The sequence below is a fragment of the Bacillus sp. 179-C3.3 HS genome (genome assembly GCF_047229225.1).
In the GTDB taxonomy this organism is placed as follows: Bacteria; Bacillota; Bacilli; order Bacillales; family Bacillaceae; genus Bacillus.
The window spans coordinates 115,343-173,013 of record NZ_JBFEFT010000003.1 but is presented as its reverse complement, the minus strand read 5'-3'; the positions used below and the strand labels follow the sequence as shown (position 1 = coordinate 173,013).

The 57,671-nt window shown below is 41.2% G+C and carries 54 protein-coding genes (2 of these 54 running past the window's edge); 15 read left to right on the top strand and 39 right to left on the bottom strand.

Translation table 11 applies throughout. The features are described from left to right. The 16 genes from dnaI to AB1K80_RS03865 form a co-directional block, all read right to left on the bottom strand. On the bottom strand, positions 1-325 hold the beginning of the coding sequence (gene dnaI / locus AB1K80_RS03940) for a primosomal protein DnaI (RefSeq protein WP_412855317.1). The gene continues 605 nt to the left of window position 1, outside the view; 325 of the gene's 930 nt are visible here — the first part of the coding sequence; it begins with the start codon at positions 323-325; the stop codon falls past the left edge of the window. A 17-nt stretch (positions 326-342) separates the two neighbouring features. Further along, the gene (locus AB1K80_RS03935; protein WP_412855316.1) at positions 343-1,764 is read right to left on the bottom strand and encodes a replication initiation and membrane attachment family protein; all 1,422 of its coding nucleotides are present in this window, start codon (positions 1,762-1,764) and stop codon (positions 343-345) included. 99 nt (positions 1,765-1,863) lie between these two features. After that, a complete protein-coding gene (nrdR, locus tag AB1K80_RS03930) occupies positions 1,864-2,322 on the bottom strand; it encodes a transcriptional regulator NrdR (protein WP_412855315.1) in 459 nt (152 codons plus the stop codon). Between the two features lie 4 nt (positions 2,323-2,326). Further along, on the bottom strand, positions 2,327-2,713 hold the full coding sequence (locus AB1K80_RS03925; protein ID WP_412855314.1) for a cytosolic protein: 387 nt from the start codon (positions 2,711-2,713) through the stop codon (positions 2,327-2,329). Positions 2,714-2,897: 184 nt separating this feature from the next. Then, positions 2,898-3,278 carry an adenosylmethionine decarboxylase gene (gene speD, locus AB1K80_RS03920; RefSeq protein WP_412855313.1) on the bottom strand — a complete coding sequence of 127 codons (381 nt, stop codon included), beginning with the start codon at positions 3,276-3,278 and terminating at the stop codon, positions 2,898-2,900. A 231-nt stretch (positions 3,279-3,509) separates the two neighbouring features. Continuing rightward, entirely contained in the window at positions 3,510-4,532 is a 1,023-nt protein-coding gene (locus tag AB1K80_RS03915) for a glyceraldehyde-3-phosphate dehydrogenase (RefSeq protein WP_412855312.1), read from the bottom strand. A 172-nt stretch (positions 4,533-4,704) separates the two neighbouring features. Continuing rightward, positions 4,705-5,310, bottom strand: coding sequence for a dephospho-CoA kinase (gene coaE / locus AB1K80_RS03910; RefSeq protein WP_412855311.1), 606 nt, complete (start codon positions 5,308-5,310; stop codon positions 4,705-4,707). A 13-nt stretch (positions 5,311-5,323) separates the two neighbouring features. Next, a complete protein-coding gene (gene ytaF, locus AB1K80_RS03905) occupies positions 5,324-5,956 on the bottom strand; it encodes a sporulation membrane protein YtaF (protein ID WP_412855310.1) in 633 nt (210 codons plus the stop codon). A gap of 172 nt (positions 5,957-6,128) precedes the next feature. Then, positions 6,129-6,962 (bottom strand): DNA-formamidopyrimidine glycosylase, encoded by an 834-nt coding sequence (gene mutM, locus AB1K80_RS03900; protein ID WP_412855309.1) that lies wholly within the window; start codon positions 6,960-6,962, stop codon positions 6,129-6,131. Between the two features lie 27 nt (positions 6,963-6,989). Beyond that, positions 6,990-9,626: a DNA polymerase I gene (polA, locus tag AB1K80_RS03895; protein ID WP_412855308.1), complete on the bottom strand. Its 2,637-nt coding sequence runs from the start codon at positions 9,624-9,626 to the stop codon at positions 6,990-6,992. A 253-nt stretch (positions 9,627-9,879) separates the two neighbouring features. Continuing rightward, positions 9,880-11,622: a two-component system histidine kinase PnpS gene (pnpS, locus tag AB1K80_RS03890; protein WP_412855307.1), complete on the bottom strand. Its 1,743-nt coding sequence runs from the start codon at positions 11,620-11,622 to the stop codon at positions 9,880-9,882. After that, the gene (locus AB1K80_RS03885) at positions 11,615-12,343 is read right to left on the bottom strand and encodes a response regulator (protein WP_412855306.1); all 729 of its coding nucleotides are present in this window, start codon (positions 12,341-12,343) and stop codon (positions 11,615-11,617) included. Before AB1K80_RS03885 ends, pnpS begins: the two co-directional genes overlap by 8 nt. Before the next feature lie 185 nt (positions 12,344-12,528). Further along, positions 12,529-13,467, bottom strand: a complete 939-nt coding sequence (gene mdh / locus AB1K80_RS03880; protein ID WP_412855305.1) for a malate dehydrogenase — start codon at positions 13,465-13,467, stop codon at positions 12,529-12,531. A 28-nt stretch (positions 13,468-13,495) separates the two neighbouring features. Beyond that, positions 13,496-14,767, bottom strand: coding sequence for an NADP-dependent isocitrate dehydrogenase (gene icd, locus AB1K80_RS03875; RefSeq protein ID WP_412855304.1), 1,272 nt, complete (start codon positions 14,765-14,767; stop codon positions 13,496-13,498). A gap of 147 nt (positions 14,768-14,914) precedes the next feature. Next, complete coding sequence (gene citZ, locus AB1K80_RS03870) at positions 14,915-16,033, bottom strand: citrate synthase (RefSeq protein ID WP_412855303.1); 1,119 nt, start codon at positions 16,031-16,033, stop codon at positions 14,915-14,917. Positions 16,034-16,404: 371 nt separating this feature from the next. Beyond that, complete coding sequence (locus AB1K80_RS03865) at positions 16,405-16,869, bottom strand: DUF441 domain-containing protein (protein ID WP_412855302.1); 465 nt, start codon at positions 16,867-16,869, stop codon at positions 16,405-16,407. A 104-nt stretch (positions 16,870-16,973) separates the two neighbouring features. Between AB1K80_RS03865 and ytvI the strand changes: the two genes are divergently transcribed. Continuing rightward, positions 16,974-18,095, top strand: a complete 1,122-nt coding sequence (gene ytvI / locus AB1K80_RS03860) for a sporulation integral membrane protein YtvI (RefSeq protein ID WP_412855301.1) — start codon at positions 16,974-16,976, stop codon at positions 18,093-18,095. Positions 18,096-18,116: 21 nt separating this feature from the next. On the opposite strand, the gene AB1K80_RS03855 is transcribed toward ytvI, so the two are convergent. From AB1K80_RS03855 to dnaE, 7 genes are all read right to left on the bottom strand, one after another. After that, entirely contained in the window at positions 18,117-18,503 is a 387-nt protein-coding gene (locus AB1K80_RS03855; RefSeq protein ID WP_412855300.1) for an FxsA family protein, read from the bottom strand. 94 nt (positions 18,504-18,597) lie between these two features. Continuing rightward, positions 18,598-20,358: a pyruvate kinase gene (gene pyk, locus AB1K80_RS03850; protein WP_412855299.1), complete on the bottom strand. Its 1,761-nt coding sequence runs from the start codon at positions 20,356-20,358 to the stop codon at positions 18,598-18,600. Positions 20,359-20,385: 27 nt separating this feature from the next. Next, positions 20,386-21,345 carry a 6-phosphofructokinase gene (pfkA, locus tag AB1K80_RS03845; protein WP_412855298.1) on the bottom strand — a complete coding sequence of 320 codons (960 nt, stop codon included), beginning with the start codon at positions 21,343-21,345 and terminating at the stop codon, positions 20,386-20,388. Between the two features lie 349 nt (positions 21,346-21,694). Then, positions 21,695-22,672, bottom strand: a complete 978-nt coding sequence (gene accA / locus AB1K80_RS03840) for an acetyl-CoA carboxylase carboxyl transferase subunit alpha (protein WP_412855297.1) — start codon at positions 22,670-22,672, stop codon at positions 21,695-21,697. Further along, positions 22,657-23,532: an acetyl-CoA carboxylase, carboxyltransferase subunit beta gene (accD, locus tag AB1K80_RS03835; protein WP_412855296.1), complete on the bottom strand. Its 876-nt coding sequence runs from the start codon at positions 23,530-23,532 to the stop codon at positions 22,657-22,659. The genes accA and accD overlap by 16 nt, the downstream gene beginning before the upstream one ends. A gap of 303 nt (positions 23,533-23,835) precedes the next feature. Continuing rightward, complete coding sequence (locus AB1K80_RS03830) at positions 23,836-25,068, bottom strand: NAD(P)-dependent malic enzyme (protein ID WP_412855295.1); 1,233 nt, start codon at positions 25,066-25,068, stop codon at positions 23,836-23,838. Between the two features lie 142 nt (positions 25,069-25,210). Next, the gene (gene dnaE / locus AB1K80_RS03825) at positions 25,211-28,546 is read right to left on the bottom strand and encodes a DNA polymerase III subunit alpha (RefSeq protein WP_412855294.1); all 3,336 of its coding nucleotides are present in this window, start codon (positions 28,544-28,546) and stop codon (positions 25,211-25,213) included. A 137-nt stretch (positions 28,547-28,683) separates the two neighbouring features. Between dnaE and AB1K80_RS03820 the strand changes: the two genes are divergently transcribed. The 3 genes from AB1K80_RS03820 (at position 28,684) to AB1K80_RS03810 (ending at position 29,819) form a co-directional block, all read left to right on the top strand. Then, entirely contained in the window at positions 28,684-29,025 is a 342-nt protein-coding gene (locus AB1K80_RS03820; RefSeq protein ID WP_412855293.1) for a YtrH family sporulation protein, read from the top strand. Further along, positions 29,022-29,525, top strand: a complete 504-nt coding sequence (gene ytrI, locus AB1K80_RS03815) for a sporulation membrane protein YtrI (RefSeq protein ID WP_412855292.1) — start codon at positions 29,022-29,024, stop codon at positions 29,523-29,525. The genes AB1K80_RS03820 and ytrI overlap by 4 nt, the downstream gene beginning before the upstream one ends. A gap of 108 nt (positions 29,526-29,633) precedes the next feature. Next, positions 29,634-29,819: a hypothetical protein gene (locus AB1K80_RS03810; protein WP_412855291.1), complete on the top strand. Its 186-nt coding sequence runs from the start codon at positions 29,634-29,636 to the stop codon at positions 29,817-29,819. Positions 29,820-29,875: 56 nt separating this feature from the next. On the opposite strand, the gene AB1K80_RS03805 is transcribed toward AB1K80_RS03810, so the two are convergent. Further along, positions 29,876-30,811, bottom strand: coding sequence for a DHH family phosphoesterase (locus tag AB1K80_RS03805; protein WP_412855290.1), 936 nt, complete (start codon positions 30,809-30,811; stop codon positions 29,876-29,878). 146 nt (positions 30,812-30,957) lie between these two features. On the opposite strand from AB1K80_RS03805, the gene AB1K80_RS03800 reads away from it, so the two are divergent. Further along, on the top strand, positions 30,958-31,260 hold the full coding sequence (locus AB1K80_RS03800; protein WP_412855289.1) for a YtpI family protein: 303 nt from the start codon (positions 30,958-30,960) through the stop codon (positions 31,258-31,260). 58 nt (positions 31,261-31,318) lie between these two features. Here the strand turns inward: AB1K80_RS03800 and AB1K80_RS03795 are convergent, their stop codons facing one another. The 14 genes from AB1K80_RS03795 to sppA all read right to left on the bottom strand — a co-directional run bounded on the left by AB1K80_RS03795 (position 31,319) and on the right by sppA (position 44,692). After that, positions 31,319-32,641 carry a DRTGG domain-containing protein gene (locus AB1K80_RS03795; RefSeq protein WP_412855288.1) on the bottom strand — a complete coding sequence of 441 codons (1,323 nt, stop codon included), beginning with the start codon at positions 32,639-32,641 and terminating at the stop codon, positions 31,319-31,321. Between the two features lie 144 nt (positions 32,642-32,785). Next, positions 32,786-33,472 (bottom strand): metal-dependent hydrolase, encoded by a 687-nt coding sequence (locus tag AB1K80_RS03790; RefSeq protein ID WP_412855287.1) that lies wholly within the window; start codon positions 33,470-33,472, stop codon positions 32,786-32,788. 61 nt (positions 33,473-33,533) lie between these two features. Continuing rightward, positions 33,534-34,289, bottom strand: a complete 756-nt coding sequence (locus tag AB1K80_RS03785; RefSeq protein ID WP_412855286.1) for an SDR family oxidoreductase — start codon at positions 34,287-34,289, stop codon at positions 33,534-33,536. Positions 34,290-34,388: 99 nt separating this feature from the next. Beyond that, positions 34,389-35,297 carry a phosphotransferase gene (locus AB1K80_RS03780; protein WP_412855285.1) on the bottom strand — a complete coding sequence of 303 codons (909 nt, stop codon included), beginning with the start codon at positions 35,295-35,297 and terminating at the stop codon, positions 34,389-34,391. 95 nt (positions 35,298-35,392) lie between these two features. After that, a complete protein-coding gene (argH, locus tag AB1K80_RS03775) occupies positions 35,393-36,790 on the bottom strand; it encodes an argininosuccinate lyase (protein ID WP_412855284.1) in 1,398 nt (465 codons plus the stop codon). Next, the gene (locus AB1K80_RS03770) at positions 36,787-37,998 is read right to left on the bottom strand and encodes an argininosuccinate synthase (protein WP_412855283.1); all 1,212 of its coding nucleotides are present in this window, start codon (positions 37,996-37,998) and stop codon (positions 36,787-36,789) included. Before AB1K80_RS03770 ends, argH begins: the two co-directional genes overlap by 4 nt. Positions 37,999-38,170: 172 nt before the next feature. After that, the gene (locus AB1K80_RS03765; RefSeq protein WP_412855282.1) at positions 38,171-38,686 is read right to left on the bottom strand and encodes a MogA/MoaB family molybdenum cofactor biosynthesis protein; all 516 of its coding nucleotides are present in this window, start codon (positions 38,684-38,686) and stop codon (positions 38,171-38,173) included. Between the two features lie 99 nt (positions 38,687-38,785). Further along, the gene (locus AB1K80_RS03760) at positions 38,786-39,970 is read right to left on the bottom strand and encodes an acetate kinase (RefSeq protein ID WP_412855281.1); all 1,185 of its coding nucleotides are present in this window, start codon (positions 39,968-39,970) and stop codon (positions 38,786-38,788) included. A 231-nt stretch (positions 39,971-40,201) separates the two neighbouring features. Continuing rightward, positions 40,202-41,176, bottom strand: a complete 975-nt coding sequence (locus tag AB1K80_RS03755) for a class I SAM-dependent methyltransferase (RefSeq protein WP_412855280.1) — start codon at positions 41,174-41,176, stop codon at positions 40,202-40,204. Positions 41,177-41,264: 88 nt separating this feature from the next. Then, positions 41,265-41,765: a thiol peroxidase gene (gene tpx, locus AB1K80_RS03750; RefSeq protein ID WP_412855279.1), complete on the bottom strand. Its 501-nt coding sequence runs from the start codon at positions 41,763-41,765 to the stop codon at positions 41,265-41,267. A gap of 112 nt (positions 41,766-41,877) precedes the next feature. After that, on the bottom strand, positions 41,878-42,330 hold the full coding sequence (gene ytfJ / locus AB1K80_RS03745; protein WP_412855278.1) for a GerW family sporulation protein: 453 nt from the start codon (positions 42,328-42,330) through the stop codon (positions 41,878-41,880). Between the two features lie 14 nt (positions 42,331-42,344). Beyond that, a complete protein-coding gene (locus AB1K80_RS03740; protein WP_412855277.1) occupies positions 42,345-43,088 on the bottom strand; it encodes a DUF2953 domain-containing protein in 744 nt (247 codons plus the stop codon). Positions 43,089-43,151: 63 nt separating this feature from the next. Next, the gene (locus AB1K80_RS03735) at positions 43,152-43,676 is read right to left on the bottom strand and encodes an RDD family protein (RefSeq protein ID WP_412855276.1); all 525 of its coding nucleotides are present in this window, start codon (positions 43,674-43,676) and stop codon (positions 43,152-43,154) included. A 14-nt stretch (positions 43,677-43,690) separates the two neighbouring features. Then, positions 43,691-44,692: a signal peptide peptidase SppA gene (gene sppA / locus AB1K80_RS03730; RefSeq protein ID WP_412855275.1), complete on the bottom strand. Its 1,002-nt coding sequence runs from the start codon at positions 44,690-44,692 to the stop codon at positions 43,691-43,693. A 447-nt stretch (positions 44,693-45,139) separates the two neighbouring features. Between sppA and AB1K80_RS03725 the strand changes: the two genes are divergently transcribed. The 10 genes from AB1K80_RS03725 to AB1K80_RS03680 all read left to right on the top strand — a co-directional run bounded on the left by AB1K80_RS03725 (position 45,140) and on the right by AB1K80_RS03680 (position 56,474). Next, positions 45,140-45,943: an NAD kinase gene (locus tag AB1K80_RS03725; RefSeq protein WP_412855274.1), complete on the top strand. Its 804-nt coding sequence runs from the start codon at positions 45,140-45,142 to the stop codon at positions 45,941-45,943. A 286-nt stretch (positions 45,944-46,229) separates the two neighbouring features. Further along, a complete protein-coding gene (locus AB1K80_RS03720; RefSeq protein WP_412855273.1) occupies positions 46,230-47,672 on the top strand; it encodes a DEAD/DEAH box helicase in 1,443 nt (480 codons plus the stop codon). 188 nt (positions 47,673-47,860) lie between these two features. Further along, positions 47,861-48,910 carry a fatty acid desaturase gene (locus AB1K80_RS03715; RefSeq protein WP_412855272.1) on the top strand — a complete coding sequence of 350 codons (1,050 nt, stop codon included), beginning with the start codon at positions 47,861-47,863 and terminating at the stop codon, positions 48,908-48,910. Between the two features lie 115 nt (positions 48,911-49,025). Next, on the top strand, positions 49,026-50,153 hold the full coding sequence (locus AB1K80_RS03710) for a sensor histidine kinase (RefSeq protein WP_412855271.1): 1,128 nt from the start codon (positions 49,026-49,028) through the stop codon (positions 50,151-50,153). 1 nt (position 50,154) lies between these two features. Then, entirely contained in the window at positions 50,155-50,754 is a 600-nt protein-coding gene (locus AB1K80_RS03705) for a response regulator (protein WP_412855270.1), read from the top strand. A 179-nt stretch (positions 50,755-50,933) separates the two neighbouring features. Then, the gene (locus AB1K80_RS03700; protein ID WP_412855269.1) at positions 50,934-51,854 is read left to right on the top strand and encodes an iron-hydroxamate ABC transporter substrate-binding protein; all 921 of its coding nucleotides are present in this window, start codon (positions 50,934-50,936) and stop codon (positions 51,852-51,854) included. Between the two features lie 133 nt (positions 51,855-51,987). Then, positions 51,988-52,695, top strand: a complete 708-nt coding sequence (locus AB1K80_RS03695; RefSeq protein WP_412855268.1) for a response regulator transcription factor — start codon at positions 51,988-51,990, stop codon at positions 52,693-52,695. Further along, a complete protein-coding gene (locus tag AB1K80_RS03690) occupies positions 52,677-53,681 on the top strand; it encodes a sensor histidine kinase (protein ID WP_412855267.1) in 1,005 nt (334 codons plus the stop codon). Before AB1K80_RS03695 ends, AB1K80_RS03690 begins: the two co-directional genes overlap by 19 nt. A 104-nt stretch (positions 53,682-53,785) precedes the next feature. Then, a complete protein-coding gene (locus AB1K80_RS03685) occupies positions 53,786-54,547 on the top strand; it encodes an ABC transporter ATP-binding protein (protein WP_412855266.1) in 762 nt (253 codons plus the stop codon). Then, complete coding sequence (locus AB1K80_RS03680; RefSeq protein ID WP_412855265.1) at positions 54,537-56,474, top strand: FtsX-like permease family protein; 1,938 nt, start codon at positions 54,537-54,539, stop codon at positions 56,472-56,474. Before AB1K80_RS03685 ends, AB1K80_RS03680 begins: the two co-directional genes overlap by 11 nt. Positions 56,475-56,520: 46 nt before the next feature. On the opposite strand, the gene AB1K80_RS03675 is transcribed toward AB1K80_RS03680, so the two are convergent. Further along, a protein-coding gene (locus tag AB1K80_RS03675) for an amidohydrolase family protein (RefSeq protein ID WP_412855264.1) crosses the window boundary here: on the bottom strand, positions 56,521-57,671 show its 3' portion. It continues 199 nt past the right edge of the window; the window shows 1,151 of its 1,350 coding nt (coding positions 200-1,350); its start codon lies off the right edge, out of view; its stop codon occupies positions 56,521-56,523.

The window sequence follows — 57,671 nt, the reverse complement described above, 5'->3', positions numbered from 1 at the left end:
GATCTTGTTTTAATTTCACAGCACAAGGTGAATATTCAATATCAATGCTTCGCCCTTTTACCACAAGCTTCGGGTGATACCCATCTAAAATGGGAGTGATCTCCTCTCCATTTAAGCAATAAGAGCAACCCTTTGATTGCTGGACATACTCAAACAGTCGATTCAAGCTTCGATTGATCATGTCTTCATCAATCTCATCTTGATGGTCCTTCAAGAAGGCTTGTACGTATCCATCGGATAACACACTTTCTTTAATTTGATTATATCTCTCTCGAAAATCCACTCGTCCTTTTAGCTGTTCAAATGAATGGCCGATCGGTTTCATCTCTTTCTCACCTCGCATTAATGTGCATTGTATTTCTTCATATTTTTAAATTGATCTAACAATTTTTCTTTCTCTCGTTCGAGATCTTCTGTTGATAGATCATTTGCTTGATCAATTGATGGTTGCTTTTTCGTTTCAGTTTCTTTCATCCATTCAGGCAATTTTTCTTCGCGAATGACATGTTTCGTTCCATAGGATGTGCGCTGTTTCTTCTGCTGTGCCCATTCTGTCATTTGCCTGTTCTCTTCTTTGGCAATCTTCATTGCGGCTGCCACGGTCTTAATTTTCTTTCTGACCCAGTGTGCAGCAATTTTTTGCATATATGTTTTTGACAGCTTCATATCTGTTTTGAGCAGTGTATAGTAAATGAGGACATTCATGACGCCAGGCTCTAGCTTTTGTTCAAGCATAATTTCTTCAATAATTCTTAAGTCGGCGTAGGTCGGCTCAACGCCATCTGCCATATCCTTTAGAAATTCTCTAGGCGAAATGTGGTTGAGTTTTTCAATCAATTTGGCATCAGGTGTGTTTGCTTCACCCTGCAAATCATCATGACGTAAATGTCTTGGCTGTTTTTGATCAATCAGCTTCGGCTGGTCACCGCTGTATTCGATTTGATACCAATCCCGCGCTGCTTTTCTTAAATCCTCTGTTGAGATCATCTGATCCGGTCCACAGGCACCTGCAACAAGGTTTTGCATTTGTAATGGTGTAATGCCATATACGACCGCTAATTTCTTGATTGTCTCTTTCACCTGTTTGGTGAGCGCTTTTCTTGGGATCATCATGTCAGACATCCCAGCCAATAACAGATCAAAGTCAAAGGACTGATCTGAAAGAGGTGCAGACTGACTAGATCCCACTGTCACATATTCATAGCCATCTTCCAGCGATGATTCTTGATTAATTTCTTCCGTCATTTTCCGTTCACCTGGTTGCAGTACGTGAAATACGTCTTCAAATGAGCGCGAAATGTTCTTTGCTTCGGCAGGAACACTTGGATAAGAAAAATAATCACGAAGCTGACTATATTTGGCTTTCTCCACGCGGTGGTACAAAAGGACATTTAGCATGCCATCTTGGAAAAACTCATCTGGTCTAAGTGGCGGCACGAGCTCATATGTAAACAGTCTGCCCTCTTCCGTTTCCTGTTCATATGTGCGAAGTAAGCCAATGGCTTCGAGCTTTAAACGTTCTTCAAAAATATCATTTAAATTCGTTTGAAGCATCACCATGAGTTGCCGATGAGGTGCGGGCTTCCCCCACATACGGTTCTGTTCCAGTTCCCCCCAAAGCGTCATATATAAGCTAAAAGCGGACATGCCTATGAGCGGTTGATATAAAAGAGTGATAAGCTGTCTATCGATGTCTCCGAGCAATGAAGCGCTTTTGACGACATACGGATCGACGGCTAGCACTTCCTTCCAATGCTCTGTCATATGCTGATCCTCCCTTACGTGCGATACTTTCCATTGTACACTCTTTTGATGTTTTACGCTTTACGTAGGAAAAAGAGCATGAAGAATCTCAAGCTCTTTTTAACGTTCTTTTTTTAATAAGTCTTTTAATTCATCAATAAACACATTGATATCTTTAAATTGACGATACACTGAGGCGAATCGAACGTAGGACACTTCATCAATTTTCGCCAGCTCGTCCATCACCATTTCACCGACAAGCTCGCTTTTCACTTCTGACATGCCTTGATTACGCAGCTCTTTTTCGATGTTAAAACAGACATCTTCTAGCTGTTTTAAGGAGACAGGACGCTTTTCGCAGGCTTTGATAAGTCCTCTTAGCATTTTTTCCCTACTAAATTCCTCTCGTATGCCTTCTTTTTTCACGACAATGAGTGGCAATTGTTCTAATTTCTCAAATGTCGTAAAGCGATATTGGCAACTTTCACACTCTCTTCTACGACGGATGGATTTTCCTTCATCTACTGGTCTTGAATCAAGCACCCTTGTTCCAAGGTGCTGACATGTGGGACACTTCATTTCATCAGCTCCGATCTATTCTTGGAAGTTGTTTATCCAGTTCTTCATATAATACCAGAACGTTTTTTTGACTATAACCAAAGTCAGTTGGTAGAGCCGTTTCTGTTGTTACATTAAAATCAACAGCTGTTTCAAAAGGTCGAATTGAAATGATCGTCGCCACGAGAAAGGCTTTTTTAGGCTTTCGTATGTTGGCACTTATTTCACCTCGTTCTGCTGAAACAGATGTCACTTGATATCGTTCATTTTGAGAAAGCACCGCTTCCACGGCTTGAAAAACGTGTGAATTTGTCGATTTGTAGTAACGGCTTTTCAACTCCGACACTGGATGATGGTCAGACGTTTCCGTATGATTTGACATGTATCGTTTCAACTTTTGTCCTAAAGTCATACACGTATCCCCTTTGTTGTGACTCCTCTTCTTCATTTTATAAAAAAAACCTTTGTTTTCCTAGAACAAAAGTATAGAGAAGGTGGGAAATATTTGATTTTGTGTTTGGAACAAATATAAAAAGGAGCATAACACAAAGGCATTCAATGCTTTTGGCCAGCTCCCATTGTCATCTTTTTTATGTTTATAGTGCTTTGGCTTCTGCCTGTTTGACTTGAACAGGTCCCATGCCTCGAGGAATTTCGATGTTTTCTCTTGTTTCAGCACCTAATTCATCACCGATATAGTCAGCTGCAATATTCGGATCTAGGTCGCCGCAAGTATAGACATCTATGCTCGCATAACCATGTTCAGGAAAGCTGTGAATTGTCAAATGAGATTCAGAAATAATGACAACCCCACTTACGCCTTGAGGTGCAAATTTATGAAACGCAACCTCTCTTACTTCAGCTCCTGATTTCAAAGCTGCATTTACAAATGTTTTTTCAATAAAATCCATGTCGTTCAGTTTATCACAGTCGCATCCCCATAGCTCGGAGATAACGTGACGTCCGATTGTTTCCATCATGGACCCCCCTTAAACAAGAATGAAAGAGTGAAGTTCTATGCAGCCGGACCGGACATATACCACGGGGGAAAGTTAGTCCTAAGAGGTCCTAACCCTTTAAGTATACCCGAATGAGTCTGCGAACAAGAAGTTCACGAAAATCAGTATACTTTGTTTAGACCTATTTTGCAAGCTGTGATTTTAGTGGGATTTTCTCTCATTTCTTGACAAAGGTTGGTCTTCCTCATTTCAAACAGCAGATAACTCCTTCATCTGTGAGCCAACAAACTTCACCAAATCAACGACTCTACATGAATAACCCCATTCATTGTCATACCATGCAAGAACCTTCACTTTTCGACCTTCCATCACCATCGTCGTTAGTCCATCGACGACAGCTGAATACGGATTTGTGTTAAAGTCTGTTGAGACAAGCGGTTCATCCGTATAATCTAATATGCCAGCGAGAGATGTTTTTGATGCATGAGAGAAAGCGGCATTTACTTCTTCTGCTGTGACATCTTTCTTCAAGTCTACAACGAGATCTACCATTGACACATTCGATACTGGCACACGTAGTGCAAGTCCGTGCAGTTTTCCACTCAAGTGTGGAAGTACCAAAGAAAGCGCTTTAGCGGCACCCGTCGTTGTTGGAATGATGGACTGAGCACACGCTCTTGCTCGGCGTAAATCCTTATGTGGGTTGTCGATATTTTTTTGATCATTTGTATACGCATGTACTGTCGTCATTAATCCGTTATCAATCCCGAATTCATCATCTAGCAGTTTCACAACTGGTGCTAAACAATTGGTTGTACATGATGCGTTTGAAATGATGACATGCTTTTCAGGATCCAATTCATCTTCATTGACTCCCATCACAATGGTGATGTCTTCGTTTTTACCTGGTGCGGTTAAAATGACTTTTTTCGCTCCAGCATCTATATGCCCCATCGCTTGATCCTTTGCATTAAACTTACCTGTTGCTTCTATCACGATATCAATCCCAAGCTCTCCCCATGGAAGTCGCTTCGGGTCTCTGTTATTTAGTAAAAATACTCTTTTTCCATTCACAATTAAGGCATCATCTTCTGCTACAACGTCGTATTCGTAACGTCCATGATTTGTGTCATACTTAATTAAATGTGCTAGCGTTTCAGCAGGATAACTTGCATTAATCGCAACAATTTGAATTTGATCGTCAAGCATTGCTTTTCTGAAGACCATGCGTCCAATTCTGCCAAACCCATTGATCGCTGCTTTTACCTTCATGAACAGGTCACTCCTCTATTATGTGTTATACTCAATAAATTCTTTTATGAAATTAGTATATCACATTAGATGGTGATTGCCAGTATTTAAACGTATATTTTCTAAAAAGGGCTGATCTTTTCATTTAAAATAAGAAAAAAGCGTAAAAAAAGAAGAGTACGTGTATGTACTCTTACTTATCTGTATGTTCCCATTCGTTTAATATGTTCTGTAATTGTTTTCGCGTACATGCCAATTCTTTTGTATTATCAATGACATGATCTGCTTTTTGACACTTGTCTTCAAGAGACTGCTGGGCATGCATGCGTTTCAATGCATCTTCTTCACTGAGGTCATTTCGCTTCATTAGTCTGGATAGCTGAAGTTCAGGAGTTGTATACACAACGAGAATGCGATCAACTAGACCCTCTAGTTTACTTTCAAATAAAAGCGGAATGTCCAGCACAACAAAAGCTTCTCCATGATCAATCCCTTCGTCCCGCTGCTTCAACATTTCTTTTCTCACCTCGGGGTGAACAATGCCATTTAGCTGCTGCCTTTTTTGTTCGTCTGAAAAGATGATCGTGCCAAGACGCTCCCTATTTAGTTCACCACTTGGAAGCAAAACATCTTCTCCAAACGTTTCAACGATTTGATGTAGCGCTGGTTTCCCGGGCGCAACCACTTCTTTTGCGATGACATCTGCATCCACGACTCGAATGCCCTGCTCTTTTATCATATGCGAGACTGTGCTTTTTCCACTAGCAATCCCGCCTGTTAACCCGATCACGAGCGTCAATCTATTTCCTCCTTTACAGCTTCCAAACACCAATTAAAATGAGTAAGAGCCCTGGTAAGCATGCAAGTTTATCAATCCAGCGCCAGTTTGACAAATAATGTCCGGCTCGAATTCCAAGACAAACAAAAAGGGAACTCATCACGGCCACCGTCACGCTCATCACAATGGGGGAAAACCCTAAAATGGCAGCGCCAATCCCTGCACCGAATGCATCAATGGATAACGCAATCCCAAGTAACACGGCTTCCATTCCATTGATTGTTCCAGAACGATCAATATCGGCGCTTGTTGGTTTTCGTAAAATTTGAATGACAAGCCCAAGAGACTGTACTTCTACGTTAAGCAATGTTTTTTCATGAAGAAGCATGTCACGTTCTTTCGCTGGTTTATAAAATTGGTACAACACCCAAAGACCAATGGCGATCAAAATACCTCCACCTAGTTTATCTGTTACTGAAACAGGGAGGAATGTGGTGAGTAGATTGCCAATCAGCATGGAAATGAGCAGGACAATCCCTGAACAGCATGCAATGATGGCAATGGCCTTAAAAGGAATCCTCATTTGACGAAGACCGTACGTAAAGCCAACCGAAAAGCTATCGATGCTGACTGCAATAGCTAAAAATAGGAGCGAAATCGAAATCATACCTGAACTCTTCCTTTCTGTTCATGCAACGATGATCCAGAGCCTAAGGATCTTCAGACTCTCCTTCACTATATGAAGAGCAGGTGGGCTGTGTGTCAGTCTACACCTTGCTGGAAAATGAATGTTTTTTATCGTATGCATGACAAAAAGGGAGCATGCTGATGGCACCCCTTTATAAAGGTCGCTTTTGGCAAGTGACACAAAAATGAGTGCCACGCCCTCCAACGACCGTTTTCTCAATCACACTTCCACATGTCTGGCAAGGCTCACCCCGCCTGTCATATACAAGGAGCTGCAATTGAAATGTTCCTATATCTCCTTGTGAGTTGATATAGGAACGAATCGTGCTCCCTCCTGCATCAACTGCCACTTGTAGTGTGTCAATGATATGATGATGCAGCACTTTGCACGCTTCAAGACTAAGCTGATTCGCTTTTGTTTCTGGGTGAATGCGTGACTTAAAGAGCACCTCATCCACATAAATATTGCCAAGCCCTACCACAATCTTTTGGTCAAGCAAGGCGGTCTTTACTACACGGGAGGTCTTTTTTAATCGTTCCCATAAATATTCTGGTGTAAATGATGCTGAAAAAGGCTCGTAACCTAGCTGTGATAGTGGCAACTCTTTTTCTTCTTCACCAGGATGAAATAAGTGCATCGTGCCAAATTTACGCACATCATGGTACCGAAGCTCGGTACCATCTGTAAACGCAAAGACAACATGTACGTGTTTATCATAAGGCTCGTGCGCCTCATGGACACGGTATTTCCCTTCCATCCTTAAATGGGAGACCATCACATAGTGGTCTAAATGAAAGAGTAGGAATTTCCCTCTTCTTTCAATGCTCTGTATGGTTTCTCCTACCATCCTTCTTGCAAACTCTTCCGGTTCACCAGGACGTTTGATGATATTTGGCCATTTTATCTCGACCGTTTCAATCGTTTTTCCTTTGACTAACCGCTTAAGAGTGCGCCGGACGGTTTCGACTTCTGGTAATTCCGGCATTCTCCTCGCTCCTTTTTCTTTCTCTATTTATTTTGCGTCATACCAAGATGGACCTGAAGCAAAATCAACTTTCAGCGGCACATCAAGCTGAAGCGCATTTTCCATGACTTCAGGGACCAGCTTTTCTAAGATGGCGATTTCTTCTTTTGGTGCTTCAAAAATCAATTCATCATGTACTTGCAATAGCAGGTTTGCCTCTAAGTTCTCTTCCTTTAGCTTCCGTGCCATATCAATCATTGCTTTTTTAATGATATCTGCGGCACTTCCTTGAATCGGTGTATTCATCGCTGTTCTTTCTGCAAAGCTTTTGATATTAAAATTACGGCTTGTGATATCTGGTATATAACGTCTACGCTTCAATAGTGTGGTGACATAGCCCTTTTGTTTCGCTTCCTGCACGATGTCTTCCATATAGGTTTTCACGCCTTCAAAGCTTGTTAAATATCGATCAATAAACGCCGCTGCTTCTTTTCTTGTGATTCCAAGGTTTTGGGAAAGCCCATAATCACTAATGCCATAAACAATCCCGAAGTTAACAGCTTTCGCTTGTCTTCGCATAGAGGAAGTCACTTCTTCTTCAGATACATGGAACACATCCATTGCCGTTTTTGTATGAATATCCATATCTTGCGTAAAGGCTTCGATTAAGTTCTCATCTTGAGAAATATGAGCGAGCACACGCAGCTCGATTTGTGAATAGTCAGCTGCAAAAATGAGCCAACCTTCCTTTGAAGGAACGAATGCTTGACGAATTTTCCGTCCTTCTTCCAACCGTATCGGGATATTTTGAAGGTTTGGATCCGTTGAGCTAAGCCTTCCTGTTTGGGTGAGTGCCTGATTAAACCTTGTATGAACTTTATGGGTATCCTTACGCGTCACTTTCATTAAACCTTCCACATACGTGGATTGTAGCTTTCCAATTTGGCGGTAATGAAGAATCGAACGGATAATCTCATGCTGATCTTCAAGCTTTTCAAGCACATCGGCAGACGTTGAATAGCCTGTTTTTGTCTTTTTAATGACCGGTAGACCGAGCTTTTCAAACAAAATAACACCGAGCTGTTTAGGAGAGTTGATATTAAAGGTTTCTCCTGCTAAACGATGAATGGTTTCTTCATACTCCTTGAGCTTCTTCGTTAATTCTTCGCCCATTTTCTCTAAGCGTTCTACATCGACTTTTACACCGAGAGATTCCATTTCACCTAAGATGAGCGCAAGTGGTAGTTCTAAATCTTCGTATAGTTCGTGCTGATCATTTTTTTCTAAGGCTTCAAGAGTCAGGTCATGCAACGCAGAGATTGCAGCTGCTTTGCGGCCAAGATGATCTTTTAGTTCGTCTTCATGCGGAATCGCCTGCTTTGCTCCTTTTCCATACACCTTTTCATCAGAAAGGGACAAATGTAGGCCATATTCCTTTGCCACACTCGCAACGTCCTCATAAGATTTCTGCGGATTGACGACATATGAAGCAAGCAGGACGTCGTAATCGACACCTTTTAAATCAACATGATGCCATCTAAGGGCGACCACTGCTCTTTTTGAATCAAAGACCCATTTTTTCTTTGTTTCATCTTGTGCCCATTGTGTAAATGCTTCTGATTGAAGAGCATCTTCTTTTGTGATAAAAAACGCACCGTTTTCATTATGGATCGCAAAACCGATCAAGTCCGCTTCATGATAATTATCTCCAAGCTGTTCTACTACAAGAGCAGCTTGATCTGTCAGCATGTCATCCGTTACATCGGTGACTTTTGTGACATCTAACGCTTCGACTTCGACCTGTTCCGTTTCTGGTGCTTCTCCCAGTCGCTCTAGCAATGTTTGAAAACCGAGTTCTTTATAGAGGGAAATCACTTGATCCGTGTGAGGGCCTTCATAAGCGAGATCTTTACTTGACACATCGATAGGTGCTTCTACGAGAATCGTCGCTAGTTTTTTACTCATCACTGCTTGTTCTTTATGTTCTTCAAGCTTTTCCTTTAACTTCTTGCCACTGACTTCGTCAATATGTTCAAGCACGTTTTCAACCGTTTCAAACTGTTTAAGCAGTTTGATCGCTGTTTTTTCACCAACACCAGGTACCCCTGGAATATTATCTGAGGCATCTCCCATTAACCCTTTCATATCAATGATTTGGTCTGGACGGAGTCCGTATTTTTCTTCAATATGAGCCGGTGTGTAATATTCGACTTCTGTGATGCCTTTTTTCGTAATGGCAACCGTTGTCTGATCTGTTGAAAGTTGCGTTAAGTCTTTATCTCCTGAGAAGATTTTGACTTCAAAACCGTCTTTCTCAGCCTCAACCGCTAATGTACCAATAATATCATCTGCCTCATATTGAGGAAGCTCGTACCTTTTGACATTATAAGCGTCTAGTAATTCACGGATAAATGGCATTTGCTCCGAAAGCTCTGGCGGCGTTTTTTGTCTTCCGCCTTTATATTCTTTAAACGTTTCATGACGGAAGGTTGTCTTTCCTGCATCGAATGCAACGAGCATATGTGACGGCTTCTCGTCCTCCAGCATTTTCATTAAGATCATCGCAAAACCATAAATGGCATTTGTATGTACGCCTTTATCATTTGATAAGAGCGGTAAAGCAAAAAATGCCCGATAGGCAAGACTGTTTCCATCTACAAGTACTAATTTCTTTTTATCTGTCATCTTTTTATTCCTCCATCGACTGAGCTATCTCAGCCGTCTCTTTCACACTTCGTATCTTCATTTTATCAAAGTTTATTTTGAAAAGAAAATAGACCGGCCTACATAAAAAAGGGACGAAAACAACAAGTGTTTTCGTCCTTCCAAATTGGCTCCTTGGATGAAGGGGTTCCTATTCATCCTACCAATGATTGTTTAAAGAATCGTGAATACTTTGTAAAGATCATGTAAATTTTAACGCCCATCTCAATATTTTCTATTTTTCCTTCAAAATCACTGTAAAGGTCGTTCCTTTTCCTTGTTTACTACGGACAGAGATCGTTCCTCCATGCGCTTCAACAAGGTGTTTCACAATGGCTAGCCCAAGCCCTGTACCACCAGAATTCCTGCTTCTATCCTTATCGATTCGATAAAATCTCTCGAAAATTCTTGGAATCTCTTTTTTCTTCATACCAATCCCTGTATCTGCCACATCGAATTCACATCCATCCTTCCTTGGTCTCGCACTAATTGTGACACTCCCGCCTTCTGGGGTATACGTCAGTGCATTGTTTACGAGGTTGAGGAAAATTTGTTTTAATCTCAATGGATCCGCCATGACATAGACAGGCTCTTTCGGGATTCGAACATGCAGCTGAATTCCTTTTTCAGCTACTTTATGTTTCAGTAACAATTCAATCTCCTGAATGATTTCAGTCGCATTGGCTTCTTGGATATTGAGTTTAAAGTGCTGCTGTTCAATTTTAGATAGATCTAGTAAATCTTGAATAAGGGTTTCTAAACGGACACTTTCTTTTAGTATGATTGAAAGGAATTCTGTTAACGCTTCTTTGTCATCAATGGCACCGTCAAGTAGCGTTTCAGAGAACCCTTTAATAGACGTAACCGGTGTTTTTAGCTCATGCGAAACGTTTGCCACAAAGTCTTTTCGCATTTCTTCTAAACGCTTTGTTTCCGTCACATCATGAAACACAAGGACAATCCCTTTCCATTCATCGTCAGTACTTAAAATTGGGACGCCATCCACTTGGAAGTAGCGACGCTCAATTTCTACTTCGAGACGGAGTAATTTACGAACCTTGGTTTCTGTCATGAAGATTTCATCGATTAATTCAATAATCTCATGATTTGTAAAGGTTTCATGATACAGCTTGTGCATGTAAATGTGTTTTTGCACTTTAAATTGTTTGCGGAATGTACGGTTGATCAAATTGATATAACCCATCTTATCAATGAGAATAATCCCCGCACCAATGTTTTCAATGACCGTTTGAAGACGGTCTCTCTGCATTTCACCCGCACTGGTCATTTCCTGAAGGCTTTCTGCAAGGCGCTTCATTGATGTATTGAGCTCACTTGTTTCAATAATCAGCTCTTCGTAATGATTCGTGTCATAATTGCCGCGTTCTAATTGTTTTGCTACCTTTGTCGCATAATCAATCGGCTTGACATACTTCATCGACATGCGATAGCCGAAGAAGACGATAATGATGACAGCTGATCCAAGACAAAAGGCAAGTGCGAGCCAAAGCTGACGATCAATTTCATTTATAGGCTGAAACGACCCTTGAAGAAACAGATACCCCGCAGGTTCGTTTTGTTTCATAATCGGGATGGCATAATGAAAAAAAGCATCCCGTTTATCATCAATGATGGTTCCTTCTCGTTCAATGCGATCAAGTTTCAGCTTACTTTGCTTGATGACACTTTGATTTCCTTGACCGGTTGTATGTATCACATTCCCCTTGAGGTCTACGATCGATCCATCCATATCTAGATTCTGCTTTGCCTTTTGAAGAACCTCCTCATTTTGGTTTGCAGCAAGATCATCCGCATTCATAGAGGAAAGGAGAAAGCTCGATTCTTTTTCCATTCGATCCGTTAATTTTGTTTCGTAAAAGACATGAAACATGTGATCTAAAAAAACACCGAGCCCAACAAAGACAATAAACAGGAGAAAGATGAGCCCCGAAAACAGGCGGGTTCTGATTTTACTCATGCTGTTTAGGCTCCTCCAATTTGTAGCCTAGTCCCCGAATGGTTTTTATATATGTTGGTTTTTTCGTATTCTTTTCGATCTTGTCCCTCAAGTGGCTTATATGTACATCAACAATCCGTGTATCACCTGCAAAGTCATAATTCCAAACAGCACTTAATAATAGGTCACGTGTGAGAACACGGCCTTTATGTTTGGCCAAGTAAAGAAGGAGCTCAAACTCTTTTGGCGTTAATTCTAAGCGTTCTTCTTTGAAATACACTTCGTAATGTTCAGGCAAAATCCTGAGTTCGCCGATTTTGATTTGATCTACAGCAACCTCTTCCTTCTCTTCTTGTAAAGGAACTGGCTGTGCTTGTTGTGCTCTTCTTAAAATTGCTTTGACCCGAGCGCCCACTTCTCTAGGGCTGAACGGTTTTGTCATGTAATCATCCGCCCCGAGTTCTAGCCCAAGTACTTTATCAAATTCATCATCTTTTGCGGTTAGCATTAAGATAGGGAACATCATTTTTTGAATTCTCAGTTGTTTGCACACTTCAATGCCATCCATTTTTGGAAGCATCAAATCTAACACAATGAGGTCCGGTTGTTCACTCGCTGCTTTCTCAAGCGCTTCTTCCCCGTCTCTTGCTGTGACGACATCATAGCCTGCTCTTTCAAGGTTATAACTTAGAAGTGTTACAATTGATTCTTCATCATCCACAACTAATATTTTTTTATTCATGTTGTGCCTCCAATTAGTGATTTCCCCTACATCCGTATTTTTTGTCTTTTACGGAAAGCAAGACGTGATGCTTTCTATTACATTTTAACGAAAGCTTAACAAGAGGACAATTTAAAAATTCGACAAGTTTTGTTTTGTATACAAAAAGAAGGCCTCCCTGAAGAGAAGCCTTCTTTTTTATCATATTAAGATAATACTTTCATCACATTTTTAACAGATTCAACTGAGCGGTCAAGCTGACTTTTTTCTTCTTGTGTGAGTTCAAGCTCGATGATTTGCTCAAGACCGTTTCCACCTACAATTGTTGGAACCCCAAGGTAAATGCCTTCGTAGCCATATTCACCTTCAAGATATGCAATCGTTGGGATGACGCGTCGCTGATCTTTTAGGATCGCCTCAACCATTTCAACAAGTGAAGCAGCCGGAGCATAATACGCGCTACCGTTTCCTAAGAGATTGACAATCTCTCCGCCGCCTTTTCTTGTTCTTTCGACAATTGCATCGATTCGGTCTTTTGGAATCAATGTTTCAAGCGGAATCCCGCCTGCATAAGAGTAACGAACAAGTGGAACCATATCGTCACCGTGTCCACCAAGAACAAAACCTGTTACATCTTTAACAGATAGATTTAATTCTTGGGCAACGAACGTTCTGAATCGAGCGGTATCCAAAATCCCTGATTGTCCGATGACTCGTTCTTTTGGCAATCCTGATTCTTTATAAACGGCATATGTCATGGCATCAACAGGGTTTGTTAAGACCACAATGATCGCTTCTGGAGAATATTTGACGATTTCACGTGTCACACTACGCATGATTTTTTCATTCGTTGACACAAGGTCGTCACGGCTCATGCCCGGTTTTCTTGCAATGCCTGCCGTAATGACCACGACATCAGAACCGGCTGTATCTTCGTAGTTTGAAGTGCCTGTAATATTTGCATCAAAGCCTTGAACTGGACTTGCTTCTAGCATATCCAGTGCTTTCCCTTTTGTCGGGTTTTCAAGTTGCGGGATGTCGACTAATACGACATCCGCTAATTCCTTCTGTGCAGTTAGAAACGCCGTTGTTGCTCCAGTAAAGCCCGCTCCGATGACAGATACTTTTTTACGCTTGTTTGCCATTTCCCTTTTCCCCTTTCACGTTTCAGAATCAAGATAAGTTTTTAATAAGCTCGTCAGCAAATTCAGAGCACTTCACTTCTGTCGCACCATCCATTAATCTAGCAAAATCGTAAGTTACGACTTTTGATTCAATTGTTTTTTCAACTGATTGAATGACTAGATCTGCTGCTTCCTGCCAACCAAGGTGCTCAAGTAATAATACACCTGATAGAAGAACAGAAGATGGGTTCACTTTATCTAGACCAGCATATTTCGGTGCTGTTCCGTGAGTCGCTTCAAAAATAGCGTGTCCTGTTTCGTAGTTGATGTTTGCACCAGGTGCGATACCAATTCCACCAACTTGTGCTGCAAGTGCATCTGAAATGTAGTCTCCGTTTAAGTTCATTGTTGCGACGACATCAAACTCACTTGGACGAGTCAGGATTTGTTGTAGGAAAATATCTGCAATGCTGTCTTTGACAATGATTTTGCCAGCAGCTTCTGCTTCACTTTGCGCTTTGTTTGCCGCATCCTTGCCTTCTTGTTCAGCAATACGGTCATATTGCGCCCATGTGAATACTTGATCGCCGAACTCTTTTTCAGCTACTTCATAGCCCCAGTTTTTAAATGCGCCTTCTGTAAACTTCATGATGTTTCCTTTGTGAACAAGTGTCACAGACTTACGGCCTTGGTCAATCGCATATTGGATAGCTGCTCTGACAAGACGAGATGTTCCTTCTTCAGACACTGGTTTGATTCCGATACCTGATGTTTCTGGGAAACGGATCTTGTTAACACCTAATTCGTCTTTTAAGAAGTTGATTAATTTTTTCACTTCGTCTGACCCTTTGGCATACTCAATTCCTGCATAGATATCCTCAGTGTTCTCACGGAAGATGACCATATCTGTGTCCTGTGGACGTTTAACAGGAGATGGTACACCTTTGAACCAGCGAACTGGACGTAAGCAAGTGAATAAATCAAGCTCTTGTCTTAGTGCTACGTTCAATGAACGGATTCCTCCACCAATTGGTGTTGTCAGCGGGCCTTTAATCGCAATTAAATATTCACGAATGTCTTCAAGTGTTTGCTCGGGAAGCCACTCGCCAGTTTTATTGTAAGCTTTCTCACCTGCGTATACTTCTTTCCAAGTGATTTGCTTTTCGCCTTTGTATGCTTTTTCTACAGCTGCTTCAAGAACTCTTGATGCTGCTTTCCAAATATCAGGACCAATTCCGTCCCCTTCGATAAACGGGATGATTGGATTATTTGGTACATTCAATACGCCGCCAGTAACTGTAATTTTTTCGCCTTGTGACAATGATATTACCTCCCAGGTTATGTAGTGAATATTTGAAACTTCAAAGCTTGTTTGTCTGCAAGCAAAGAAGTTTTTCACATAGTTCGTTTTTTGTTGATATGGAGACTGAATGGTTCATCGGATCAGCCTCCGCTTATTCTATAAACATTAGTCTCTTTCACCAATCGGTACAAACGTTTGAAGATCAGGTCCAATGTAATCAGCTCTCGGACGGATGAGACGATTGTTGTCATATTGCTCTAAAATGTGTGCAATCCATCCAGAGAATCGACTAATCACAAAGATTGGTGTGAATAAGTCATGATCAATCCCAAGACTGTGATATACAGATGCAGAATAAAAATCAACATTTGGTGGAAGATTCTTCTCTGATGTCACGATTTCCTCTGCGCGAACAGACATTTCATACCATTTCGGCTCGCCAGTGAGGTTTGTTAAGCGCTGGCTCATTTCTTTTAAGTGCTTTGCACGAGGGTCACCTTGTCGGTATACTCTGTGGCCAAAGCCCATGATTTTCTCTTTCTTCTCTAGCTTACCATGAATATATGAATCTACGTTTTCAACTTCCCCAATTTCTGTGAGCATCTTCATGACGCCTTCATTGGCACCACCATGAAGAGGCCCCTTTAGAGCGCCAATGGCAGCTGTCACACCAGAGTAAATATCTGATAGTGTAGCAACACATACTCTCGCTGTAAATGTCGAAGCGTTCAATTCATGATCTGCATGTAGGATCAAAGCTTTATCAATGGCTTCAATTTCTACTGAAGATGGTTCTTCTCCCTTAAGCATATACAAGAAGTTCTCAGCATAGCTGTATTCTTCTTTCGGTTGTACAGGCTCAAGTCCCTTTCGAATGCGTGAAAATGCAGCGACAAGTCCTGATATTTTCGCCTGAAGACGAATGGCTTTTCGGTAATTCGCTTCTTTGTCCATGACCTCTGATTCGTCATCAAGTAAGCCTAATAAGGATACTGCCGTCCGAATCGCTGACATTGGATGAACACTGTCAAGCGAATAAGATTGAAAGTGCTCAATGATTTCCTGCGGAATTTGAGCGTTCTCATTGAGCTGCTGTTTTAGTTCACTTAGCTCCTGCTCATTCGGCAGCTTTAAGTGCCATAACAGGTAGACAATTTCTTCGAATGAAGCTTTTTCAGTTAAATCATCGATATTGTACCCTACATAAGTAAGAGTATCATCAATAATTGAGCTTACGGATGAAGTTGTTGCCACGATACCTTCAAGACCTCTTGTTGCTGTCATGTTAATCTCCCCTTTTTAAAAAAATTCCCCTTCGTTGCAGAATCCTCGCTTTTGAAAGCGCTATCCTATCCAAATATGACGATAGGTTTTAAAAAGTAAATGCTTACATTTACCTATACGGTAAGAGCGCTTTTCGACTCATTTATCTTGTGTGATGCATGAGTTTAAAATTAAGCCTATTCCCATTATAAACAATAATCAGACATTTGTTAAATGTTTAACTATAATTTTTTTTGATATTTTTTTTCCTAGCCTATCGTTTCCGGCATGGAATCTAGGGATTTTCATTCTTATATTATATTTAATTATGTTTTTTTGCAAAAGCTCACAAAACAAAAATAAAAAAAGAGAGTGGCATCACCACGCTCTCTTTATCCGCTAAAAAACTTCACAGCCTGCATTGCTAAATAAGCAATTCCTGCCCCGATCAGTGGACCAACTGCCACTCCTTTAAATAAACTAACTGCCAAAATTGTACCAAACACAAGTGCTGTCGTAATATGCGGATCATTTTCCAGTAGGACAATGCCATTCTTCGCAATGAGTGCTACTAATATACCCGCACCAAGTGCAATCCAAGCGTAGGATGATTTCATGGCTTCTCCAAGCTGTTTAAATCCAATGTCACCTGTTGCAATTGGAACGAGTACCGCAATTGTAATGACTGTCACACCCCAATTGATGCCTTTTGATTGCAGCATCGGGAAAATCTTTTGATCGAGTCCAACGAGCTTTATGACAATCAGCACAGAGACCGCCAAAATTAATGAATGATTTTTTGCCATAAGTGCGATTACAAGTAAAAGAGCTAAAAATAAATTGGCTTGAGTAAACATACGCCGCCGCACCTTCCTTTCTTTTTATTGCGACCTTTTCATATTACTCATCTTTTTGAATAAAATGAAGTATCGGACATGCTTGTTTTTGGGGAGGGGATTGTGTGAATCACACCTACGTGGCCATTTTTCTTCGAAGTTTGATGATGCTAAGTATTACTGTGTTTGCGGTTGTTCTTATCTATCAATCATTTCCTTTAGTCTACCCATTTTGGATCGCACTGATCGTATCCTGTTTGATTCATCCTGCTGTATGTAAAATAGAAGAACTGACTGGAATGCCAAGAGGGTTTGTTGTCATCATTGTTCTTTTACTCTTTTTAGTTATTGCCGCAGGGGTTATCACACTGTTAGTAGCAGAAATCATTTCTGGAAGTGCTTATTTAGCAAAGGTGTTACCTGGTCATATTGATCAGATGATTGCGATTGTGGAACGGTTCTTTACACATAAAATTCTCCCTTTATATCATGATTTGACCGCACAATTTAATGCACTGCAAGCAGGACAAAAGGAATCTATTTTGGGACAAATCCAAGCACTTGGTGATGAAGGTGCAGCGAAAATCGGGACTTTCCTTTCGAAAACACTCGAATTCATTCCAGCTTTTTTAGGTCTTTTGCCGGATGCAGCTGCGACCATTTTATTTTCAGCACTTGCCACATTTTTTATCACAAAAGATTGGTTTACTTTAAAAACATATAGTGGACGCCTTTTTCCTGCAAAGTGGTTATTACATACACGCGCCATCTTTTCTGAAATCAAAAAAGCCATTTCTGGATTTATGAAAGCCCAGCTTCTGCTCGTAGCCATGACCATCGGTATTGTCTTCATTGGATTGATTATTTTGAAGGTAGAACATGCTTTTGTCGTGTCGCTAAGTATCGGTCTTGTTGACTTACTTCCTTACATAGGGAGTGGCACGATCTTTTTACCATGGATCATTTATTCGGCGGTAACAGGTAAGCTCTCGCTTGCAATTGGCTTAGGTATTTTATATATAGTCGTTTTAATTCAAAGACAAATATCTGAGCCAAAAGTCTTAAGCAAATCCATCGGTCTTCATCCACTGGCCACACTCATTGCTTTATTTGTCGGATTAAAATGGTTAGGCTTTCTCGGTCTAATGGTTGGTCCTGCTGTCTTAGTCATTTGGCAGGCATTTCGTAACGCTGGTGTTTTTCGAGATATCTATCAATACATCATACATGGCGCACAAAAAGAATAGAGACCTCATGTGAAGGTCTCTTTAGCGAATGATCGTAAAACGTCTACGATTAGACATGTGTCTGAACCAACGCTCAAACAGAGGCTTGAATCGCTTTCTCGTAAATGGCATCAGGAGCAACGCCCCAATCGCATCAGATAAAAAGCCGGGAATCAGAAGAAGTAAGCCACCAGCAAGAATGCAGAAGCCATCAACGATCGTGGAACCTGGCATTTTGCCGTATTGTAAATCTCGTTGTACCTTTTGAAATGCTTCGCTTCCTTGTTTCTTTGCAAAATAAGCACCTAGTGCGCTTGTGAGTACAATCAGTAGCATGGTTGGGAGAATCCCAATCACTTTACTGGATAATAAGAACAAACTAATTTCCACTGCAGGAAACAGAATGAGTAGGAGCAGTATATATTTCAACCATATCACCTCATAGGGTTTCATTCATACCTGTTTTCTTTTACAGTTTAACATAAAAAAAGAGAGGAGTCTTATCACTCCCCTCTTGTATGGTTTAAAGGACGCTTGCACGGCCTTTATAGATCGCGCCTCTTGCTGGATCTACTGTAATTTCTTCGCCTTCTTTTAGAAGCGTTGTTGCGTTCTCAAGTCCGACGATCACTGGAATTCCAAGGCTGAGTCCAACGACAGCTGCATGGCTTGTTAAACCGCCTTCCTCTGTGATAAGAGCTGATGCTTTCTCTAGAGCTCCCATCATATCACGGTCTGTGCAGTTTGCGACAAGAATAGCACCTTCTGTCATTTTCTCCTCTGCTTCTTTACCACTTTGTGCTACCACAACTGGTCCAAATGCAGATTTACGGCCAATGCCTTGTCCTTTGGCAATGACGTCACCAACGACGTAGACTTTCATTAAGTTCGTTGTACCAGCCTCACCAACTGGAACACCTGCTGTAATGACAATCAAGTCACCGTGTCTAACAAAGCCGCTTTCAATTGATTTTTCAACCGCATTCTCAAGCATTTCATCAGTTGAATTCGTATTTGAACCGCTCTTGGCAAAGACACCAAATACGAGCGATAGTTTTCGTGCAACTGATTCATTTGCTGTCACAGCCACAATTGGTGCTTTTGGTCTATATTTTGAAATCATTCTAGCTGTATGACCACTTTCAGTAGGCGTCACAATCGCTGCCACGTCAAGTTTCATTGCAGTATGTGCAACAGATTGTCCAATCGCATCTGTGATGCTCACTTCAACTTCTTCGCTTCTGCGAGAAAGAATCGCTTTATAATTCAATGCGTCCTCTGAACGTGAAGCTATGTTGTGCATCGTTTGGACAGCTTCAACAGGATATGTTCCTGCTGCTGTTTCTCCAGACAGCATGATCGCATCTGTACCGTCTAAAATGGCATTGGCTACGTCACTTGCTTCAGCACGAGTTGGACGAGGGTTGCGCTGCATACTATCAAGCATTTGTGTAGCGGTGATGACAGGCTTACCTAATTTATTACATTTCTTAATTAACATTTTTTGAACAAGTGGTACTTCTTCTGCAGGGATTTCTACACCTAGATCTCCACGTGCCACCATCAGACCGTCTGACACTTCAAGGATTTCGTCAATGTTGTCGACGCCTTCTTGGTTTTCAATCTTAGGGATGATTTGAATATCAGCACCATTGTTCTTTTCTAAAAGCTCACGAATTTCAAGCACATCAGATGCTCGTCTGACAAAAGAAGCTGCGATGAAATCAACACCTTGCTCGATTCCGAAAAGAATATCGCTCGCATCCTTTTCAGTGATACCAGGAAGATTGACACTTACACCTGGAACGTTCACACCTTTTTTGTTTTTCAGCGTACCTGTGTTCATGACCTTTGTGACAATTTCTTTGCGGTCAACGTTTAATTCTTTGACCTCTAAACCGATGAGGCCATCGTCAAGTAGAATCGTTGAACCTACTTGTACATCGTGAATTAAATCTTCATATGTCACACTAATTTTTTCGCTATTTCCAACAATATCTTCCATACTGACGATAAGGTCGGTACCAGCGACTAATTCAATTGAGCCATTCTCAACTGTACGTGTACGAATTTCCGGACCTTTTGTATCAAGAAGGATCGCAATGTCCTTGCCTAGTGTTTTGCCAGCTTGACGAATATTTTCAATACGTGCACCATGCTCTTCATAATCTCCATGAGAGAAGTTTAGTCTGGCTACATTCATTCCTGCTTCAATCAAATCAGTCAGCTTTTCAATGCTTTCGCTCGCTGGACCAATTGTACAAACGATTTTTGTCTTTCTCATTACTGTTCCTCCTAAGGTCTTCTCGTTTTATATAGAGAGCTCTTGTGAAAGTCGGTACATACTTTGATCGACTGTGTGTTTTTTATCTAAGATGTCCAAAATGTCGTGATGCACAAGTTCGTTGCTGAGGATTCCAACACAACGACCGCCTTTTCCATCAAGAAGAAGTTCTACGGCGTATGCACCTAAACGACTCGCTAGCACACGGTCAAACGCACTTGGAGAACCGCCGCGCTGAATATGTCCTAGGACAGATACACGCGTTTCAAGGCCTGTCTCCTCATCAATTCGTTTAGCAAATTCAACACCGCTGCCAACACCTTCAGCGACAATGATGATACTATGCTTTTTCCCGCGCTCATGTCCTCTTCTCAATCTGGCAACAATCTCGTCCATATCATAGTCTGCTTCAGGAATCAAAATTGATTCCGCCCCACCAGCAAGTCCTGACCAAAGGGCAATATCACCTGCGTGTCTACCCATAACCTCTACTACGTATGTACGTTCATGAGATGTGGCTGTATCACGAATTTTATCAATCGCATCAATCACTGTATTAAGGGCTGTATCAAAGCCAATCGTGAAATCAGTACCTGGGATATCGTTATCAATCGTGCCAGGTACACCGACACATGGGAAACCTAGCTCAGTTAATTTCTTCGCACCCATGAATGAGCCATCCCCACCGATGACAACAAGTCCTTCAATACCGAATTTTTTTAAGTTTTCAATCGCTTGTTCACGACCTTCGGTTGTCTTGAATTCAGGACACCTTGCCGTATAAAGTTTCGTTCCACCGCGATGAATAATATCGCCTACGGAACCTAATTCTAGTTTCTCAATTTTACCGTTAATTAGACCTGAATATCCATTGTACACACCGTAAACTTCAACATTATGGAAGATTGCTTTTCTGACAACTGCGCGCACAGCTGCATTCATTCCTGGGGAATCCCCACCGCTCGTTAAAACTCCTATACGCTTCATCTTTTTCACCTCAGAGACCATATATGAATTAAACATACCATTTCCACTGATTGAAAACAATCTTAAGCAAAACTGGCTGTTTTCAATACGAATTTCTAAAACCGTACCTATTATACAATTAAATAAACTGTTTTTAAACAAAAGTTAAGAAAGTCATGAAAGCAATTGTCTTGATATTGAGTTGATGATCGGTCTGTAAACCTTATGGGATCAACGTTTTCAGACATTTTAAATTTTATGAAAACAAAAGAAAATTATTTTCAAATAGCGCTTTCATCTTGAGGTTTTTCCTGAAAAAGATGTGAAACGAGAAAAAAATAAACGCCAGCCTCATAGGCTGTACGTTTATTTAGTTTACCCCAATATATTGATCTTCAACCGATACTTTCCCGATTGCTTTGTATTTTTGATATCTTTGGTCAACTAATTCTTCTGGCGTTAGTTTGAGCAAAGATGTAAGTGATTGCTTTAATATTTTTTCCATGTAGGCCGCTTGTTGTTTAACGTCTCGATGTGCTCCACCTTGAACTTCTTTAATAACATCATCTATAATATCTAATTCTTTTAGGTCTGGAGCGGTGATTTTCATTGTTTCTGCAGCTTTTTTAGCAAGTGACGAATCCTTCCAGAGCAGTGCAGCTGCACCTTCAGGTGAAATCACTGAATATGTTGAGTTTTCTAGCATAAATAGGTGGTTTCCTACGCCTAAACCAAGTGCCCCACCACTTCCACCTTCTCCAATGACAATACAGACAACTGGTACACGGAGTCCTGCCATTTCGAATAGGTTTTTAGCGATGGCTTCACTTTGCCCACGTTCTTCGGCTGCTTTACCAGGATAAGCTCCTTTTGTATCAATAAAGCAAATGATTGGGCGATTGAATTTGTCCGCTTGTTTCATTAAGCGCAATGCCTTGCGATAGCCCTCAGGATGTGGCATACCGAAGTTACGGCGCAAGTTTTCTTTCGTGTCTTTTCCGCGCTGATGTCCAATGACTGTGACTGGAAGGCCTTTAAACGTGGCAATTCCGCCAACGATGGCTTCATCGTCGCCATAAAAACGGTCACCATGGCATTCGAAAAAGTTGTCAAACAGCTCCTGAATGTAATCGAGAGTTGTCGGACGCATTGCATGTCGTGCAATCTGCACTCTGTCCCATGGCTTTAAATTTGTGTAAATGTCCGCTTCTAGCTTACTTAGACGTGTTTCAAGACGCTCGATTTCCGCGCTCAAATCCATTTCTGAGTTTTGTGTGAACTTTTTCAGTTCTGCAATTTTTGCTCGAAGTTCGATGACAGGTTTTTCAAATTCTAATTCTCCAGCCACTCTCGTTCACCTCCTGTGCTGTGTAATGCTAGGATTTGGCCTAGTTTTTCTTTCATGTTCGCACGATGGATAACAGCATCCAATTGTCCATGCTTCAATAAAAACTCAGCCGTTTGGAAATCCTCAGGCAAGTCTTCACGAATGGTTTGCTCAATGATTCTACGACCTGCAAACCCAATGAGTGCACCAGGTTCTGCAAAGTTGTAATCACCAAGAGACGCAAAACTAGCCGATACCCCACCAGTCGTTGGGTTCGTCATCACAGAGATGATCAAACCTTGATCCTCACTGAATAGCTTTAGGGCCGAACTTGTTTTGGCCATCTGCATGAGACTAAGAATTCCCTCTTGCATTCTTGCTCCGCCTGACGCAGTAAAGATAATGAATGGCACCTTGTCCGCTTTTGCTTTCTCGATAGCTAGGGTAATCTTCTCACCTACAACCGAGCCCATACTTCCCATACGGAATGTAGCATCCATGATAGCGATGATGGCTTTTTGGCCTTCAATCTCACCTTTACCTGTAACGATGGCTTCATTCAATGATGTTTTCTCTCTGTCTTTCTCAAGCTTTTCTTCATAGCCTGGGAAACCGAGCGGATTCTCTGAAATCAGATGATCATTAAATTCTTCAAATGTTCCTTCGTCTACAAGGCTTTCGATTCGCTGTTTTGCATTCATTTGCAAATGTCTGTCGCAATTCATGCAAACACGTAAATTTTTATCTAGTTCTTTGGTGAGCATTATCTTTTTACATTGCGGACATTTGGTCATAATGCCTTCAGGCACATCTTGACTTGCCTGTTCAGAGGGTACAGATGCATATTTTTTCTTTTTACTGAATATGTTCTTGATTGACAAATGACTACCTCCCTTTTTGAAGGGTTTTTTCTTTACACGCACATCCACTATTATAGGACATGTCATCACTGTACCGAAACTATTGTACTTTTTTTGTCAAACGATGTCATCCTTCATTCCTTTTTTCTAGCGGGGTTTTGATGAGAATTGTGAATGTGTTAGGGGCGCTGAGCAGTTGATATATTTGAATTGTGAACGTCTACAAAAAAATCTGGTGCGGAATGAAAAAAATTTCAGATGACGAAGGAAATGAGGCACGTTTTTTCCTTAAATTCGGAAAAAACGCGCACACTTTTCCAGTCATTATTGACCGATAATCGTTAATTTTCTTGTTTTTTCTGCGACAGCTTCAGGGTCAACTTTGATTCTTGCAACACCTGTTTCCATCGCTGCTTTCGCCACTGCTTTGGCGACCGTTGGTGCTACACGTGCATCAAACGGTGCAGGGATCACATATTCTGCCGTCAACTCTTCATCTGAAACGAGGGAGGCAATGGCTTCCACTGCGGCAATTTTCATTTCTTCGTTAATGTGTGTCGCACGTACATCAAGTGCTCCGCGGAAAATACCTGGGAATGCTAGTACATTATTCACTTGGTTTGGGAAGTCTGAACGACCAGTTCCTACAACACTTGCACCTGCTGCATGTGCATCTTCAGGCATAATCTCTGGATTTGGATTTGCCATCGCAAAGATCACCGGATCTTTTGCCATTTTCCCAACCATTTCTTTCGTTAAAGCACCCGCAGCTGAAACGCCGATGAAGACATCTGCTCCTTCAATGACTTCTTCTAATGAACCTTCTTTGCGGTCTTGGTTCGTGAAAGTCGCCACTTCGTTTTTCACTGCATTCATGCCATTCGGACGGCCTTCGTAAATTGCGCCTTTTGTATCACACATAATGATGTCACGTACACCGAAATGATACAGAAGTTTGATAATCGCAATCCCTGCTGCTCCAGCACCGTTTGCAACCACTTTGATGGAGGACATTGATTTTCCAGAAAGTTTCAGGGCATTGACAAGTCCTGCGACTGTCACAATCGCTGTACCGTGTTGATCATCGTGGAAAATCGGAATGTTTGTCTCTTTTTTCAAACGCTCTTCAATGATAAAGCAGTTAGGCGCTGCAATATCTTCAAGGTTGACACCGCCAAAAGTTGGCTCAAGGAGCTTCACAGTTTCAACAATTTTGTCTACATCATTTGTGGCAAGTGCAATTGGAAATGCATCTACGCCTGCGAAACTTTTGAATAGGACGGCTTTTCCTTCCATAACTGGAAGAGATGCTTCAGCCCCAATATTTCCAAGGCCTAAAACAGCACTACCGTCTGTGACAACAGCGACCATATTGCCTTTCATTGTATAATCATACACTTTGCTTGTGTCGTCATAAATATCTTTACATGGTTCTGCAACACCAGGTGAATAAGCCAAGCTCAAGTCTTTTGCATTTTTCACTTCTACTTTTGATTTTGATTCGAGTTTGCCTTGATTCTCTTTGTGCATATGTAATGCTTCTTCTCTTAATGACATGTGATGAACACTCCTTCAAGTGAATATGGATTTAAATAATTGCTAAGGTGATAAGCACATACTGGTTGTTTTTCAATACACAGAATCTTTAAAATGATAACACAATAGGCGAATTTGTAAAACACAATTAAACGATTTATCATCATTTAATCACAACGTTTTGTTCACCGAGCAGTTCTTTCAGCTGGAAAATCACAGCATGATCTGTATGGACCTTGTAAGCATCAGGTAGCCTCATTGTCTTTTTTTGTTTTTCATAATACAAATAGACATCCGCTTCTCCGCGATGTTGTGAGATCACACGTTTTACTTGCTCCAGCAGCTCTTGCGTATGGTTCTCTTCTTTCACCCGTATATAGACAGCCTCTGCTTTTTTTGTGTCCATTTCTTCAAGTAGAACTGCCTCTTGCACAATGATTTGACTGCTGTCGTTTCTGTGTTCTATTCTGCCTTCCACATAAAGCATTGCGCCTTCCTCCAGTAAAGGAGACAGCTTTCTAAATTGCTCTGGAAAGACAACGCCTTCCATTTCTCCCGTTTCATCCCCAAATGTGACAAATGCCATCGATTGTCCATTTTTTGTCCGAATCGATTTCACCTTTGTCAAAAGACCACCCAAAGAGATTTTTCGCTTAATATAGGAAGAAAGTTTGATGATTTCCACTGCACCATTCTCTTTTAAGCGATCTCGGTACGCTTGTACTGGATGATTTGATAAATATAACCCCAGTGCCTCTTTCTCAAATTGCAGAAGGTCGACTAGCGGCAGCTCGTCAATTTCAGCATATTTTGGCTTGATGGAGAAGGTTGTATCCCCAAGAAAGTCTAACTGATCCTCTGGCGTTAAAAATGACACATGATCTAATGCAATATCTATAGATGCTAATAACGAAGCACGATTTGGATGAAATTCATCCATCGCCCCTGAAAACACGAGCGCTTCAATCGTTTTTCTGTTTACACTCTTTGGTGAGACTCTTGCACAGAAATCAAATAAATCTTCAAATGGCTTATCCTGCCTTGCTCTGTATATCTCTTTAACAGCTGACACTCCGACATTTTTGATCGCCCTTAAACTGTAGCGGATCTCCCCTTTTTCAACCGTAAATGGAAACTCACTCTTATTAATAGAAGGCTTCAACACAGATATCCCTTTTTCCTTTGCCTCATAAAAATATTGAGCGACTTTGTCTTCATTTCCAATCACACTCGTTAAAAGTCCGCACATAAAATAAAGCGGATAATGCGCTTTTAGATAAGCAAGCTGAAAGCCAATCATGCTATATGCGACAGCATGGCTTCTATTAAAACCATAGTTTGCAAATTTGACGATTAAATCATAAACGTCATTTGCAATGTTAACAGAATACTCCTTTTTTAAGCATCCTTCAACAAAATGACTTCGCTGTGCATCAAGGATCTTTTTATCTTTCTTCGAAACGGCTCTCCTTAACAGGTCAGCTTCCCCTAGTTGAAAGCCTGCCATCTTTTCTGCAATCAGCATAATTTGTTCTTGATAGACAATGACACCGTATGTATCTTTTAAAATGTCATACAGATCAGGGTGAGGATAAGAGACTTTCGCTCTGCCATGCTTTCGATCAATAAATAACGGAATATTTTCCATTGGACCTGGTCGATAGAGCGCGTTCACCGCGACGATGTCTTCTAAACTGGATGGTTTTAGCCTTCTAAGTACTTGGCGCATCCCTTGTGATTCCAGCTGGAAAATCCCTGTCGTATCTCCTGCCGATAACAACTCAAATGTTTTTTTGTCCTGATAAGAGATGTCACTAAATCGAATATGGACATGTTCTTGTCTTTCGATTTGATTTTTAATGGATTCAATTAATGTGAGGTTTCTTAAACCTAGGAAATCCATTTTGAGTAGCCCGAGGTCTTCTAAATAGTTCATGGCATACTGCGTTAAGTACACCCCATCATGACCATCTTGAATCGGAACGACTTCGGTGAGTGGCTCTTCACTTAAGACTACGCCCGCAGCATGAGTCGATGTATGTCTTGGCAACCCCTCTACCTTTAAAGCTGTTTGAAAGACTTCTCGAAGCTCCTTTGATTGTTGGAGCATTGTTTTTAATTCAGGTGAGGTGTACACCGCCTCTTTGAGTGTCATTCCTGGCTTTGAAGGGATCAGTTTTGCTAGACGATCTGCTGCCTTTGAATCAATGCCCATCACACGTCCGACATCTCGTAAAGCGGCTTTTGCAGCAAGTGTCCCAAATGTCACGATTTGCGCCACATGCATGTCACCATATTTGTTTTTCACATAAGAAATCATTTCATCTCGTCTCGTGTCCGGAAAGTCAATATCAATATCTGGCATGCTAATTCTCTCGGGATTTAAGAATCTCTCAAATAAAAGCCCGTGCCGGATCGGATCAACATCAGTAATCAATAAAACATATGCAACAAGAGAACCTGCCGCTGATCCACGCCCTGGTCCCGTCACAATGCCCTGCCCATGTGCATACTTCATAAAATCCCACACAATGAGAAAATAGTCACTGAAATTCATCTTCTGTATAATATCCAATTCATAATTGAGTCTTTTGACATACGTTTCATCTGATTCGATTTTTCTTTTTACCATTCCTTCTGCACAAACTTTTCTTAAAAACTGATCTGCTGTTGAATGATCAGGCGTCGGATAAGATGGCAGTTTGGTTTGACCGAGGTTTAAGTCGACCTCACACCGTCTCGCAATGTCGCTCGTTCTTGACAGGAATTCAGGATCGTCCGCATACCATTCCTTCATTTCTTCTATCGATCTGAAGTGCTTGTCTTCTTCTTCTTGTGCCATATCTGAAAGCAGCCGGCCTGCTTTAATCGCTTTTAAGCAAGTATAAGCCGTCTTGTCGTCCCGATTGATATAGTGAACATCGCCAGTGGCGACAAGCGGGATACCTGTGCTTTGAGAGACATCACGTAGCCTTTCAACAAGTTGGTCGTCTTGTTGGAACGGCTGAACCGCTACATAAAAAGATCCCTCACCGAAGATACCTTGCAAATGTCTCGCTGCCTCGCATGCTTCCTCCAGTTGATCTTGCTGCAAGAGCGTTTCGATGTATCCTGACACACCTGGTGTTATGGCAATGAGACCATGATGATAGCTTTTGAGCCATTTTTCTTTCAAACCAGCTTTTGATTTCGATTTTAAGACACTACTTATTTTGATGAGATTTTGATAGCCTTCATTCGTTTCCGCAAGGAGTACCAATGGATAAGCCTCTGTCTCTTGTTCATCGATGAAGACAGAAGCTGTTAAACCGATGACAGGCTTGATGCCTTGCTTTTTACATTCCTTATAAAACTCAACCGTTCCATACATCACATGATCATCGGTGAGAGCGAGCGCCTTGTAGCCTAGTTCCTTGGCCTTCATTACTAGCTCCTTTACCTTAGCTGCACTATTTAATAAGCTGTATCCACTGTGGACCTGAAGATGAACATAAGACATGCTTAATCCACTCCTTTCGTTGAAATTCATTCTTTCATTATAAATCGCGATGCAGTGAGAAACAAATGTTCTTTCTTTTTTGGCTGTTCATACTTGTCCTGTCTGCACCATATATTGAATAGAGTGAGGTGGAAAAAATGGATGTGAAAGAAGCCTTTATTCCCAACTTTATTAGCTGTTACTTTATTGCGCTTGGGGTCATTTTGGGCGGTGCAATTATAGGTGGCATTGGTGCGTATTTATCGGGTCAGCCACCGCTAACAATCATTACAAGTCTCGCAAATCGTTTAAAAATTTGGGCGCTTGTTGCTGCAATTGGTGGTACATTCGACGCGGTATATAGCTTTGAAAGAGGCATATTCGAAGGAAACACGCGTGATATTTTCAAACAGATTTTATTAATTATCTCTGCCATGGGCGGTGCACAAACGGGATATCTCATTATTACATGGCTCACTCAGGAGCATGTGTCATCATGAGGGTGCCAGAGTTGTATAAACGCCCAGGCTGGCAACGCTTCTTTGCTGGGATGATGTTTGGTGCTATGATCAGTTGGTTGATCTTCTTGTTTACATATGGCACCTTTCAAGAAAAGCAAGTCACTCTTTTAAGAAGCCAGCAGCACCATATGGATAGCTTAAAGGAACAAATCACACTCTATCGGGAAGATTTGCATAAACTAAATGAGGACAATAAGCAGCGGCTTCTCATTCAAAGTGTAGACGTACACCTAGTGAATCGTGAGCAATATAAAATTCCAGAACCGGATACGTTAAAATTTGAGGAACAAGTCAAAGAGGACATATCAGAGGTCATCACAAAGGATATTGATAGTGTATATAAAACAAAGGAATTGTTAAAGCGAACCGTGGAGAACAAGGAATATACGATTAGGGAAAAGGCTTACCGCGCCAAAGTTACAGAGCTGACCATTTATACAAAACTCTCCATTGAAGTACGCATTTCATTTGCCCAATAGATCATGATGTGGATTTTTTATGAATTTATGCAGTCAATGATCGCTTTTTTCTTCCAATTTTTATAAACTAAAGTAGAACAAGATCTTAAATAGAAAGAGGTGAGGACAATGGAGGTTTATAGCTATCGTCAAATGGCACGAGACAAAGCCAGTCGAATTAAAGACGGCATGTGTGCGTATGCTGAGACAGAAATGATGGCTCATTTAATCAAAAAAGAATTAAAGCATCAAAATCTCCAAGCTTATGAAGATTCAACAGACATCGGCTGCTGGTTTATCCCAATCCTTAAGTAACCCTTTTCTTCTTGATCAAAAAAGAGAGAGGGAGCTGAATCTTCCCTCTCTCACGTTCATGATTTACATACTTCTTCTAAATCACGTAAAATATCATCTGCCACTGACCAGTCATAAATGGATGCTCCTGCGGCAAGCGGGTGACCACCGCCATGATATTTTTTAGCAATCGTGTTGATGACGACACCTTTCGAGCGAAATCTCACACGAATTTGATCGTTTTCTTCGACAAAAAAGACCCAAGCCTTAATTCCTTCAATATTCCCTAGTGTCCCTACAAGCTGTGAGGCTTGCTGCGCCGTCGTCTGGAATGAGTCCAGAATGTCTCGCTTAATAAAAACAGACGCCACACCATTTTCTGATAATGAAATGTGCTGAAAAATATAGCCATTTAATTTCACGACATTCAAACTGGTTTCATACAATTGATTGAATAGATCTGAAGATGAAAATGGATATTCAATTAATTCGCCTGCATACTTGAGTGTCTTTTTTGTTGTGTTTGGGAAAAGGAAGCGGCCTGTGTCTCCGACAATGCCAGCATAAATGAGTTCTGCTGCCTTTGTATTTAGTTGATATCCTTCTTCTTTCCCCTCTAAATACAGCTCATAAATCATTTCACTCACAGAACTTGCCTCTGTATCCACCCAAAGCAAGTCACCATAAGGGTCTTCATTCGGATGATGATCGATTTTCATCAGTTTATCACCCTTTGCATAGCGCTGGTCATCAATTCTTGCTTGATTGGCTGTATCACAGACAATCACAAGTGCGCCTTCGTATGCTTCGTCCGGTACTTCATCCAGTTCATATAAAAATGACAGGGATGGTTCTGGGGTTCCAGTCGCATAAATATTTTTTTCCGGATACGTTGCACGCAAGATTTCCGTAAGGCCGCACTGCGATCCATAAGCATCAGGATCTGGTCTTACATGTCTATGGATGATGATGGTGTCATATAATGATATGGTTCTAATCAGTTCTTTTTTCATAATAACTCCTTCTTAGCGATACTCTTTTTATTATTAAATCATAATCTATCCTGATGGAAAAGTGAGGAATAGACAATTTATTCTAGTAAGCAAGCCTATTTACGTTTAAAATAGGGTTGTAACCACTTACAATGGAGGCTTGGCACATGCTTGTTTTGATTGTGTTTATTATTTGTTCTGCCATGTTTTATTTATACTACAAAGCAAAGAATGTCCGTACGAACCGGCCGGTCGAGAAGAAATTCTGGTCTGCCAAATCAAGTATGGCACTCGGTTGCTTTGTCCTGCTCTTCGGTGTGAATCAATTATTTTTAAACCGCTCGTCACTCGCATTTGTCATTGGGTTTATTTTTGTTGCAGTCGGTATCGGCAGTACGTGGGCTGGATATAAAGCCTACAAGCATTACCTCCCGCACTTTCTAAAGGAAGGCGAAAAAGACCACGCGTAAAGAAGAAGGGCGAAATGGATTCGCCCTTTTCCCTTTTTCTGATTGCTGTAAGTGCGATCTATCCTCTCTCCATTAACTGCACCATCATCATCGCCTTACCTACGATATTCGTTTGGTGGTACACCTCGACTTCTAACTTTCCAAACTTACGACCTACCTCTAAGATATTCGGTTTGATCTGTATAGTGGTTTCCATTTGGACTGGCTTTAAAAAGTAGACAGACAGACTTTCAACAATCAGCTCTCCTTTTTTATGAGATTTCAAAAAGCGATTGGCTGATTCAATTAAAATTTGTGTAAACACCCCATATGAAATATTCCCCAGTTGGTTTGTCATTTGTGGTGTCACTTCATATTGATAGACTGCCTCTGTTTTTGTTCGATCTGTATCCGTCTCTTTAAACCCTCTTGACACAACATCATCTATTTTTTCTCCAACTTGAGGTTGCTTTTGAATCATTTGAAGTGCTTTGAGCACATCTTGCCGGCTAATCATGCCAATCAGCTTCGCATGATCATCTACAACGGGCAACACCTCAATGCCTTCCCACACCATCGTTTGTGCCGCAGAGGCAACGGATGTTTTCCCAATGACCGTGAGTGGTTGTTTGGTCATCACTTTTTCAATTGGTGTAGAGCGGTCATGACCTGCAATGTCTTTTGAGGTGAGTATGCCATGAATCTTCATTTGATCATCTGCTACTGGGAATCGGCCATGTCCTGTTTCGTAATTCTTTTCATACCATTTCTCCAGCTTATCTTCTGGTGAAAGATACACTGTGCGTTCGATCGGTGTTAAGATATCTTCGACAAGCACGATTTCTTTTTTTATTAATTGATCATAGATCGCCCGATTGATGAGGGCAGCTACTGTAAACGTATCATAGCTTGTTGATAAAATCGGCAGCTCCAGCTCGTCTGCTAGCTGTATAATTGGCTCATCGGTTGAGAATCCGCCTGTCACCAAGACAGCAGCTCCTGCTTCTAATGCTTGCCTGTGGGCGTTAATCCGGTTTCCGACGATCAGCAGGTTGCCGGCTGCTGTATATCGCATCATCGCATCTAGCTCCATGGCACCGATGACAAATTTGTTTAACGTTTTATGTAAGCCTGCTCGTCCACCAAGCACTTGACCGTCAATGACATTGACAACTTCTGCATATGTCAGTTTTTCAATATTTTCTTTTTTCTTCTGCTCGATTCGGATGGTACCGACGCGTTCAATGGTACTGACGAATCCTTTATTTTCAGCCTCTTTAATCGCCCGATAAGCAGTTCCTTCACTTACCTTCATTTCTTTTGCAATCCGCCGGACAGAAATTTTCTCACCGACCTCTAAAGAATCAATATACGATAAAATTTGTTCATGCTTTGTCGCCAATGCCGTTCACCCTTTTTATTTTCAGCGTTTTCATCTATGTTTCATTATAACGGCAGGAGGCTTTTAATAGCAATTTGTCTTTTCTGTCTACCGGTTATATTCAGAACAAAAAAGCCGGCATCGTATGCCAGCTCATGACCATCTTTATGAAAGATCAATCGATTCTCCGCTATTTAACACATGACCTACACCGCCAGGCAAGCTATCTGCAAATGCATGCGGATCTTGCACAATCGGTGGGAATGTATTGTAGTGGATTGGTACAACGTGCTTGGCCCGTAGCCACTCTGCTGCGATTCTTGCGTCCTCTGGTCCCATTGTGAAGTTATCACCAATTGGAAGGAATGCCAGATCAATATGATTTAGCTCACCGATGAGTTTCATATCTGAAAAGAGTGCAGTGTCTCCCGCATGATAAATGGTTTTGTCTTCGACTGTCAATAAAATTCCTGATGGCATGCCTGTATACGTAATCGTTTTGGCTTCTTCATCAATCACAGCTGAACCATGGAACGCTTGCGTCAGCTTGACTTTACCGAAATCAAATTGGTAACCACCGCCAATATGTAGCGGGTGCGTTTTGACTCCTTGCCAGCTTAAATAAACGGCAAGCTCGTTTGGTGCTACAACAAGTGCATCATTTTGTTTCGCAATTTCAATTGTGTCCCCGAGATGATCGCCATGCCCGTGTGTCAGTAAAATCACATCTGCTTTCACATCTTTCGGAGCAATCGTCGCGTGTTTATTTCCATTTAGGAATGGATCGATCCAAATATCATACCCGTTTGTTTCAATGTGTACAACTGAATGTCCATGATATGTTGCTTTCATGTGTATCCACCTTTCAAATTTGTTCCTATCTCTCTATTCCCACTATCACTGATCAAAAAACTTAGTGTTTATGAATCACGTTAAGTCCACCTGTTGCCTCGATGACAGTCCCTGTAATGAGGTCTGATCGATCATCACATAAAAATGAAATGATTCGCCCAATATCCTCTCCAGTGCCAGATCTGCCGATTGGTGTTTCTTCGTCTTTCATCAGTCGCGCTTTTTCAATAGTGGATTCTTTCATCTCACCGACGATTTTGCCTGGGCAGACCATATTGGCGGTGATGCCATTTTCAGCCTCTTCAATTGCAATGGTTTTCGTCAATGACGCGAGCCCGACTTTTGCTGCTCCAAAAGCTGACCGGTGCATCCAGCCTGGTGCATGATCTGCCCCTTGGAAGCCATACGTAATAATGCGGCCAAAGCCTTGCTTCCTCATCATTGGAATGACCATTCGGAACAAATGAAACACTGCTGATAGGTTTCCTTCCATCATTTGATACCACTCATCTTCGGTGTAATCCGCCAGTTTCTTTCGTTCAAAAATATATGGACCAGCATTATTAATCAAAGCATCGATTCGACCAAAGCGCTCCGCTGCTAGCTCCACCATATGTTTTAAGTCCTCTTTGTTTGTTACATCACCTTGGACAAATTGTAGCTTTTCCTCGTATGGCTGCAATTCTTCTTTCATCCGTCGTACAGCTTCATCATCACTTCGATAATTCACTGTCACAGAATACCCCATATTCAGTAAAGACTCGGTCACTTTTCTGCCAAGTCCTTTAGAACCCGCTGTTATTAATGCGTGTCGCACACAATCTCCTCCTAAAGCAAAGGTTGCAAGTTCACATGTTTCTCATTATCTTTACTTTACTATAAACCTGTACTAGGCGCACTTCTGAACCCTTTGAATCTATTGATGATGTGCGAAATACGCCGGATGATGCATCCATTTTTGTAAATCCCACGAACCATGAATCCCAAGGAGTAACGAAACAAAACGGTAACATTCTCTCACCTCTTGAAGCTTAAGAGGAAGCGGGTGAATCTCTTTATACCCTCGCTCTACAAAGTGTGCCGCTTCTTTTGTCAAAAGATACTCTAATGCAATCAAATCAAACGCAGGCGGCCCATATACGACATATTCCGTATCGACGAGGCTCATGACGTTGCCATCCCTCTCAATGTATTGCGTCACATCTAAATCAATTAATATGAGACTGGCTGATTCAGGAGGTGGAAGCTCTTCTAGCTTTTGCTGGATCTGCTTTGCATAGCTTACAATGTCATGCTGATTGGCAAAATAATGAGTGGTGAGATATCCAACAGCCTTTTTTAACTGCTGATGGAAATTCTTTAGCTCATCCTGTTTCCCATCGTATACTGGACCAAAAAAGTGAGTTTTGTCCGCATGGAGACGTGCCAACTTCCTCCCATAATCATGATAACTTTCAGATGTTTTACCTTGAAAAGTGGTGGAAGGAATCCCCTCCATTTTCTCCATGACCAGATAGAGTCTTCCTGATATGTTCATTTTGCGTATCACTTTTGGCGTTTGAAAAGAATTCGTCGCAGACACACTTCGATTGATTTGATCAATATGCTCTTGCACAGCGAGTGCATCCACTCCATAAATCATGTTGATACCTGCCGTAAATTCGTTGTCAGTGCGGGTGGCTTTAGGTGATCGAACAACATATTCCGTTTCATTTTGTAATACAACAAGCCATACATCATTGGCTCTTCCTTTATATGTTTCACCGAGCGTTTGGACCGATACGATAGGTTGTGTAAACAATGCCTGTAGCTTTTCCTTCACCATCAGCTATCTCCCCTTTTCAAATAAAACACTGCACGACTTCATGTTCTCCAAGAAAGATGGATCTCCTGTCTGCACACAAGAAAAAACCATCCGTCTCATGACGAATGGCTTTTTTCAGATGTTGCTAAGCAGGCGTTTGCTTTTTCTAATGCAAGCTGAATTTGTTTGAATCCAGTTCCACCTGCACTTGTTCTTTTTTCAACAGCGACATACGGGTCTAGAACCGTATAGATGTCTTGTTCAAACAGGTCACTCGCTTCTGTGAATGTGTCCATCGAAAGATCACTTAAGTAGATGCCTTTTTGAATGCATGTATACACAAGTTTTCCTACGACTTCGTGAGCCTCACGGAATGGCATTCCTTTTTTGGCTAAGTAGTCCGCCACTTCTGTCGCGTTCGAGAAATCCTCTTTCGTTGCCTTTTTCATCACATCTTCATTGACCGTCATCGTTTGGATCATCCCTGTGAAAATTTGAAGGCTACCAGTCAAGGTTTTCACTGTGTCAAACATGCCTTCCTTATCCTCTTGCAGGTCTTTGTTATACGTAAGAGGCAGACCTTTCATAATGGTGAGAAGCCCCATCAGATTGCCATATACACGGCCTGTTTTCCCGCGGATGAGTTCAGCCATATCTGGGTTTTTCTTTTGTGGCATCATACTGCTACCTGTTGCGTACGTGTCATCAAGTTCAATGAATTTGAATTCTTGAGAGCACCATAAAATGATTTCCTCACAAAAGCGTGATAGGTGCATCATGACAAGGCTGCTATTAGACAAGAACTCTAAAATGAAGTCACGATCACTCACACCATCAAGACTGTTTTCATACATTTGGTCAAAGCCGAGCAATTCTGCTGTATATTCACGATCAATCGGGAATGTCGTTCCAGCTAACGCGCCGCATCCAAGCGGTGACACGTTAATCCGCTTTAAAGAATCTTGGAAGCGTGCTTTGTCCCGCTCAAGCATCCAAAAATAGGCGAGCATATGGTGTGCAAAAGAAATAGGCTGTGCACGCTGCAAGTGTGTATACCCCGGAAAAATCGTTTCAACGTGCTGCTCTGCTTTTTCTACAAGCACTTCTTGAAAAGAAGAGATCAGCTCAATGATATGCTCCACTTGGTGATTCAAATATAAATGCATATCTGTTGCGACCTGATCATTCCGGCTTCTCGCTGTGTGCAATTTGCCGCCAACTGGACCAATCTCTTCAATGAGCATTTTTTCAAGGTTTAAATGGATATCCTCGTAATCAACAGAGAATTCAAGTTCATTTGCCTCTGCTCTTTGCATGAGCGTATTCAGTCCGCCTTTAATGGCAGCGGCCTCCTCATCTGTGAGGATACCGCATTTATTCAGCATACTTGCATGTGCAAGGGAGCCGGTCAGATCTTCTATGACTAAATGTTTGTCGAAGTGAATGGATGCTCCAAACTCATCGACCCATTTTTCTGGTGTTTTTTGAAATCGGCCTCCCCACAGCTTTTTCATGCCTTCACCTGCTCCTTTTTATTCACGATGCTGTTTACCTTCGTTGGTAAGCCCCAAAGATTAATAAATCCGACAGCTGCATCATGATCAAATTCATCTGCCTTTGTATAGGTAGCTAGCTTTTCATCATAAAGTGAATATGCTGATTTACGTCCTTCTACAATCGCGTGACCTTTAAATAGTTTCACACGTACTACGCCTGTTACGTTCTTTTGCGTTTCTTCTAAGAAGGCATGTAGGGCATCTCTCAGTGGTGAGAACCATAGGCCATTGTATATTAATTCAGCCATTTTTTGTTCAACGATCGGTTTGAAGTGTGCCACTTCTTTTACAAGTGTTAAGTCTTCAAGCTCTTTATGTGCTGTTAAAAGAGTGATTGCTCCAGGGCATTCGTACACTTCACGTGATTTGATTCCAACGAGACGGTTTTCTACATGATCGATTCTTCCAACACCATGTTGCCCCGCCACTTCATTTAAATGAAGAATTAAATCAGATAATGAATACTTCACTCCATCGATTGCAGTTGGTTTACCTTTTTCAAACGTAATTTCAATGACTTCAGGAGTGTCTGGTGTGTCTTCAAGCGGTTTTGTTAGATCATATGCACCTTCTGGCGGCGCTGCCCACGGATCTTCTAGAATACCGCATTCGTTACTTCTGCCCCAAAGGTTTTGGTCGATTGAATATGGACTGTCTAGGTTAATTGGAATCGGAATCCCATGTTTTTGTGCATAATCAATTTCTTCATCACGTGACCATTTCCATTCACGTACTGGTGCAAGAACTTCAAGATCTGGATTTAATGCTTTGATCGAGACTTCAAAACGAACTTGGTCGTTTCCTTTTCCTGTGCAACCATGTGCAACGGCTACTGCATTTTCTTTTTCTGCTACTTCTACTAATTTTTTCGCAATGAGCGGACGAGATAGAGCAGACACTAGTGGATATTTCCCTTCATACATCGTGTGTGCTTTTAATGCAGTGAGTGCAAATTCTTCTGCAAATTCTTCTTTTGCATCAATCATATAAGATTGAACCGCGCCCACTTGAAGTGCTTTTTGCTGAATAAATGCTAAGTCTTTTCCTTCCCCAACGTCTAGGCAGCAAGCCACAACCTCGTATCCTTGTTCTTGTAACCATTTAACTGCAACAGAGGTATCAAGACCTCCGGAATAGGCTAATACAACTTTTTTATTTTCTGACATGATTAAAAGCTCCTCTCGCTTGGTTTCATTCTGTGAATGTTTTTTGCATAAAAATTAGTTTTTATTTATAAACATGCATTTAGTATGTATACACTGTAACAAGGAAAAATTGTTTTTTCAACCCTTTTATGAAAAAAACTCTGCCAAATTTTCTTGGCAGAGTCTTTTCGGGCTATTTTTGATCCTTTTCGAGCTCGCGTAAGATGTGTGGTAGCTCTGGCATAATGAGTTTCGTCATGGCTAAACGGACAGCGCCTGTCGAGCCCGGTGTGGCAAAAACCGCTTTTTGATTGATGATGCCTGCCGTTGCTCGAGACAAGATAGCGGCAGAACCGATATCTTCTGTATAACTGAGCATGCGAAAGATTTCACCAAAGCCAGGTAGTTCTTTTGAAAAAAGGGGCGTGATAGACTCAATGGTGACATCTCTTGCAGCAATGCCTGTCCCTCCGTTGATTAAAACGGCATCAATGGTCGCTTCGCTCGTACCCTCTAGTACAGCATCTTGAATGGCCCCTATATCATCTTTGACAACCTCGTATGCAAGAATGAGATGTCCTTGTTCTTTAAGTAAATCAATCATGAGACGGCCGCTTTTATCTGTTTCTTTCGTCCTTGTATCACTGACTGTGATGACTTTTAAGTGAAGCCTCGATTTCGCCTGTTGTTTATGTTCCTCAACGCTCATCATACATCCGCTCCCTTTTATGTATTGGAGAACATTATAGCATGCTGCATTTGAATAGAAAAAAAGCTCTTTTCCAAATGGAAAAGAGCTTCGCTCGCATTATGCTAAACGCATAACGTCTCTAGCAATCATCACTTCTTCATCGGTTGGAATCACGATGACTTTAACTGGAGAGTGCGGGTAGCTAATGAATGCTTCTTCGCCTCTGATGTTGTTAAGAGATGGATCCCAGTAAACGCCCATGAATTCTAAACCACGAAGAACACGTGATCTTACTTCAGTACTGTTTTCACCAATTCCTGCTGTGAAGATAATTGCATCAACGCCATTCATTCTTGCAGCGTAAGAACCGATGTATTTATGAATACGGCTTGCAAAGATATCAAGCGCAACTTCTGCACGGTCATTTCCTTCTTCAGTTGCTTCTTCAATATCACGAAGGTCACTTGAAAGTCCAGACACACCTAAAAGTCCACTCTTCTTATTTAAAGTAGAAAGAACTTCTTCAGCAGAATGTCCTGTTTTCTCCATAATGAATGGGATAAGAGCAGGGTCAATGTTTCCTGAACGTGTACCCATTGCTACACCAGCAAGTGGCGTGAAGCCCATTGATGTATCGATTGATTTACCGCCTTCTACTGCTGCGATACTTGCACCGTTTCCTAAGTGGCAAGAAATTAAACGAAGTTCTTCAAGTGGACGGCCTAATAGCTCTGCTGCACGCTCTGTCACGAACTTATGGCTTGTCCCGTGGAATCCGTATTTACGAATACCAAAGTCTTTGTAGTAATCATACGGAAGGCTATATAAGTAAGACTGCTCTGGCATCGTTTGGTGGAATGCTGTATCAAACACAGCAACCGCCGGCACGTCAGGCAGAATTTGTTTAAATGCTTTAATTCCGACCACGTTTGCAGGGTTGTGAAGTGGTGCAAGTTCTGAAAGTTGATCAATTTCGTTGATCGCTCCATCTGTTAATAGAACAGAGTCGCTGAACTTCTCTCCGCCATGAACCACACGGTGTCCGACGCCATCAATTTCATTAAAGTCTTTGATGATGTTGAATTCCGTTAATTTTCCAAGCAGCATTTTGACCGCTACTGCGTGATCTGGAATATCCGTGATTTCTGTTTTCTTTTCGCCGTCTACAGAAATGGTAAAGATACTATTGTCCATTCCAATTCTTTCTACAAGACCTTTCGTTAAAACAGTTTCTTCTGGCATGTTGAACAATTGGAATTTAAGAGATGAGCTTCCTGCGTTGATTGCAATAATTTTGGACATTCTTGTCGCTCCTTTTACTCAGTTGTTATATAAGGTTTCACGTTTTTTTCCGGTGCTATATTCAACCTGTTTGTACGGGTCTTGTATAGTTTAACGATAAGTCCGAAAAATATCTGACTTTTTCATTTAAACATTGAAAACTACGCATTTCAAGTGCACACTCAAAGTGTTATCGCTTACATCAATAATTCGCTATTTTCCGAAAAGTCAGATAGCCAGAAATGAATCTGGCTATTCCTTTGTTTCTTTTTCTTCTATAAACCACTGATCGAGTTTTCTCATGACGCCAATCATAGCTTCTTTCTGGGTGAAAGATGGCAAGTTCGCAAATAGCATGCGTTTTGGCGCTTGCAATCCCTCTTTTTTCTTTTGCATGACAAATAGGCTCTTCGCATGCTTTTTGTCTTTAAACATGGAGACTGGCAGTTGAATTAACGCGTTCATATAAGCGTGTGATTTGATGAAATCTTTTAATTGTCCACTTTCTTTTCCTTCAAATAAATCATTAGGAATGATGAAGAATAAGAAACCTCCTTCTTTCGTGTAACGAAGGCTCTGTTCTATGAATAAATAATGTGCAAATGAGTGTCCCTCTTTTGCCTTTAATTCATAGTCGGCGGCTCTTTCATCATTTGGGTAATAGCCGACGGGTAGACTGCATACTGTCACATCTGCCGGTGACATCAAAAGGGGTTCAAGGCTGTCTTGATGGAACAGCTCTACCTCTTTCTCCTCCAAATTCGCCTGTGCCCAAGCAATTTTAATGAGTACATCATCAATTTCAGAGGCAAATCCTCTTTTTGTTTGTGCTGTGAGATTGTTTAAGACAGCAAGCAGTAGGTTTCCTGTTCCAACAGCTGGATCAAAAACGACAAGCTCTTGCTGTCCTTCTAAAAATTTATTGACCAAATAACTGACAAACAGGCCGATCGTATCTGGCGTCATTTGACGATTTGGATGAGAAATGTCTTTTTGTCCTTTCAATACGGCGAGCTGAAACGCTTTACGAATCTGCTCATGATCATAGGATGTAAAGTCTCCCTTTTCTATTATATCTTTCAATAAACCATTTCGATCATTTGCTTGAAAAAAGGCTTCTCCTGCTTCCGCCAATGCTTCAATATAGGAAATATTTTGTTCTTTTTTCAATCGAATAGACGCTGTATCGAGCAGCTCAAAAATCGTACTCACTTGATCTTTCTGCAATGCTTTTCTCTCCTCGCTTTGTTAAAAGCTATATGTTTTCATTGAAAAGAGCCCCAGTTTGAAGCCGGAGCTCTTGTCGATGCTGCCACTATAAAAGTGATTTTGCAGCTTCAATGGCTTTTTCATAATTTGGATGATTTGTTGCTTCACTAACGTATTCCGTGTAAACCACTTTCCCGTTAGGGTCTAATACGAACACAGCACGCGCCAATAAACGCAATTCTTTCATGTATAAACCAAATGCTTCTCCAAAAGACATGTCTCTGTGATCAGATAATGTTTCTACATTTTCAATTCCGTTTGCTCCGCACCAGCGTGCTTGTGCAAATGGAAGGTCTGCACTAATCGTATAAACATTGACTGGACCTAAATTAGCTGACTCTTCATTGAAACGTCTTGTTTGTGCGTCACACACACCTGTATCAATAGAAGGAATCACTGAGATAATCGTCACTTTTCCTGATAAATCAGAAAGTGAAACTTCTCCAAGTGAGTTCGTTAATACCGTGAAATCAGGAGCCTGCTCGCCTACTTTCACTTCATTTCCTACAAGCGTTACAGGGCTTCCTTTAAATGTGATCGATGCCAAAACAATTCCTCCCTTATCAAATGTATGGTTCTATCATAGTAGAGAACACAAAAAACTGCAAAGCCTAATCGTCCATTTTGAAAAAAAAGTTAACTGCAGCGCAGCTAACTTTTTAAAGGTCTATGTCATCTAGTTTTCGTTCTTTAGGACGTTGCTCTTTTTCATCTCGTTTAAACATGTGCTGAAGACGTTCAATTGCTTGAGGAGCAGAATCCAATATTTTATCAAGCAGATGCGTATGTTCATCCAAATGAAGCATTCGAACGCCGTTTGTACCTACAATTAAAAAAGCAATTGGAGTAATCGATACCCCTCCACCGCTACCACCACCAAATGGAAGTCTCGGTTCTTTTCTTTCTTGTTCATCCGAACGTTTTTCTTTCTGTTGGTTTCCGTTAAATTCACTTCCGCCTGCTGCAAATCCAAAACCAACCTTGGACACAGTGAGGATCACACTGCCATCAGGCGTTTCGACTGGATCGCCGATGATTGTATTCACATCTATCATTTCTTTCAAGTTTTCCATTGCAGTCTTCATCAGACCTTGGATTGGATGATCTGCCATTTTCGGGTTCCTCCTTAAACAGATGATTCATTCTTCGTTGCTCGAAGTGAGGCGTGTTTCCTCGCCTTCCTTCCTTTTAACCAATGGACAAGTAATCGAATGGCCGCAACCATAGCATGTCCAATACGAAAATAAGCTATACATGTGAAGTGTGTCTGGGAGACTTGATGTTGAAAGGCGGGAATCACTTCATACACCGGCTTTTCTTTAAACGTCAGATGCTCCTGCAAAAAGGCAAGCAATGCTCCTTTGACTGACCACACGCCTCCTGCTGCTACACCAGTTAATGCAGCGTCATGGAACCCAATCCACGTCGACCAATGGAATGAGGTGATTTTCATATGAATGAAAAATTGACGCATGATTCGGTTTACATCTACTATCTCTTTGGTGATCCGCTCCATCAGGTGAAGGATTCGCCTCACATCACGTTTCCCCACTTTTTTGTGCATGGTATCTGTTTCCTGACTAGGCGTTTTGGTACTGGCCATTTTCGTTTCCCGAATATCAATTGTTTGATCTTCTGTATTGACCCTCACCATCGGAATGTCTTTTTTGATCCTGATGATTCCGTATAAGGTCGTGACCTTCAGTTCGATATCGTCGTTGTCATTTGCATGTGAATACACAAATGAAATGGTCACTTTCATGAAGAGCAACAACATCACCAGAAGACAAACAGCTCCGATCCAAACGTAAAGCAATAGGCTCACATCCTCTTTCACAATTGATGCTTCTTCTACGATTATGGCTTTCATTTTGGTTTTTATACCCAATCGCATAAAAAAAGAGTTTGACCGCGATCGGTCAAACTCTTGGGATCATACATCTTCATCTTTTTTTTCATACAAGTGTTCATGGACAACCGCTGTATCAGCAAAATAGTCGTGAACCCCTTGCTTTTTCGGTGAAAATCCAACCACAGCATATAAAACAGTGAGTGAATTAATATATCGACCAACAATTTCTCTAAAGAAAATGACATCCAGCGTCAGCTGCTTTTCAGGCTGAAGTGAGATGACTTTAATTCCAAACACCATTTTTCCAAGGGTTTGGTGGAATATTTTAGTCAAAATCGCGAAGTAAAGTAGGAAGACAATGGTCGTCGTCACTGAATATGGCGAAAACCAGCCTCCTCCTTTTGACCATCCAAACAGGCTAAAGAGTGGAGAAACCGTTAAATGGTTAACACTCCAGACAACGAGCCCATCCAAGAGAAATGCCCAGAATCGAATCCAAAAACCCGCATAAGCGTGTTCTTCAATCGAAGCTCGTTTGACGAAATCTGGCTTGACTTCTTCCTGCTCGCCGCGATTTCCGCTTACTTCATCGAATGTAGAATCCATCTATGATCCCTCCTTTAGTTTGAATAGAGATACATCGGTTTAGACCCGTTTGAGCCTGCCAGTGTTTCTTTTAAATTTAGAAAATCAAGTTCACTCTTAAACAGCTTTCCTGCACTCATAGATAAGAGAGAGTTCCAGCCAAAGCTTTGAGAGTAGCTAACCACTTTCGCTCCTTTTAGCCCTTTTTCATTTTTCTTCATCGCTTTTAGTGCATCTTCATAGTAACCAAGCTCATCAACTAAGCCATTGGCTTTTGCTTGTGTTCCGTCATAAATACGACCATCGGCAATTTTCTTCACGTTCTCTTTAGACATGTCACGTCCATCAGCAATCACTTTTACGAATCCTTCATAGGAATTGTTTACCATGTCTTGCATGATATCACGCTCGTCTTTTGTCATATCACGATCTGGAGACATAATATCTTTGTATTTCCCACTTTTAATCGTTTCATATTTAATGCCTAAGTTATCTGCTAGCTTTGAGTAATTCAAGGTTTGCATGATCACACCTAGAGAGCCTGTTAACGTTTCAGGTGACGCGAAAATTTTATCGGCTGGTGCTGATACATAATAACCACCGGATGCCGCCATTGAACCCATTGATACGTAAATTGGCTTCTTCGCTTTTTTCACTTCTTCTAATTTCTTATGTATCTCGGCACTTTCATATACACCGCCGCCCGGTGAGTTTACACGAAGCAACACGCCTTTAACAGAGGGATCATCTTTTGCTTTATCTAGTTCTTTTAAGAACGCACGATGATCATAGCCCTCTCCTCCCAATAAACTGGAAGCACCGCCGTTATCTTGAATGGTTCCATTAATTTCCACAACAGCTATTTTATTTGACCCGCTACCATCCTCTAGCACTTTTTCTTCGATTTCATCCCCGAATTGATAGCTCATATTATTGTCATTGAAGCTTTGGAACAAAGTCATTGTGACACTAATCAGGATCGAAACTGCGAAAACACCAAATGCAATGACTAAGGCTACCCATCTTTTTGCATTCATTTCTTTCTCCTCCTTTTTGACTCACTTCATTCATACGAACGATTACATGAAATGTTTCGCAAGAATTGTGTTTTTTTACATTTCATATCAACTTATGATAGCACCTATGTAAAAAGACGAGCAACTTACACCATTTTAAGTTAGCTATCACCCATGAACAATTTCCTTTTTCCTCCTTCTCTTCCCATCTATTATCATAGAATTTTTCACAACGAAACACCCACTCCTTTCGATAAATAAAAAACAACTACTCAATATGACTCAACATTCTTTGCTTCACGAACAATGATAATGACTCATTTTTTGAAAAGCTCTTTCGTTTCTATTTTTTTAGCGACTTTCGAATATTTTTACTTTCATATGAAAAAAGTGTAAAATGTGACCAAGGGTTTAATGTAAGCCCTTTATTTTTGAACATTCATTTTGACAACAAAGGGGAGAACGTCAATGACAGACAATCGTCGCAATGTATTTTTCTTTTACAAAAAAGATCAGGAATTGGATGGGCACATTTCTTCTCTTGAAAAGCTCGCTTCGGATCAAGGCTTTCAAGTCGTAAACCGTGCAGAGGATGCACATATTATTGCTTCAATTGGTGGGGATGGCACATTTCTTCAAGCCGTTCGGAAAACGAACTTCCGTGACGACTGCTTGTACGTAGGGGTATCAAAATCAGAGAATTCACACTTATACTGCGATTTCTCACTAGATCACTTTGATAAAATGATTGAAGCCATGAACACCGAAAAGATTGAAGTAAGAAAATATCCGATTATCGATGTCAACATTGATAGCACGAATCAGTTCCATTGCTTAAATGAACTGTCTATCCGCTCTAGCATCATCAAAACTTTTGTCATCGATGTGTTTATTGATGACCTGCATTTTGAAACCTTTAGAGGCGATGGCATGATTATTTCTACTCCGACCGGCTCAACAGCCTACAATAAATCTGTGAACGGTGCTGTCGTTGATCCGATGCTTCCTTGCATGCAAGTGACAGAGCTTGCGTCGTTAAATAACAACTCGTATCGCACACTTGGTGCACCTTTTATTTTAAGTGATGATCGAAAGCTAACACTCAAGGTCGTACAGGATGGAAATGATCATCCTATTATTGGACTTGATAATGAAGCGCTCGGAACGAAGCATGTCAAACAAATTGACATCGGACTTTCAGGCAAAGTGATCAAAACGGTCAAATTAAAGGACAACTCCTACTGGGAAAAAGTCAAACGGAGATTCCTATAAAAGCCCTATCCGGGGCTTTTCAGATTGTTGACAAAGGGATAAAATAATTTTATTTTATCCCTTTGTCTTCTATGAGCGTGATTGAAAACCCTTGAAGTCTAGGAAGGACGAGCACTGGAGCGGAGCGAATGATACATTCGTGAGCACCAGCGCACAGGCCTGACAACGAATGCGAGGGTTTGTCTACACGCTGAAATGCCCTATCCGGGGCTTTTTTTATGCCCTTCTTGTGGTATGATGTCACAAGTATAAACGTAAGCTGTCGTTTACAAAAAAGGAGAACACAATGTCAATACAATCTTTTGATCCATATCCATTAAGTCAAGAATTGAAACAAGCGTTAGAAGCGCTTCACTTCCATACACCTACACCCGTTCAACAAGAGACATTATCAGTCGCTTTTTCAAAGCAAGACCTCATCGTTCAATCTCAAACAGGCAGTGGAAAGACAGCCGCATATGGACTGCCGATATGTGAAATGGTCGATTGGTATGAAAACAAACCACAAGCCCTGATCCTCGTCCCAACCCGAGAGCTGGCAATGCAGGTCAAACAAGACATCACCAGTCTTGGACGATTTAAACGAATCAAAGCAGCCGCTATTTACGGAAAAGCTTCTTTTAGAGCACAAAAATTAGAGCTTTCGCAAAAAAATCATATTGTATGCGGAACACCAGGTCGAATTTTGGATCATCTTGAAAAAGGCACACTTTCGTTAGACGCTCTTCAATTTTTCGTGTTGGATGAAGCAGATGAAATGCTGAACATGGGGTTTATGATGCAAGTGTCTGCTATCATCGACCATCTTCCATCCAAACGGATGTCGATGTTATTTTCAGCAACAATGTCTGATGAAATGAAGGAATTAAGCGAGCAATTTTTACAATCTCCTACGTTCATTCAGGTCGCGTCTGAAGAAACGCCTGTACAGGAAATTACACATACCCTCATTGAAACAGAGGAAGAAGCAAAGTTTTCACTCCTTCAACGAATGATTGTCATTGAAAATCCGGACCGTTGTATCATTTTCTGCAATACACAAGAAAAGGTCAATGAGTTAACGCGGAAGTTAGACGATTGGGATGTTCCTTGCGACAAAATTCATGGGGGCATGAGACAAGAGGACCGCTTTGATGTCATGGATGAATTCAAGGACGGTGGATTCCGCTATCTAGTGGCAACAGATATTGCAGCAAGAGGCATTGATGTAAGCGATATGACCCACGTCATTCATTACGACATGCCTTTTGAAAAGGAACGGTATATCCATCGAACCGGCAGAACAGGCAGAGCGGGTAAAAGCGGAAAAACGATTGCGTTTATGACGAAACACGATCAGCCACTCATTCATGAATTAAAGCAGCATGCCGGGATTGATTTACAAAGTCAGCCTATTCCTACGAAAGAGGAAGCAGAGCAGCATGTTGCAAGCTTTGAAGCAAAGATTGACACACCACTTCAACAAGAAAATAAACAAGCTGGAGTGGAGCAGGATATCATGAAGCTCTATTTTAATGGGGGTAAGAAAAAAAAGCTGCGTGCCGTCGATTTCGTTGGCACCATAGCAAATATTGAAGGTGTCGCATTTGAGGACATTGGCATCATTACCATACAAGAAACGAAAACGTATGTCGACATCCTTAATGGCAAAGGCCCTCTTGTGTTAAATGCCATGCGTCACACCACCATTAAAGGCAAGAAACTGAAAGTACATGAAGCACGATCATAACACGTGAAGGCCCTGCGCCTTCGCTTTTTTTATGACCAGGTCCCCTCCCTTAAAACACTGATGCGCCTGCCTTTCCGAACCTAAACATGACAAATGTCATATCTCGAGCATGATGGGTGCTACTATGAGGACGCTTCCTTTCCTCTTATAATTTGAAGGAGAAAGAAACGGAAAGGACTTGAATCTTCATGACAACTCAAACAAATATGCAGCAGCAAGCAGCTTTAAGAAAACAAGTTGGTCAATTTTCTGGTGCAGATACGAGAAAAAGCATTTTTCAGCTAATCAATACATTCGTTCCATTTTTTGCTCTTTGGTTTCTTGCCTACTATAGTTTGAATATCTCCTACATGTTAACCCTCTTACTTGCAGTTGTTGCGGCTGGTTTTTTAGTACGCATCTTTATCATTTTTCATGACTGCTGCCATCAATCCTTCTTTAAGCAAAAACCGCTAAATCATCTGTTCGGTTTTGTTTCAGGCGTACTCACGCTTTTCCCTTACCTACAATGGCAAAGAAGTCATTCCATCCACCATGCCACTAGTAGTAATTTAGACAAACGTGGAGTCGGTGACATTTGGCTGCTGACGGTCAAAGAATATGAAGAAGCATCCACTTGGACAAAAATTCGTTACAGATTTTATCGCAATCCTTTCGTGATGTTTATTTTAGGACCGATCTTTGTTTTTCTCATTCAGAATCGCTTTAACGTGAAAAGTGCTCGTAAAAAAGAGCGTTTGAATACGTATCTCACAAATCTATCGATCGTCATGTTAGCAACAGCGACATGCCTTCTATTTGGCTGGCAAGGCTTCTTACTTGTTCAAGGACCGATCTTCCTCATTTCTGGATCGATGGGTGTGTGGTTGTTTTATGTACAGCATACATTTGAAGATTCTTACTTTGAAGAAGATGCCCATTGGAATTACGTGCAAGCGGCTGTAGAAGGAAGCTCTTTTTACAAATTACCAAAATTGTTGCAATGGCTCACTGGTAATATTGGTTATCATCATGTTCATCATTTAAGCCCTAGGGTTCCGAATTATCATTTAGAACATGCCCATGTGCATAGTGAACCTTTGCAAAATGTGCCAACCATTACATTGAAAACAAGTATTGATTCCATGAAGTTTAGACTTTGGGACGAAGAAAAGAAGGCTTTTGTTACCTTTAAAGAAGCACGTCAGGCGAGCAGCGCCCCACCGATCAAAGGAGACATTCTCAAAAGGAATGCATAAACGCGCAAGGCTCTTTCTTACAATAGAAGGAGCTTTTTGCCTTTACAGGATGCGTGCATGGGTTGAATTTGATAAAGTAGTAAAAAGAATGACATGAAGGAAAGTGGGCTTTCGGATGAGAAAATTTGTGAAACTTCAAAAACTACATGGGATTTCCCCGTATATATGGGCGATTTTTTTCATCCTGCCCTTTTATTTTATCTTTAAGACCCCTTCAACGGCGGGGATTGTGGTCGGCATTATTTTAAACGTCGTCTTTTTTTCCGTTTATCGTTTTGCTTTTGTCGCAAAGGGCTGGTCCTTGTATGTATTTGGGCTACTGTTGATTTCAATCTCAACAGGCTATGTGATGCTCTATAGCTACATTTATTTTGCTTTTGCCATCGCCTATTTCAATGGACATATTAAGAGGAAAGTCCCCTTCTATATTCTGTATTATATTCATTTAGGAAGTGCCGCCATTGCGGTGAACTTCAGTTTGATCTTAAAAAAAGGCTGGTTTCTCACACAAATCCCTTTTGTGGTCATTACTCTCATTAGTGCCATCCTCCTCCCTCTTAGCATTCGAAGCAGGAAGGAACGTGAACGGCTTGAAGAGAAATTAGAGTATGCCAATGAACGAATTGCCGACCTCGTAAAGCATGAAGAACGACAACGCATTGCCCGAGATTTGCATGACACCCTCGGACAAAAGCTTTCACTCATTGGATTAAAGAGCGATCTTGCCCGAAAATTAATATATAAAGATCCAGAACAAGCACGTGTCGAGCTGAAAAGTGTCCAGCAAACAGCCCGAACATCCCTAAATGAAGTGCGGAAAATCGTTTCGTCCATGAAAGGGTTACGGATCAAAGATGAAATATCAAACATCAAGCAAATTCTCGAAGCAGCCGATATTGAATTGATATATGATGAAAAAGAAACACCAAAACACATCTCGCTTCTCAATGAGAACATTGTGAGCATGTGTATAAAAGAAGCGGTCACGAATGTTGTCAAACATAGTCATGCGACGGTTTGCAAAATTACCATTCATCAAAAGTCAAAAGAAGCGATGATCACAGTTGAAGATAATGGGACGTTTAAAGGAGATCCATCTTTGCAGTCGAAAGGACATGGTCTTTTAGGCATTCGAGAAAGATTGGAATTTGCCAATGGACGTCTACGCATTGAAACAAAAGACGGGACAAAGCTCATCATGAGTATTCCAAATGATTCATCAGCCAAAGAAAAGGAGGCATAACATGATCAACATCTTCATTGCAGAGGACCAACAAATGCTGCTTGGTGCACTCGGTTCACTTCTCGATTTAGAAGACGATATGACGGTTGTTGGAAAAGGCACAAACGGTCAGGATGCCATTGATTTTGTCAAAAAACATCCTGTTGATATTTGCTTAATGGACATTGAAATGCCTGGGAAAACAGGACTTGATGCGGCAGAGGAACTCAAGGATACGGATGTAAAAGTCATGATATTAACAACCTTTGCTCGTTCTGGTTATTTCCAACGAGCGCTGAAAGCTGGCGTTTATGGCTATATGCTAAAAGACAGCCCTAGTGAAGAATTGGCGAGTGCCATTCGCAGCGTCATGAAGGGGAAGAAAATATATGCACCTGAATTGATGGAAGACCTATACAGCGATGAAAACCCATTGACCGAACGAGAAAAATCTGTCCTTGAACTCGTGGCAGACGGCAAAAACACGAAAGAAATCGCGAAGGAACTTAGCATTAAAAGCGGCACGGTCCGTAACTACATATCCATTATTTTAGACAAATTAGAAGTGAAAAATCGAATTGAAGCCATCACCCGTTCAAAAGAAAAAGGCTGGTTTAAATAAAAAACAAAAGATCAGGTCACATCTGCCTTGATCTTTTGTTTTTTTATATGTGATGCACATGATAAAATGTGATTGACAACAGGCGCCTGCAGTAATATGATATTCTAAGTGATAATAATTATCATTATCATCAATACAACCAAATATCCGGCAAAGCCGATTTTAAAGGAGTTTACATCATGAAGAAATTATTGTTCCCTCTGCTACTCATCTTTGTGCTCGCGCTGAGCGCATGTGGCAATAACAGCAACTCTTCCTCAAATAAAGAAAAAGAAGCAACGTCATCTGACACCATTACATACCAATCTGAAACTGGTCCTGAGAAGTTGCCAGCCAATCCAAAACGTGTGGTTGTTCTAGGCTCTTATACTGGTAATGTCATCTCACTTGATGTGAACCTTGTAGGTGTGGACTCTTGGTCAAAAAAGAATCCTCGTTTCAAAAAGGAATTAAAAGACGTGGAAGAAGTCACTGATGACAATATTGAAAAAATCATGAAACTGAATCCTGATGTCATCATCGGTTTAAGCAATACGAAAAATGTAGAGAAACTGAAAAAAATCGCACCGACTGTTTTGTTCACGTATAATAAAGTCGATTACCTTCAGCAGCATATTGAAATTGGAAAAGTACTAAACAAAGAAAAAGAAGCTGAAGCATGGGTGAAGGATTTCAAAGAAAGAGCGGCAAAAGCCGGAAAAGAAATCAAAGCCAAAATTGGTGAAGATGCCACTGTTTCTGTATTCGAGAGCGGCACTAAAGACCTTTACGTGTTTGGAGATGCATGGGGCCGCGGAACAGAGATTCTCTATCAAGAAATGAAACTAAAAATGCCGGAAAAGGTAAAAGAAAAAGCGTTAAAGCCTGGCTATTATGCGGTATCTCAAGAGGTCATTCCTGAATTTGCTGGAGACTATATGATTATTAGCAAAAACAGCGAAATGGACAATTCATATATGGAGAGTGAAATTTACAAATCCATCCCTGCTGTGAAAAATAACCGTGTCTACGAAGCAAACGCTGAAGAGTTTTACTTCAATGACCCGATCTCACTTGAATACCAACTATCATTCTTCAAAAAACATTTTCTAAATCAATAACAAAGGACGTCCATTCTTTGACGACATGCGAAAGCAAGGGAATAAAACCCTTGCTTTTTTTCATTCCTTCTAGCGGCAATTCACTTTTTTCGCTACAATGACTTACAAGCTAATGATAAGTGTGGTGCTGATTTTGTTTAAAATTTTATTCATTGAAGACGATACGACCCTCTTTCAAGAAATCAAAGAACGCTTAGTTAACTGGTCGTATGATGTGTATGGCATTACAGACTTCGATCGGGTGATGCAGGCATTCACTTCGATCCAGCCCGATCTTGTGATCATTGATATTCAGTTGCCGAAATACGATGGCTTTTATTGGTGCCGATCCATTCGTCATCATTCAAAAGTACCGATCATTTTCCTTTCATCGAGAGACCACCCTGCCGATATGGTGATGTCCATGCAGCTTGGGGCTGATGATTTTGTGCAAAAGCCCTTTCACTTTGATGTCCTTATCGCCAAAATCAATGCCATCCTTCGTCGTGTACATGACTACAATGCTGAACCAGCTAACCTAAAAATATGGTGCGGGGCTACGATTGATTTAGAAAAAAACACGGTGACAAACGAACAAGGCAAGGTAGAGTTAACAAAAAATGAGATCTATATCCTCAAGCATTTGATTCAGCACAAAAATCATATCGTCAGTCGGGAATCTCTCATTGAAGCGCTATGGGAAGATGAACGATTTGTCAGTGACAATACGCTTACTGTAAATGTCAATCGCCTTCGAAAAAAGCTGGATGACATTGGTCTAGGCGTCTTTATTGAAACTAAAGTAGGTCAAGGTTATCTTGCAATTGAAAAGGATGATCAATCATGCTCCTCACCTTTCTAAAAGAACGAAGAAGCTGGATTCTGTTCTTCCTCAGCTTGCAAGTTCTCATTCTATTTGTTGCGTATTTGGATTCAACGATTCCAATGGCTTCTCTTTTTTATATGGTTTTATTGTCTTTTTTACTGATGACCGTCTTTCTCTTTTTTCGCTACAGGAAAGAAACAGCTTTTTATCAGAGACTGAAAGAATGGGATGAGACCATTGACCATCAAATAAAGATGGCCCCCTCTTCCCCATTTGAACAGCTTGTACATCATGCGACATCAGAACAAATCGATCGCTATCGCCAAATGACGACAGATCAGCAAATCGCCATTGAAGAAGAAAAAGACGAACTGCTCTCTTGGATACATGAGGTCAAAACACCGCTCACCGCAATGCATTTAATGATCGATCGTCTCACAGAGCAGCCGCTGAAATCCAATCTCACCTATGAATGGCTGAGAATTCATTTATTGCTAGACGCACAGCTGCACCAAAGCAGGATTCAACATATCGAAAATGACCTGTTTATTGAGAAACTTGATTTGCAACACATTCTCTCAAAAGAGATCAAAGCCCTTCAATCATGGTGCATACAAAAAGGCATTGGATTTGATCTTTCATTAGAACATCGGGAAGTATTGAGCGATACAAAATGGCTTTCCTTTATGATGAGACAAGTTCTCTCAAATGCCGTCAAGTACAGTCATTCGTCTGACATTGTGATCGAAAGTCACTTACAGGATGATCGGGTCGTTCTCACGATCACAGATCAAGGGAGAGGCATTGACCCAAGAGACATCCCCCGCATCTTTGAAAAAGGCTTTACCTCCACAAGACATCATCATGACACCGCCTCTACTGGAATGGGGCTTTATTTAACGAAAAAAGGAGCAGACGCTCTTCATATGACGATCGAGGTCAACTCCACGGTAGATCAAGGGACAACATTCACCCTTGTCTTTCCGAAGAAAAATGATTTTGTTCATATTGCGGGCATGTGACATGATTGTCACATGCCCATCCATTTTGTTCGCCAAATCGAAGGAAGTATATTCGACTTCTTTTTATACTAGAGATATCAATGAAAGAAAAAGGAGTTCGTCATATGCATATTTTAGAAGCCCGCAAGCTATATAAAAGCTTTGGAAATAAGTTTAATAAACAAGAAGTACTGAAAGGCATTGACCTCACCATCACGGCTGGTGAGTTTGTCAGCATTATGGGGCCATCAGGCTCTGGAAAAACAACCCTCCTGAATGTATTGTCTTCGATCGACCATGTGTCTAGCGGATCGATTCGTATCGCTGATGTAGAAATGACACAAATGAAAGATAGACAACTCGCTGAATTTAGAAAAAAGCAACTCGGCTTTGTGTTTCAGGATTATCACTTACTTGATACACTCACCGTCAAAGAAAACATTCTGTTACCACTAACGATGTCCAACATACCGAAAAAAGAAGCCTTTGCACGGTTTCAGCACCTCGCTGAGGACATGGGTATTTATGAATTAAGAGATAAATATCCAAATGAATTATCGGGTGGACAAAAGCAACGGACATCAGCCGTTCGTGCATTCATTCATGAGCCTAGCCTCATTTTTGCTGATGAACCCACTGGTGCACTTGATTCAAAATCAGCCTCTGATTTACTCAACAAATTGCAAGAATTCAATCACAAACAAAAAGCGACCATTGTCATGGTCACACATGATCCTGTCGCAGCCAGTTATTCAAACCGTGTCATTTTCATCAAAGACGGACAAATCTACACACAGTTGAATAAAGGCGCGTTAGAGAGAAACATGTTCTTCGAGGATATTATGAAAACACAAGGTGTCTTGGGCGGTGTCAAGCATGAACATTAATCAGCTCGTCTTCCGCAACCTAAAGAAAAATGTAAAAAACTATTATTTATACGTATTCGCTCTGATGTTTAGTGTGGCTCTCTATTTTTCTTTCGTCACCTTGCAATATTCGCCAGCACTTGATGACGTAAAAGGGTCCATCAAAGGCGGTGCTTCTATTAGAGCCGCTTCCATTCTACTCATTGCCATCGTGGGCATCTTCCTTTTGTACGCGAATAGTATTTTCATTAGGCGCAGGGGGAAAGAAATTGGACTCCTCCAGCTCATCGGGATGACAAAACAAAAAATCGCCAAACTGCTTCATGCAGAAAATTTTATTTTATACGTCATCGCCATGGGGGTCGGAATATTCGTCGGTTTTATTGGCTCAAAACTGATGCTCATGGTGCTATTTAAAGTGACAGGCGTAAATGCCATTGCCAGCCTGCATTTTTCAAGTCAGGCGCTTATACAAACCATCATCGTTTTTCTTGTGATATATGTCCTGATCATGCTGAGGAACAAACGCTTTATCCGTAAACAAACGATCTTAACTTTGTTTCAAACAAACGCACGAACAGAACAGAGAGTTCAAAAGATCTCTGCATTTGAGATCATCATTGGCATTTTCGGTATTCTTTTCATCAGTTCAGGCTATTACGTTTCTTCGCAGCTATTTAACGGCACATACAAGACGATGCTTGAATTATTTTTAGCCATGATTTTTATACTCAGTTCTGTCATTATCGGCACATTTCTTTTTTATAAAGGGTCTGTTTCCTTCATTGCCAACCTTGTCCGTAAAAGGAAAAACGGCTATCTCGCCATTCATGAAGTGCTATCCCTGTCATCGATCATATTCCGGCTAAAATCAAATGCCTTGCTTTTAACGATTATTACGACGGTTTCTGCACTTGCAATTGGACTGCTATCACTCAGCTATATTTCCTATTACTCAGCAGAAAAAACAGCTGAACAAAACATTCCAGCTCATTTTGTGATGGGCTCAGAAAAGGACGCCGAAACGTACACGAAAGCCCTTTCTGACGAGCAAATTGCGTATGAGAAGAATCAGTTCAAGGTCATTCAAGCTGATTTTAATGCGAAGGACATCATTGATGGAGATTTAAACAAACTGAATATCAACCCAGAGATATGGACACTCCCGGTTATCAGTGAGAAACATGTACCAAGCTTCCATCTGGGGACAAACGAGGTCATCTTAAGTGGCTATAATGATTTATTGAGGAAATTCATGCCGATTAAAAGCTCAGGAGATGTTCAGCTTCTAATAAAAAAACCGCTGAACTTAAGAGTCATTGATATGAAGAGAGATCATTTAATCTCATACAGATTCACTGCTGGTGGACTGCCTGTTGCGGTGGTGAGTCAAGAGGTTTTTGAGCAGCTGGATCAGCAACAAAACCCTAAGCTCCAGCCTAAAAACCAACAATATATCGCCATCAACATAGAAGAGGACAAGAAGATAGAACAAGCCAATGATGTCTTCACTTCCTTAAAATTGAGTGATGACAGCATGTCTCGTTTGGCATTAAGTCTAGATCAAAAACAAACAATGGGGCTCATCATGTTCATCGTCGGATTTTTAGGTCTGAGCTTTCTCGTCACATCTGGCTGTATTTTATACTTTAAACAAATGAATGAAAGTGAAGAAGAACAAGGCTCCTATACGATCTTACGAAAGCTTGGATTCACAGAAAAAGACATGTTAAAAGGGATTCGTCTCAAACAATTATTTAATTTTGGCATCCCACTTATTGTCGGCTTGCTGCACAGCTATTTCGCCATTCAATCAGGCTGGTTCTTATTCGGTGGTGAGCTATGGATTCCAATGATCATCGTGATGTCCATTTATACACTCCTCTATTCGACCTTCGGATTCCTTTCAGTCCTTTACTATAAAAAAGTGATCAGAGAATCCTTGTAATCCATTCCCCATAGGATGTTGAGCCTATGGGGATCTGGTGCTTGCTTTATGATCTTGATGCAAACGTGTGAGATAAAATATGATCTCTAGCCGCATATGCTTGTTGCTTGATGTGATCTAGGTTGACACCAACAAGCTGTCCATGACGCTTTAGTGCTTTACCGGCAACGTAGACAGAATCAACATTGGATGGATGCACGGTTTGAACAATCGCACCGGCAGGATCAGTCATCGGTAGAAGATTCATGCTTGTCCGATCAATCATGATAAAATCTGCTTCTTTCCCTGGTGTAAGCGATCCAATCTTATGTTCAAGCTGTAATGCACGAGCCCCATTGATTGTGGCCGCTTCAAGCATTTGATGTGCAGATAACCCAAGCTCTGGGCCTGGCATGATCCCTTCCATTAATAACGCTTGGTTTTGAATCGCTCGCTCTGCCTGAAGACCAAACTTCATTTGTGCAAATAAGTCTCCTCCAGTTGATGTGACGACATCAACCCCGAGCGTCGGGCGTACGCCCTGTTCGATGGCAAGTCCAGTCACAGGATAGCCATGTCCCATCATCATTTCAATCTCTGGTGTAATCGAGATCGAACTTCCGCTATCTGCCAGCATCTTCATTTGATCTGCATCAATGGCATTGATATGAACCATATTAAGGTCTGGTCCTAGTAATCCTGCTTCATGAAGTCGTGCAATCGAACGATCTTCCGCCCCCCAATTCCCAAATCCAATGTGCATACTACATAACACATCTAAAGATCGTGCTGTTTCGATTTCAAACACCGACGTCTCCCATGAAGAAAATTCCGGTCCACGTATGGCAAGTCCCATCGTTAGCAATTGGTCAGTCGACTGAAAATGTGCTTTTTTCACACGAGCAGCATCTTCCATATTGGTGAGTGTACTCTCCCTGTCCCAATATGCAGCGTCTCCAGATGTCCCAAAGGCAAACACAGCTCGAATGCCTGCATCTTGTAATCCACCAATGAGCTCGTCTGTATGATCCATTGAATTGATCATCGTCCAGTCTAAAAGCGTCGTCACCCCTGCATCTATTGCTTCTAACGCGCCTAAATAGTTGGCAATCCGATCATCTGATGGACGTCTCTTTGCCCCATAGTTGCCGTAATATATCTTGCTTAAATATGTCTGTAAAGACCAATCTGTTCCAATCCCCCGAATGACAGACTGCC

Bases quoted from the DNA above. Each gene is read 5' to 3' on its own strand.
- AB1K80_RS03690 (WP_412855267.1), top strand. From the start codon at position 52,677: ATGCTCCTCACCTTTCTAAAAGAACGAAGAAGCTGGATTCTGTTCTTC.
- AB1K80_RS03820 (WP_412855293.1), top strand. From the start codon at position 28,684: ATGGATGTGAAAGAAGCCTTTATTCCCAACTTTATTAGCTGTTACTTT.
- AB1K80_RS03810 (WP_412855291.1), top strand. From the start codon at position 29,634: ATGGAGGTTTATAGCTATCGTCAAATGGCACGAGACAAAGCCAGTCGA.
- speD (WP_412855313.1), bottom strand. From the start codon at position 3,278: ATGGAAACAATCGGACGTCACGTTATCTCCGAGCTATGGGGATGCGAC.
- AB1K80_RS03935 (WP_412855316.1), bottom strand. From the start codon at position 1,764: ATGACAGAGCATTGGAAGGAAGTGCTAGCCGTCGATCCGTATGTCGTC.
- AB1K80_RS03710 (WP_412855271.1), top strand. From the start codon at position 49,026: ATGAGAAAATTTGTGAAACTTCAAAAACTACATGGGATTTCCCCGTAT.
- AB1K80_RS03790 (WP_412855287.1), bottom strand. From the start codon at position 33,472: ATGAAAGCAACATATCATGGACATTCAGTTGTACACATTGAAACAAAC.
- sppA (WP_412855275.1), bottom strand. From the start codon at position 44,692: ATGAATGCAAAAAGATGGGTAGCCTTAGTCATTGCATTTGGTGTTTTC.
- AB1K80_RS03780 (WP_412855285.1), bottom strand. From the start codon at position 35,297: ATGGTGAAGGAAAAGCTACAGGCATTGTTTACACAACCTATCGTATCG.
- AB1K80_RS03830 (WP_412855295.1), bottom strand. From the start codon at position 25,068: ATGTCATTAAGAGAAGAAGCATTACATATGCACAAAGAGAATCAAGGC.
- AB1K80_RS03925 (WP_412855314.1), bottom strand. From the start codon at position 2,713: ATGACTTTAGGACAAAAGTTGAAACGATACATGTCAAATCATACGGAA.
- AB1K80_RS03765 (WP_412855282.1), bottom strand. From the start codon at position 38,686: ATGAGCGTTGAGGAACATAAACAACAGGCGAAATCGAGGCTTCACTTA.
- pyk (WP_412855299.1), bottom strand. From the start codon at position 20,358: ATGAGAAAGACAAAAATCGTTTGTACAATTGGTCCAGCGAGCGAAAGC.
- AB1K80_RS03725 (WP_412855274.1), top strand. From the start codon at position 45,140: ATGACAGACAATCGTCGCAATGTATTTTTCTTTTACAAAAAAGATCAG.
- AB1K80_RS03740 (WP_412855277.1), bottom strand. From the start codon at position 43,088: ATGAAAGCCATAATCGTAGAAGAAGCATCAATTGTGAAAGAGGATGTG.
- citZ (WP_412855303.1), bottom strand. From the start codon at position 16,033: ATGACAGCAACAAGAGGTCTTGAAGGTATCGTGGCAACAACTTCATCC.
- pnpS (WP_412855307.1), bottom strand. From the start codon at position 11,622: ATGAGTAAAATCAGAACCCGCCTGTTTTCGGGGCTCATCTTTCTCCTG.
- ytaF (WP_412855310.1), bottom strand. From the start codon at position 5,956: ATGATTTCGATTTCGCTCCTATTTTTAGCTATTGCAGTCAGCATCGAT.
- AB1K80_RS03915 (WP_412855312.1), bottom strand. From the start codon at position 4,532: ATGAAGGTAAAAGCAGCGATCAATGGGTTTGGCAGAATTGGACGCATG.
- AB1K80_RS03700 (WP_412855269.1), top strand. From the start codon at position 50,934: ATGAAGAAATTATTGTTCCCTCTGCTACTCATCTTTGTGCTCGCGCTG.
- AB1K80_RS03885 (WP_412855306.1), bottom strand. From the start codon at position 12,343: ATGAATAAAAAAATATTAGTTGTGGATGATGAAGAATCAATTGTAACA.
- ytfJ (WP_412855278.1), bottom strand. From the start codon at position 42,330: ATGGCAGATCATCCAATCCAAGGTCTGATGAAGACTGCAATGGAAAAC.
- polA (WP_412855308.1), bottom strand. From the start codon at position 9,626: ATGACAGATAAAAAGAAATTAGTACTTGTAGATGGAAACAGTCTTGCC.
- AB1K80_RS03735 (WP_412855276.1), bottom strand. From the start codon at position 43,676: ATGGATTCTACATTCGATGAAGTAAGCGGAAATCGCGGCGAGCAGGAA.
- AB1K80_RS03770 (WP_412855283.1), bottom strand. From the start codon at position 37,998: ATGTCAGAAAATAAAAAAGTTGTATTAGCCTATTCCGGAGGTCTTGAT.
- ytrI (WP_412855292.1), top strand. From the start codon at position 29,022: ATGAGGGTGCCAGAGTTGTATAAACGCCCAGGCTGGCAACGCTTCTTT.
- AB1K80_RS03800 (WP_412855289.1), top strand. From the start codon at position 30,958: ATGCTTGTTTTGATTGTGTTTATTATTTGTTCTGCCATGTTTTATTTA.
- mutM (WP_412855309.1), bottom strand. From the start codon at position 6,962: ATGCCGGAATTACCAGAAGTCGAAACCGTCCGGCGCACTCTTAAGCGG.
- pfkA (WP_412855298.1), bottom strand. From the start codon at position 21,345: ATGAAGCGTATAGGAGTTTTAACGAGCGGTGGGGATTCCCCAGGAATG.
- nrdR (WP_412855315.1), bottom strand. From the start codon at position 2,322: ATGAAGTGTCCCACATGTCAGCACCTTGGAACAAGGGTGCTTGATTCA.
- AB1K80_RS03705 (WP_412855270.1), top strand. From the start codon at position 50,155: ATGATCAACATCTTCATTGCAGAGGACCAACAAATGCTGCTTGGTGCA.
- AB1K80_RS03680 (WP_412855265.1), top strand. From the start codon at position 54,537: ATGAACATTAATCAGCTCGTCTTCCGCAACCTAAAGAAAAATGTAAAA.
- AB1K80_RS03720 (WP_412855273.1), top strand. From the start codon at position 46,230: ATGTCAATACAATCTTTTGATCCATATCCATTAAGTCAAGAATTGAAA.
- dnaE (WP_412855294.1), bottom strand. From the start codon at position 28,546: ATGTCTTATGTTCATCTTCAGGTCCACAGTGGATACAGCTTATTAAAT.
- AB1K80_RS03865 (WP_412855302.1), bottom strand. From the start codon at position 16,869: ATGTTTACTCAAGCCAATTTATTTTTAGCTCTTTTACTTGTAATCGCA.
- mdh (WP_412855305.1), bottom strand. From the start codon at position 13,467: ATGGCAAACAAGCGTAAAAAAGTATCTGTCATCGGAGCGGGCTTTACT.
- AB1K80_RS03715 (WP_412855272.1), top strand. From the start codon at position 47,861: ATGACAACTCAAACAAATATGCAGCAGCAAGCAGCTTTAAGAAAACAA.
- AB1K80_RS03805 (WP_412855290.1), bottom strand. From the start codon at position 30,811: ATGAAAAAAGAACTGATTAGAACCATATCATTATATGACACCATCATC.
- argH (WP_412855284.1), bottom strand. From the start codon at position 36,790: ATGAAAAAGCTGTGGGGAGGCCGATTTCAAAAAACACCAGAAAAATGG.
- AB1K80_RS03685 (WP_412855266.1), top strand. From the start codon at position 53,786: ATGCATATTTTAGAAGCCCGCAAGCTATATAAAAGCTTTGGAAATAAG.
- AB1K80_RS03760 (WP_412855281.1), bottom strand. From the start codon at position 39,970: ATGTCCAAAATTATTGCAATCAACGCAGGAAGCTCATCTCTTAAATTC.